General features: G+C 66.9%; 63 protein-coding genes and 1 pseudogene (2 of these 64 running past the window's edge). 33 read left to right on the top strand and 31 right to left on the bottom strand.

Annotated features, from left to right (window positions below; all coding sequences use genetic code 11):
* The 3 genes and pseudogenes from nudC to MBENS4_RS09335 all read right to left on the bottom strand — a co-directional run.
* On the bottom strand, positions 1-907 hold the 5' portion of the coding sequence (gene nudC, locus MBENS4_RS09345) for an NAD(+) diphosphatase (RefSeq protein ID WP_052322149.1). It extends 35 nt beyond the left edge of the window; 907 of the gene's 942 nt are visible here — the first part of the coding sequence; it begins with the start codon at positions 905-907; the stop codon falls past the left edge of the window.
* Between the two features lies 1 nt (position 908).
* The gene (locus tag MBENS4_RS09340) at positions 909-2,219 is read right to left on the bottom strand and encodes a serine hydrolase domain-containing protein (protein WP_039390350.1); all 1,311 of its coding nucleotides are present in this window, start codon (positions 2,217-2,219) and stop codon (positions 909-911) included.
* Positions 2,216-3,282 (bottom strand): annotated as a pseudogene (locus MBENS4_RS09335) (A/G-specific adenine glycosylase). The gene MBENS4_RS09340 and the pseudogene MBENS4_RS09335 overlap by 4 nt, the downstream one beginning before the upstream one ends.
* Before the next feature lie 80 nt (positions 3,283-3,362).
* On the opposite strand from MBENS4_RS09335, the gene MBENS4_RS09330 reads away from it, so the two are divergent.
* The 5 genes from MBENS4_RS09330 to MBENS4_RS09310 all read left to right on the top strand — a co-directional run bounded on the left by MBENS4_RS09330 (position 3,363) and on the right by MBENS4_RS09310 (position 9,867).
* A complete protein-coding gene (locus MBENS4_RS09330; RefSeq protein ID WP_242404849.1) occupies positions 3,363-3,905 on the top strand; it encodes a DUF721 domain-containing protein in 543 nt (180 codons plus the stop codon).
* Positions 3,902-4,687 (top strand): DsbA family protein, encoded by a 786-nt coding sequence (locus tag MBENS4_RS09325; RefSeq protein WP_039390343.1) that lies wholly within the window; start codon positions 3,902-3,904, stop codon positions 4,685-4,687. Before MBENS4_RS09330 ends, MBENS4_RS09325 begins: the two co-directional genes overlap by 4 nt.
* A 114-nt stretch (positions 4,688-4,801) precedes the next feature.
* On the top strand, positions 4,802-5,563 hold the full coding sequence (locus MBENS4_RS09320) for a thioredoxin domain-containing protein (protein WP_039390342.1): 762 nt from the start codon (positions 4,802-4,804) through the stop codon (positions 5,561-5,563).
* Between the two features lie 45 nt (positions 5,564-5,608).
* A complete protein-coding gene (locus tag MBENS4_RS09315) occupies positions 5,609-9,031 on the top strand; it encodes an AAA family ATPase (protein ID WP_039390340.1) in 3,423 nt (1,140 codons plus the stop codon).
* 311 nt (positions 9,032-9,342) lie between these two features.
* Positions 9,343-9,867, top strand: a complete 525-nt coding sequence (locus MBENS4_RS09310) for a hypothetical protein (protein ID WP_052322148.1) — start codon at positions 9,343-9,345, stop codon at positions 9,865-9,867.
* 64 nt (positions 9,868-9,931) lie between these two features.
* On the opposite strand, the gene soxR is transcribed toward MBENS4_RS09310, so the two are convergent.
* Positions 9,932-10,408 carry a redox-sensitive transcriptional activator SoxR gene (gene soxR, locus MBENS4_RS09305; protein WP_338422131.1) on the bottom strand — a complete coding sequence of 159 codons (477 nt, stop codon included), beginning with the start codon at positions 10,406-10,408 and terminating at the stop codon, positions 9,932-9,934.
* A gap of 162 nt (positions 10,409-10,570) precedes the next feature.
* Here soxR and MBENS4_RS09300 point away from each other — a divergent pair, with 162 nt between their 5' ends.
* A complete protein-coding gene (locus MBENS4_RS09300; RefSeq protein WP_039390339.1) occupies positions 10,571-10,942 on the top strand; it encodes a VOC family protein in 372 nt (123 codons plus the stop codon).
* Positions 10,943-10,950: 8 nt separating this feature from the next.
* Here the strand turns inward: MBENS4_RS09300 and MBENS4_RS09295 are convergent, their stop codons facing one another.
* The gene (locus MBENS4_RS09295; protein WP_052322147.1) at positions 10,951-11,625 is read right to left on the bottom strand and encodes an SOS response-associated peptidase; all 675 of its coding nucleotides are present in this window, start codon (positions 11,623-11,625) and stop codon (positions 10,951-10,953) included.
* A 21-nt stretch (positions 11,626-11,646) separates the two neighbouring features.
* Positions 11,647-12,597, bottom strand: a complete 951-nt coding sequence (gene ubiA, locus MBENS4_RS09290; protein WP_052322146.1) for a 4-hydroxybenzoate octaprenyltransferase — start codon at positions 12,595-12,597, stop codon at positions 11,647-11,649.
* Between the two features lie 114 nt (positions 12,598-12,711).
* Here ubiA and MBENS4_RS09285 point away from each other — a divergent pair, with 114 nt between their 5' ends.
* From MBENS4_RS09285 to MBENS4_RS09275, 3 genes are all read left to right on the top strand, one after another.
* Positions 12,712-14,121: a M20/M25/M40 family metallo-hydrolase gene (locus tag MBENS4_RS09285; RefSeq protein WP_039390336.1), complete on the top strand. Its 1,410-nt coding sequence runs from the start codon at positions 12,712-12,714 to the stop codon at positions 14,119-14,121.
* A gap of 125 nt (positions 14,122-14,246) precedes the next feature.
* Positions 14,247-14,999 (top strand): 16S rRNA (uracil(1498)-N(3))-methyltransferase, encoded by a 753-nt coding sequence (locus MBENS4_RS09280; RefSeq protein ID WP_039390335.1) that lies wholly within the window; start codon positions 14,247-14,249, stop codon positions 14,997-14,999.
* 76 nt (positions 15,000-15,075) lie between these two features.
* A complete protein-coding gene (locus MBENS4_RS09275; RefSeq protein ID WP_039390333.1) occupies positions 15,076-16,449 on the top strand; it encodes a glutamate--cysteine ligase in 1,374 nt (457 codons plus the stop codon).
* A 15-nt stretch (positions 16,450-16,464) separates the two neighbouring features.
* On the opposite strand, the gene MBENS4_RS09270 is transcribed toward MBENS4_RS09275, so the two are convergent.
* The 5 genes from MBENS4_RS09270 to MBENS4_RS09250 form a co-directional block, all read right to left on the bottom strand.
* On the bottom strand, positions 16,465-17,832 hold the full coding sequence (locus tag MBENS4_RS09270) for a methyltransferase family protein (protein ID WP_039390332.1): 1,368 nt from the start codon (positions 17,830-17,832) through the stop codon (positions 16,465-16,467).
* A gap of 106 nt (positions 17,833-17,938) precedes the next feature.
* The gene (locus MBENS4_RS09265; protein ID WP_039390328.1) at positions 17,939-19,318 is read right to left on the bottom strand and encodes an outer membrane protein assembly factor BamB family protein; all 1,380 of its coding nucleotides are present in this window, start codon (positions 19,316-19,318) and stop codon (positions 17,939-17,941) included.
* Between the two features lie 23 nt (positions 19,319-19,341).
* Complete coding sequence (locus MBENS4_RS09260) at positions 19,342-20,196, bottom strand: tetratricopeptide repeat protein (RefSeq protein WP_052322145.1); 855 nt, start codon at positions 20,194-20,196, stop codon at positions 19,342-19,344.
* A 117-nt stretch (positions 20,197-20,313) separates the two neighbouring features.
* Positions 20,314-21,453 carry a glycosyltransferase gene (locus MBENS4_RS09255; protein WP_039390325.1) on the bottom strand — a complete coding sequence of 380 codons (1,140 nt, stop codon included), beginning with the start codon at positions 21,451-21,453 and terminating at the stop codon, positions 20,314-20,316.
* Between the two features lie 29 nt (positions 21,454-21,482).
* Entirely contained in the window at positions 21,483-22,385 is a 903-nt protein-coding gene (locus MBENS4_RS09250; RefSeq protein WP_039390324.1) for an alpha/beta fold hydrolase, read from the bottom strand.
* 203 nt (positions 22,386-22,588) lie between these two features.
* Between MBENS4_RS09250 and MBENS4_RS09245 the strand changes: the two genes are divergently transcribed.
* Together MBENS4_RS09245 and MBENS4_RS09240 are read left to right on the top strand one after the other, a co-directional pair.
* On the top strand, positions 22,589-24,010 hold the full coding sequence (locus MBENS4_RS09245) for a protein adenylyltransferase SelO (protein WP_039390323.1): 1,422 nt from the start codon (positions 22,589-22,591) through the stop codon (positions 24,008-24,010).
* A gap of 143 nt (positions 24,011-24,153) precedes the next feature.
* On the top strand, positions 24,154-25,566 hold the full coding sequence (locus MBENS4_RS09240) for a succinylglutamate-semialdehyde dehydrogenase (RefSeq protein WP_039390322.1): 1,413 nt from the start codon (positions 24,154-24,156) through the stop codon (positions 25,564-25,566).
* A 164-nt stretch (positions 25,567-25,730) separates the two neighbouring features.
* Here the strand turns inward: MBENS4_RS09240 and MBENS4_RS09235 are convergent, their stop codons facing one another.
* On the bottom strand, positions 25,731-26,456 hold the full coding sequence (locus MBENS4_RS09235) for a hypothetical protein (RefSeq protein WP_052322144.1): 726 nt from the start codon (positions 26,454-26,456) through the stop codon (positions 25,731-25,733).
* A gap of 378 nt (positions 26,457-26,834) precedes the next feature.
* Positions 26,835-27,278, bottom strand: coding sequence for a glycine zipper 2TM domain-containing protein (locus tag MBENS4_RS09230; protein WP_039390321.1), 444 nt, complete (start codon positions 27,276-27,278; stop codon positions 26,835-26,837).
* Between the two features lie 333 nt (positions 27,279-27,611).
* On the opposite strand from MBENS4_RS09230, the gene rarD reads away from it, so the two are divergent.
* Together rarD and MBENS4_RS26580 are read left to right on the top strand one after the other, a co-directional pair.
* Positions 27,612-28,340, top strand: coding sequence for an EamA family transporter RarD (gene rarD / locus MBENS4_RS09225; RefSeq protein ID WP_340140832.1), 729 nt, complete (start codon positions 27,612-27,614; stop codon positions 28,338-28,340).
* A complete protein-coding gene (locus MBENS4_RS26580; protein WP_242404848.1) occupies positions 28,304-28,507 on the top strand; it encodes a hypothetical protein in 204 nt (67 codons plus the stop codon). The genes rarD and MBENS4_RS26580 overlap by 37 nt, the downstream gene beginning before the upstream one ends.
* Before the next feature lie 3 nt (positions 28,508-28,510).
* Here the strand turns inward: MBENS4_RS26580 and MBENS4_RS09220 are convergent, their stop codons facing one another.
* Complete coding sequence (locus tag MBENS4_RS09220; protein WP_445321506.1) at positions 28,511-29,845, bottom strand: dihydroorotase; 1,335 nt, start codon at positions 29,843-29,845, stop codon at positions 28,511-28,513.
* Between the two features lie 169 nt (positions 29,846-30,014).
* Between MBENS4_RS09220 and MBENS4_RS09215 the strand changes: the two genes are divergently transcribed.
* Positions 30,015-30,374: a hypothetical protein gene (locus MBENS4_RS09215; protein WP_039390319.1), complete on the top strand. Its 360-nt coding sequence runs from the start codon at positions 30,015-30,017 to the stop codon at positions 30,372-30,374.
* A gap of 128 nt (positions 30,375-30,502) precedes the next feature.
* Here the strand turns inward: MBENS4_RS09215 and MBENS4_RS09210 are convergent, their stop codons facing one another.
* On the bottom strand, positions 30,503-31,093 hold the full coding sequence (locus MBENS4_RS09210) for a nitroreductase family protein (protein WP_039390318.1): 591 nt from the start codon (positions 31,091-31,093) through the stop codon (positions 30,503-30,505).
* A 107-nt stretch (positions 31,094-31,200) separates the two neighbouring features.
* Complete coding sequence (locus MBENS4_RS09205) at positions 31,201-31,920, bottom strand: pirin family protein (RefSeq protein WP_039390317.1); 720 nt, start codon at positions 31,918-31,920, stop codon at positions 31,201-31,203.
* A 218-nt stretch (positions 31,921-32,138) separates the two neighbouring features.
* Between MBENS4_RS09205 and MBENS4_RS09200 the strand changes: the two genes are divergently transcribed.
* Positions 32,139-33,056 (top strand): LysR family transcriptional regulator, encoded by a 918-nt coding sequence (locus tag MBENS4_RS09200; protein ID WP_039390316.1) that lies wholly within the window; start codon positions 32,139-32,141, stop codon positions 33,054-33,056.
* A 51-nt stretch (positions 33,057-33,107) separates the two neighbouring features.
* Complete coding sequence (gene ygfZ, locus MBENS4_RS09195) at positions 33,108-33,869, top strand: CAF17-like 4Fe-4S cluster assembly/insertion protein YgfZ (RefSeq protein WP_039390315.1); 762 nt, start codon at positions 33,108-33,110, stop codon at positions 33,867-33,869.
* Between the two features lie 213 nt (positions 33,870-34,082).
* On the opposite strand, the gene MBENS4_RS09190 is transcribed toward ygfZ, so the two are convergent.
* The 4 genes from MBENS4_RS09190 to rplU all read right to left on the bottom strand — a co-directional run bounded on the left by MBENS4_RS09190 (position 34,083) and on the right by rplU (position 36,341).
* Complete coding sequence (locus MBENS4_RS09190) at positions 34,083-34,661, bottom strand: GNAT family N-acetyltransferase (RefSeq protein WP_052322143.1); 579 nt, start codon at positions 34,659-34,661, stop codon at positions 34,083-34,085.
* Positions 34,662-34,889: 228 nt separating this feature from the next.
* Entirely contained in the window at positions 34,890-35,489 is a 600-nt protein-coding gene (locus tag MBENS4_RS09185) for a GNAT family N-acetyltransferase (RefSeq protein ID WP_039390314.1), read from the bottom strand.
* Between the two features lie 256 nt (positions 35,490-35,745).
* On the bottom strand, positions 35,746-36,018 hold the full coding sequence (gene rpmA / locus MBENS4_RS09180; RefSeq protein WP_039390313.1) for a 50S ribosomal protein L27: 273 nt from the start codon (positions 36,016-36,018) through the stop codon (positions 35,746-35,748).
* Between the two features lie 26 nt (positions 36,019-36,044).
* The gene (gene rplU, locus MBENS4_RS09175; protein ID WP_039390312.1) at positions 36,045-36,341 is read right to left on the bottom strand and encodes a 50S ribosomal protein L21; all 297 of its coding nucleotides are present in this window, start codon (positions 36,339-36,341) and stop codon (positions 36,045-36,047) included.
* A 361-nt stretch (positions 36,342-36,702) separates the two neighbouring features.
* On the opposite strand from rplU, the gene MBENS4_RS09170 reads away from it, so the two are divergent.
* Positions 36,703-37,257: a hypothetical protein gene (locus MBENS4_RS09170; RefSeq protein WP_239026258.1), complete on the top strand. Its 555-nt coding sequence runs from the start codon at positions 36,703-36,705 to the stop codon at positions 37,255-37,257.
* A gap of 551 nt (positions 37,258-37,808) precedes the next feature.
* Here MBENS4_RS09170 and MBENS4_RS09165 read toward each other — a convergent pair.
* The 6 genes from MBENS4_RS09165 to MBENS4_RS09140 are packed head-to-tail and all read right to left on the bottom strand — an operon-like array spanning position 37,809 to position 40,649.
* Positions 37,809-38,285: a molybdenum cofactor biosynthesis protein MoaE gene (locus MBENS4_RS09165; RefSeq protein ID WP_039390302.1), complete on the bottom strand. Its 477-nt coding sequence runs from the start codon at positions 38,283-38,285 to the stop codon at positions 37,809-37,811.
* Positions 38,282-38,524, bottom strand: a complete 243-nt coding sequence (locus MBENS4_RS09160; protein ID WP_039390300.1) for a MoaD/ThiS family protein — start codon at positions 38,522-38,524, stop codon at positions 38,282-38,284. Before MBENS4_RS09160 ends, MBENS4_RS09165 begins: the two co-directional genes overlap by 4 nt.
* A gap of 7 nt (positions 38,525-38,531) precedes the next feature.
* Positions 38,532-39,536 carry a GTP 3',8-cyclase MoaA gene (moaA, locus tag MBENS4_RS09155; protein WP_039390298.1) on the bottom strand — a complete coding sequence of 335 codons (1,005 nt, stop codon included), beginning with the start codon at positions 39,534-39,536 and terminating at the stop codon, positions 38,532-38,534.
* Positions 39,537-39,544: 8 nt separating this feature from the next.
* Complete coding sequence (locus MBENS4_RS09150; protein WP_242404847.1) at positions 39,545-39,886, bottom strand: Rossmann fold domain-containing protein; 342 nt, start codon at positions 39,884-39,886, stop codon at positions 39,545-39,547.
* 4 nt (positions 39,887-39,890) lie between these two features.
* Positions 39,891-40,262: a dihydroneopterin aldolase gene (locus MBENS4_RS09145; protein WP_039390294.1), complete on the bottom strand. Its 372-nt coding sequence runs from the start codon at positions 40,260-40,262 to the stop codon at positions 39,891-39,893.
* Positions 40,263-40,316: 54 nt separating this feature from the next.
* On the bottom strand, positions 40,317-40,649 hold the full coding sequence (locus tag MBENS4_RS09140) for a hypothetical protein (RefSeq protein ID WP_039390290.1): 333 nt from the start codon (positions 40,647-40,649) through the stop codon (positions 40,317-40,319).
* 73 nt (positions 40,650-40,722) lie between these two features.
* On the opposite strand from MBENS4_RS09140, the gene MBENS4_RS09135 reads away from it, so the two are divergent.
* Positions 40,723-40,938 carry a hypothetical protein gene (locus tag MBENS4_RS09135; protein WP_039390289.1) on the top strand — a complete coding sequence of 72 codons (216 nt, stop codon included), beginning with the start codon at positions 40,723-40,725 and terminating at the stop codon, positions 40,936-40,938.
* Positions 40,939-41,501: 563 nt separating this feature from the next.
* Entirely contained in the window at positions 41,502-42,386 is an 885-nt protein-coding gene (locus MBENS4_RS09130) for an energy transducer TonB (protein ID WP_039390288.1), read from the top strand.
* Positions 42,387-42,464: 78 nt separating this feature from the next.
* Here the strand turns inward: MBENS4_RS09130 and MBENS4_RS27565 are convergent, their stop codons facing one another.
* Both MBENS4_RS27565 and MBENS4_RS27560 read right to left on the bottom strand, forming a co-directional pair.
* On the bottom strand, positions 42,465-42,695 hold the full coding sequence (locus tag MBENS4_RS27565; RefSeq protein ID WP_084592014.1) for a hypothetical protein: 231 nt from the start codon (positions 42,693-42,695) through the stop codon (positions 42,465-42,467).
* Positions 42,692-42,838: a hypothetical protein gene (locus MBENS4_RS27560; protein ID WP_159108038.1), complete on the bottom strand. Its 147-nt coding sequence runs from the start codon at positions 42,836-42,838 to the stop codon at positions 42,692-42,694. The genes MBENS4_RS27565 and MBENS4_RS27560 overlap by 4 nt, the downstream gene beginning before the upstream one ends.
* Before the next feature lie 51 nt (positions 42,839-42,889).
* On the opposite strand from MBENS4_RS27560, the gene MBENS4_RS25755 reads away from it, so the two are divergent.
* On the top strand, positions 42,890-43,057 hold the full coding sequence (locus MBENS4_RS25755; protein WP_159108037.1) for a hypothetical protein: 168 nt from the start codon (positions 42,890-42,892) through the stop codon (positions 43,055-43,057).
* A 797-nt stretch (positions 43,058-43,854) separates the two neighbouring features.
* On the opposite strand, the gene MBENS4_RS09115 is transcribed toward MBENS4_RS25755, so the two are convergent.
* From MBENS4_RS09115 to MBENS4_RS24040, 3 genes are read right to left on the bottom strand one after another with little or no spacing between them, the layout of a single operon-like run.
* Complete coding sequence (locus MBENS4_RS09115; RefSeq protein ID WP_144400880.1) at positions 43,855-44,289, bottom strand: hypothetical protein; 435 nt, start codon at positions 44,287-44,289, stop codon at positions 43,855-43,857.
* On the bottom strand, positions 44,261-44,542 hold the full coding sequence (locus MBENS4_RS25325) for a hypothetical protein (RefSeq protein WP_144400879.1): 282 nt from the start codon (positions 44,540-44,542) through the stop codon (positions 44,261-44,263). The genes MBENS4_RS09115 and MBENS4_RS25325 overlap by 29 nt, the downstream gene beginning before the upstream one ends.
* Positions 44,542-45,192, bottom strand: a complete 651-nt coding sequence (locus MBENS4_RS24040) for an XRE family transcriptional regulator (RefSeq protein ID WP_052322142.1) — start codon at positions 45,190-45,192, stop codon at positions 44,542-44,544. Before MBENS4_RS24040 ends, MBENS4_RS25325 begins: the two co-directional genes overlap by 1 nt.
* 346 nt (positions 45,193-45,538) lie before the next feature.
* On the opposite strand from MBENS4_RS24040, the gene MBENS4_RS25320 reads away from it, so the two are divergent.
* The 13 genes from MBENS4_RS25320 to MBENS4_RS24030 all read left to right on the top strand — a co-directional run.
* Positions 45,539-45,961, top strand: a complete 423-nt coding sequence (locus MBENS4_RS25320; protein ID WP_144400878.1) for a hypothetical protein — start codon at positions 45,539-45,541, stop codon at positions 45,959-45,961.
* Positions 45,958-47,088 carry a hypothetical protein gene (locus tag MBENS4_RS09095; protein ID WP_039390283.1) on the top strand — a complete coding sequence of 377 codons (1,131 nt, stop codon included), beginning with the start codon at positions 45,958-45,960 and terminating at the stop codon, positions 47,086-47,088. Before MBENS4_RS25320 ends, MBENS4_RS09095 begins: the two co-directional genes overlap by 4 nt.
* Positions 47,088-47,378, top strand: a complete 291-nt coding sequence (locus MBENS4_RS09090; protein ID WP_039390281.1) for a hypothetical protein — start codon at positions 47,088-47,090, stop codon at positions 47,376-47,378. The genes MBENS4_RS09095 and MBENS4_RS09090 overlap by 1 nt, the downstream gene beginning before the upstream one ends.
* The gene (locus tag MBENS4_RS09085; protein ID WP_039390279.1) at positions 47,375-47,593 is read left to right on the top strand and encodes a hypothetical protein; all 219 of its coding nucleotides are present in this window, start codon (positions 47,375-47,377) and stop codon (positions 47,591-47,593) included. The genes MBENS4_RS09090 and MBENS4_RS09085 overlap by 4 nt, the downstream gene beginning before the upstream one ends.
* Positions 47,593-47,835 carry a hypothetical protein gene (locus tag MBENS4_RS09080; protein ID WP_039390277.1) on the top strand — a complete coding sequence of 81 codons (243 nt, stop codon included), beginning with the start codon at positions 47,593-47,595 and terminating at the stop codon, positions 47,833-47,835. Before MBENS4_RS09085 ends, MBENS4_RS09080 begins: the two co-directional genes overlap by 1 nt.
* Positions 47,836-47,838: 3 nt before the next feature.
* Positions 47,839-48,510, top strand: a complete 672-nt coding sequence (locus tag MBENS4_RS09075) for a hypothetical protein (protein WP_039390275.1) — start codon at positions 47,839-47,841, stop codon at positions 48,508-48,510.
* A 139-nt stretch (positions 48,511-48,649) separates the two neighbouring features.
* The gene (locus tag MBENS4_RS09070) at positions 48,650-48,832 is read left to right on the top strand and encodes a hypothetical protein (protein ID WP_039390273.1); all 183 of its coding nucleotides are present in this window, start codon (positions 48,650-48,652) and stop codon (positions 48,830-48,832) included.
* Positions 48,829-49,011 (top strand): hypothetical protein, encoded by a 183-nt coding sequence (locus MBENS4_RS25315; RefSeq protein WP_144400877.1) that lies wholly within the window; start codon positions 48,829-48,831, stop codon positions 49,009-49,011. The genes MBENS4_RS09070 and MBENS4_RS25315 overlap by 4 nt, the downstream gene beginning before the upstream one ends.
* A complete protein-coding gene (locus tag MBENS4_RS24035) occupies positions 48,998-49,453 on the top strand; it encodes a hypothetical protein (protein ID WP_052322141.1) in 456 nt (151 codons plus the stop codon). Before MBENS4_RS25315 ends, MBENS4_RS24035 begins: the two co-directional genes overlap by 14 nt.
* Positions 49,453-51,417, top strand: a complete 1,965-nt coding sequence (locus MBENS4_RS09060; RefSeq protein WP_052322140.1) for a transposase domain-containing protein — start codon at positions 49,453-49,455, stop codon at positions 51,415-51,417. The genes MBENS4_RS24035 and MBENS4_RS09060 overlap by 1 nt, the downstream gene beginning before the upstream one ends.
* Positions 51,418-51,488: 71 nt before the next feature.
* On the top strand, positions 51,489-52,463 hold the full coding sequence (locus tag MBENS4_RS09055; protein ID WP_039390270.1) for an AAA family ATPase: 975 nt from the start codon (positions 51,489-51,491) through the stop codon (positions 52,461-52,463).
* A complete protein-coding gene (locus MBENS4_RS25750; RefSeq protein ID WP_159108035.1) occupies positions 52,460-52,624 on the top strand; it encodes a hypothetical protein in 165 nt (54 codons plus the stop codon). Before MBENS4_RS09055 ends, MBENS4_RS25750 begins: the two co-directional genes overlap by 4 nt.
* A protein-coding gene (locus MBENS4_RS24030; RefSeq protein WP_084592013.1) for a gp16 family protein crosses the window boundary here: on the top strand, positions 52,617-52,767 show its 5' end (the start). 557 nt of this gene lie beyond the right edge of the window; the window shows 151 of its 708 coding nt (coding positions 1-151); it begins with the start codon at positions 52,617-52,619; its stop codon lies beyond the right edge, outside the window. The genes MBENS4_RS25750 and MBENS4_RS24030 overlap by 8 nt, the downstream gene beginning before the upstream one ends.

Raw genomic sequence — 52,767 nt, 5'->3', positions numbered from 1 at the left:
GCAGGACATAGGCCACCGCGCTCTGCGACGGGGCGTCGAAGGCGAGGCCCGCTTCGCCCCGCTCGGTCTTGGCCGCAACGGCTTCCTCGACTTCGGCGCGGGTGAACCAGCGCACGTCGTCGAGTTCGGTCTCGTCCATGGTGATGGCATCGTCCTTGGCCACCGCGTGGCAGGCGATCATCAGCGAGGACGGGAAGGGCCAGGGCTGGCTGGCGATGTAGGTGACGTCATGGACGCGCACACCCGCTTCCTCGAAGACCTCGCGGGCGACCGCCTCTTCCACCGTCTCGCCCGGTTCCACGAACCCGGCAAGCGCGGAGTAGCGCCCTTCGGGAAAGCGCGGCTGGCGCCCCAGGAGCAGCCGGTCCTCGTGCTCGACCGACATGATCGTGACCGGATCGACGCGCGGGAAATGGGGCACGCCGCACGTGACCGAGGTGCAGGTGCGCTGCCAGCCGCCCTTGTCGAGCACGGTTTCGCTGCCGCACTGCGCGCAGAAGCGGTGCCGCGCGTGCCAGCCGACAAGCGCGCGGGCTCCGCCGTAGATCGCCAGTTCCTCGTGGGAGAGCACCGCCATCGCGCTCCAGCTGGCGGGCCCTGCGTGCGGGGTCTCGCCCGGCTGGACCACGGGGACGGGGGCAAAGCAGGCGCGGCGCTCCGTCCCTTCGCCGTCAAGGCCCAGAAACACCAGTTCAGCCTCGGGCGACACGGCATCGAGATCACCCCAGCGCAGCGTGTCCGCAGAACTCAGCAGCGGGTCGAGCCCGTCGAGCAGCAGCACCCGCGCGCCGGGCCCGCGCAGGAGGGCCAACGCCTCGGGATTGGTGCGGATGTGATCGGCCCGGTCGAGCGGCGATCCGGCGTAGGAAATCGGCGCGATCGGGACGGTGGCAGGACGGGCGGGCATGTCAGGTTCTCTCCAGGAGCGCGGTCACGTCGGCTTTGAGCGCCGACTGGAATTCGGGAAGCAGGCGGCTGGCCTCGGGCGGCATGAACTGGACGAAAATCTGCGAGCGCAGCCCCTTGGCCATATCGACCATGGCGACCGTTCCGGCCGCGCCCGACCAGCCGAACATACCGCTCTCCGGCCCCATCCCCACGCGCCCACCCGCGCCGAAGCCGGACGGCCGCCCTTGCGTGACCGGGCCTGCGACGCCTTCGGGCAGGAGGTTGCGAGTGCCCGTGCGCACGGCGAGTTCGGAGAGGATGCGGCGCCCGTCCAGCTCGCCGAACTGGGCCAGCAGGCGCAGGAATCGGTCATAGTCGGCCGGGGTGCTGACCAGCCCGGCCCCGCCGAAGGGAAAGGGCGGGGGATCGAGGTAGATCGAATCCGCGCCCGTATCGATGGGCACGAGCCCTTGCCCGAGCGCCCCGTAATTGGTGGTAAGACGCCCCGCTTCCTCGCGGGGAACCTGGAAGGTAGTGCTCTCCATGCCCGCGGGCGCGAAGATCACCTCGCGCAGGTACCTGTCGAAGGCAAGGCCCGAGACCACCTCGATGACCCGGCCCATCAGGTCCAGCCCCATCGAGTAGATCCACTTGGTGCCCGGATCGGCTACCAGCGGCACCTGCGCGAGACGCGAGGCGAAAAGGTCGAGGCTGCCCACCGTCTCGCCATTGAAGATGCCCGGCACCTTCAGGCGGCTGACCTGCCCCGGGATCAGGCCCTTGTCCTCCATCAGGTCCTTGATCGGCCCCTTCTGGACGATGGTGTAGCCGATCCCGGCGGTGTGGGTGAGGAGGTGGCGGATGGTGATCGCGCGGGGCGCGTCGTGCAGCGCGTCGAGCGAGCCGTCGTAGCGGTCCTGCACCTGCATGTCCGCGTATTCGGGGAGGATTTCGTGCAGCGGCTGGTCAAGGCCGAGCAGGCCATCGGCGATCAGCTGCATCGCGGCCATGCCGGTGACGGGCTTGGTCATCGAATAGATGCGAAAGAGGCTGTCGGGCGCCATCGCGCTATCTTCGGTGAAGCTCTGCATGCCCGAGAGGACATATTCGGGCGCTTGCCCGGGAAGCCCCAGCGTCGCGATCATGCCCGGAAAGCGCCCCGGCCCGGTCCAGCGCGCAAGGACAGCCCGAACCCGAGGCAACAGGTCACGGGCTTGCGCAGCAAGTGCCAGCCGGGGGAGCAGTGGCGCGCCCAGCCCCGCCGCGGCGCCCAGCATGAGAAGACGGCGCCGGTCGAGCGCATGCTGCAAACCCTCGACCTCGCGCGTCATGCATCCTCTCCCGTGTGGGCCAGCGCCAGCCGCGCGGCCTTGGCAAAGAGCGTGGGGAGCCCGGCGTCATCCAGCTTTTCAAGCGGCCACCACTCGCCTTCGCCCAGATCCTCGGGCGGCGATGCTCCGGCGTGAATGGCGAGGCGCAGATCCAGCGCGAAGTGGCTGAAGATATGCGCGACCCGCCCCGCCGGCTCCCAGGGCCCTTGCGCCAGGTCCTCGCCGTGGCCGTCCTGGCGCGCGGCCCAGCCATCGTCGGGAAGCGCGCGCATGCCGCCCAGCATCCCCTTGCCCGCGCGGCGCACCAGCCAGACATGGTCCTCGCCGGCGATCCGTGTCTCGATCCAGAAGGCCCGGCCCGTGCGGGTGGCTTCGCCTTCTTGGGTGCCTTGACCGGCAAACGCGCCGGGTCTCCCGAAGCGCGTGCGGCGCAAGTGTCCGAGAGCGGGCAGAGCAGGCACCTGGGTTCACGCACCGTGCAAATGCCCGAGCCCAGGTCCATCATCGCCTGGGCAAAGTCGCCCGCGCGGGCATCGGGCGTGATCGCATCGGTACGCTCGCGGATCTCGGGACGGCTGGCGGGCAGAGGGGTCTCGATCGCGAAGAGGCGCGAGACGACGCGCTCGACATTGGCGTCGACCACGACCGCGCGCGCGCCAAAGGCAATCGCGGCGACCGCGGCGGCGGTATAGGGGCCAAGACCCGGCAGTGTGCGCAGCTCGGCTTCGGTCTCGGGGAAGGTCCCGCCGCGCGCGGCCACCTCGCGCGCGCAGGCGAGCAGGTTGCGGGCCCTCGCGTAATAGCCCAGCCCCGCCCAGGCGGCCATGACCTCCTCGTCGGGCGCGGCGGCAAGGTCGGCCACACTCGGCCACAGGCGGGTGAATTTGGCGAAGTACTCCTTCACCGCAGCCACGGTGGTCTGCTGGAGCATGACCTCGGAAAGCCAGACGCGGTAGGGATCCGGCGCGGGCGTTCCGGGCGGCGCGCGCCAGGGCAGCGTGCGCGCGTTCGCATCGTACCAGTCGAGAAGTCGCTCGGCGGTGGTTTCGCGGCTGGCATCCATGCGCCCCCTATGGCATTGGAGGCCGCGCATGGGAACGGCCCAAATCGCGCAAAAGGCACAGCAAGACTCTGGACAGCACCGTGGACAAGAAGCCGAGCAAGACCAAGGGCAAGGCCGCGCCCAAGGCCTTCGAACGCGCGCGCGGCGGACAGGCCCGCGCGATCAGCGACCTCATGCCCAATGTCGGGCGCACCGCCTTTCGCCGCTTCGGCTTCGTGCAGTCGAGCGTGGTGACGCGCTGGCCCGAGATCGTGGGCGCGCGCCACGCCCGCGTCTGCACGCCCGAGGCGATCCGCTTCCCGCCCGGCGAGAAGTGCGACGGCATCCTGCAGCTGGTGGTCAAGCCCGCCCACGCTACGCTGATCCAGCACGTGATCCCCGAGATCATGGACCGGGTGAACCGCTTCTTCGGCTACAAGGCGGTCGCCAAGGTCAAGATCCGGCAAGGCGAGGTTAAGCCACCGCCTGCCACGCAGAGCGGCGCCGCGCCGCCTTCCCTCAAACCGGTCCCCTACGAACTGGGCGAATCGCTGCGCGACATCGGCGACCCGGAGCTGCGCGCGGTGCTGGAATCGCTGGCCCGCAGCATGGGCGCCAAAGCCGAACGGAACGACGAGACATGACACCTGCCACCAAGACTCTCTCCCTCCTCGCGCTGGGCGCGGCCACGCTCGCGGCGGGCAGCCTTGCCGCACCGACAGGCACCAGTGCCGCCGAAAGCAAGACCAACCGCAACGGGCAGGTCACGGTGACGGGCAACGGCAGCTACACGCTGGGCAACCCCGCCGCGCCGGTGAAGGTCACCGAGTACATCAGCTACACCTGCTCGCACTGCGCCGCGCTCCACCGCGAATCCGATCCCGTACTGCGCACGACCGCGATCCCGCAGGGCAAGGTGGCGCTCACCGTCTCGAACCTGGTGCGCAACCCGGTCGATATCACCATTGCGCTCCTCACCTCGTGCGGCGATCCCAAGACCTTCTTCGTACGCCACAACGCCTTCCTCGCCTCGCAGGACACCTGGCTGCCCAAGGCGGCATCGGCCAGCGAAGCGCAGCGCGCGCGCTGGGCCGAAGGCGAACTGCCCCAGCGCCTGCGCGCCATCGCCAGCGACCTCGATTTCTACAAGAAGGTCGAACACTTCGGCATCACCCGCAGCAAGGCCGACCAGTGCCTCGCCGACAAGGCCCAGCTCGACAAGGTCATGGCCCAGTACGAGGCCGCCTCGCAGCTCAAGCTGACCGGCACGCCCGGGATCGTCATCAACGGCAAGGTCCTCTACGCCACGAAGGACGGCAAGGTCCTCCAGAGCCCGATGGGCGGCCCGCTCCAGGCGACGCAGTGGAAGGACTTGTCCGCCGCGATCACCAAGGCGCTTGCCGCCAACACCGCCGGGCAGATCTGAGCCCGCCCCTTTTCCGCCTCCAACTGTGCAAAGATGGCCAGGCGGGGCTGCGCGCCCCTCAACCTTGCGCCCGGTTTCTGCCAGACTGCTTCATCAACCAAGGATTCGCGACACATGACTTCCCCTGCCCTGCGCAAGATCGCCCTCGGCCTCTTCGTGGCCCCGCTCGCTCTTGGCCTCGCGGCCTGCGGCGACAAGGCCGCTGAAAGCGAAGCGCCGGTCGCCAGCGAGGCACTCGCCACCGTCGCGCCGCCCGAGGGCACCGAATGGGCCAGCGTCATCAGCAAGACCGAGGACGGCGGCTACCGCATGGGGAACCCCGACGCGCCGATCAAGCTGGTCGAATACGGCGCGCTGTCGTGCTCGCACTGCGCACTGTTCGCCGAGGAAAGCTTCGCGGACCTGCGCGATAACTACGTCAAGAGCGGCCGCGTCAGCTACGAGATCCGCTTCTTCATGCTCAACCCCTATGACTTCTCGGCCACGATGCTCGCCACCTGCGGCTCGGACGAGGCGGTGATCCCGCTGGCCGAGCAGTTCTGGGCCTGGCAGCCCAACATGTTCGAGAACCTGCAGAGCGCGGGCGAGGAAAAGCTCCAGCAGATCGGCGCAATGCCGCGCGACAAGCAGTTCGCCGCGCTTGCCGAAGCCTCGGGCATGACCGACTTCTTCGCCTCGCGCGGGATCTCCAAGGAGCAGGGCGCACAGTGCCTCGCCAAGACCGAGACCGCGCAGGCCCTCGCGGACCAGACCGATGCGGCCGGCAAGGAAAAGAACATTACCGGCACCCCCACCTTCTTCATCAACGGCGCCAACGTCGGATCGATGGAATGGAAGCCGCTTGAAGCCAAGCTGCAGCAGGCCGGCGCGCGCTGATGCTACGGGCGGTCCTTCCCTGCCCCGAGCGGGCGTAGGACCGCCGTGCATTTCCGGCGTCTCAAGCTCACCGGCTTCAAGAGCTTCGTCGAACCTTCCGAACTGCACATCGAGCCCGGCCTGACAGGCGTCGTGGGCCCCAACGGCTGCGGCAAGTCCAATCTCCTCGAAGCGCTGCGCTGGGTCATGGGCGAAAGCTCGGCCAAGTCGATGCGCGGCGGCGGCATGGAGGACGTGATCTTCGCGGGCACGTCGGGCCGTCCGGCCCGCGCCTTTGCCGAAGTCGTCCTCCAGGCCCGCAGTGAAGACAACGAAGAGCTGGAGGTCGTGCGCCGGATCGAGCGCGGCGCAGGCTCGGCCTACCGCGTCAACGGGCGCGACGTGCGGGCCAAGGACGTCGCGCTCATCTTTGCCGATGCCGCCACCGGCGCGCACAGCCCCGCGCTCGTCAGCCAGGGGCGCATCGCCGCGGTCGTCGCGGCCAAGCCTGCCGAGCGCCGCGCCATGCTGGAGGATGCCGCCGGAATTTCGGGCCTCCACGTGCGCCGCAAGGACGCCGAGCAGAAGCTGCGCGCGACCGAGACCAACCTCGCCCGGCTCGAGGACATCATGGCCGGGCTCGACAAGCAGGTCGCCGGGCTGCGCCGCCAGGCCAAGGCGGCCGAACGCTACAAGCAAATCTCCGAGCAGATCCGCCACGCCGAGGCGCGCCTCCTCTACGCGCGCTGGCGCGATGCCGCCGCCGCCGCCGAGGCTGCGAAGAGGGAGGCCGAGGCCGCCGACACCCGCGTCGGGGCTGCCCAGCGCGCCGCGTTCGAGGCGCAGAAGACGCAAGGCGCCGCCGCGCAAGGCCTTGTCACCGCGCGCGATGAGCAGACCGACCGGCGCGACGATGTCCAGGCCCAAGCGCACCGTTTGTCCACCCTTATCAACCAGTTGGACGCGGCCGAGGAGCGGCGCGCCGACCTCGACCGCCAGAAAGCCCGGCTGGAGGAAGACCGCGACCACGCCGACCGCGTCACGCGCGAAGCCGCCGAAGCGCTGGCGAAACTGGAGACGGACCTTTCCGAGGGCGCCGCAAAGCTGGCCGAGGACGAAGCCCTGCGCCCGCGCCTCGCCAACGCGCTCGAAGGGGTGGAGCGCGCCGCCCGCAGCGCCGAACTCGACCTTGCCCAGGCCACCGCCGCGCAGGCCGGGGTCGATGCCGAATGGCGCATCGCCGCCGCCGAGCTGGAGCAGGCACAGGGCCGCCTCGACCGGCTCGCCGCCGAAGCTGCAAAACTGGAGCAGCAGCGCGCCGCCCTCGCGCAGGAGGACGATCCCGACACGGCCCTCGCCGCCGCCCGCACCGAAGCCGAAGCGGCCAGCGTCGCGCTGGCCGACACGCGCACTGCGCTGGAGGCGCTGGGCGCACGCAAGAGCGCGCTGCAGGCCGAGCGTGACGCCGCCGCCTCCGCGCTGGCGGGTGCCAAGGCCGACCTGACCGGCGTGGAGCGCGAGCACGCCGCCCTCGTGCGCGACCGCGAGGCCCGCGCCAAGGGCGCCAAGGCGGCGCATGGCCTCCCCCGCGCGATCGACGCCCTGCGCGCCGAGCCCGGCTACGAACGCGCGCTCGCCGCCGTGCTGGGGCGCGACGCCAAGGTGCCGCTCGGGCTCGTGGACGGGGCCGAAGGGCGCTTCTGGAGCGGGGCGCAGGCCCCTGCCCCCGTGGCGGACAGCCTCGCCGCCCACGTGCCGGAATGCCCCGAGGAACTGGCCGCCCGGCTCGCACTGGTCCATGTCGCGCCCGAAGACGATGGCCGCGCGCTCGCGCCGGGCGAATGGCTCGTGACGCTGGGCGGCGTGTTGCGGCGTTGGGACGGCTTCATCGCGCGCGGCGAAGGCGGGGCCGAAGCCGCCCGGCTGGAAGCGGAAAACCGGCTTGCCGAACTGGAGGAGCGCCTTCCCCCCCTGCGCGCGGCGGTCACGTCCGCCGAAACGCAGCAAAAGGACGCGCAGGCCGCGCTGTCCGCCCTGCAGAGCGAGATCGTGGCCGCCGAACGCACGGTAGCCGAGGCCGCCAACACCGACCGCGCGGCCCTGCGCCGCGTCGATCAGGCCGAGGCCGCGCGCGAACGCCACGCCGCCCGGTCCACCGAAGTCGCCACGGGCTTGGAGGACCTCGCCCAGCGCCGCGAGGTCGCGCAGGACGAGCTTGCCCAGGCCGAGGCGAAGCGCGCGGGGCTCCCCGATCCCGAAGCGGGCCGCGCCGCGCTCGACGCCGCGCGCACCCGCAACACCGAGGCCCGCGAAGCGCACCAGACCGCAACCGCCCAGTTGGCCGCGCACGACCAGGCGCTGGCCGTCGCACGCGAGAGGCACGCAACGCAAGCCAGCGACATCCGCAGCTGGCAGACCCGCGCGGGCGATGCAGCGTCGCGCCTCGCGCAGATGGCCGGGCGGCTCGACGAGATCGAGACCGAGCTGCGCATCGTCGCGGCCAAGCCGGAGGCGCTCCACGACCAGATCGCCGAGGCCGAAGCGGTCCGTACCCGCCTCGCGGACGACCTCACCCGCGCAGAAGAGGCCGTGGAGGCCGCGCAGGAGGCTGCCAAGGCCGCCGACACCGGGCTCGCCGCCGCGCAGGAAGAACTCGCCGGCGCACGCGAGGCCCGCGCCGGGGCCAACGCGCGCGCCGAGAACGAGGACGCGCGCCGTGTCGAACTTGCGCGCCTGTCGGGCGAGCGCTTCCAGTGCCCGCCCCCGGTCCTGGCCGAGCGCTACGTCTTCACCGCCGCCGACGTGGGCTCCGCCGAGGCCGAAAATGCGCAGCTGGAAAAACTCTCCGCCGAGCGCGAGCGGATCGGCCCGGTCAACCTCGTCGCCGCCGACGAACTCGCCGCCGCCGAAGCGCAGCTGGGCACCTCGGTCAGCGAGAAGGACGAACTGGCCGAGGCGGTCGCGCGCCTGCGCGGCTCGATCGGCAATCTCAACCGCGAGGGGCGCGAGCGGCTGCGCGCCGCCTTCGAGGCGGTCGACGCGCATTTCCAGCGCCTCTTCACCCAGCTGTTCATGGGCGGCAACGCGCACCTCGCCTTCATCGATTCGGACGATCCGCTCGAAGCGGGCCTCGAGATCTACGCCCAGCCGCCGGGCAAGCGACTCCAGTCGCTCACGCTGCTCTCAGGCGGCGAACAGGCGCTGACGGCGGTCGCGCTCGTCTTTGCGCTCTTCCTGACCAACCCCGCGCCGATCTGCGTCCTCGACGAGGTCGACGCCCCGCTCGACGATGCCAATGTCGAGCGCTTCTGCGACCTGCTCGACGCCATGACCCGCGAGACCCAGACCCGCTACCTCATCGTCACCCACAACGCCGTGACCATGAGCCGGATGCACCGCCTGTTCGGGGTCACGATGGTCGAAAAGGGCGTCTCGCGTCTTGTCAGCGTGGATCTGGGCGGGGCGGAAGAGCTGCTCGCGGCGGAGTAGCAGTAGGAATGTTTCAAGGGGCCATCGCCCCTTGGACCCCGGAAATGGGCGACCTCACCCCATTCAGCCCACGTAGCGTGACACAGGTGAGCCAGACAGTTCGGGGAGCCCGAGGGCGATGGCCCTCGGAAATGTCCTTTTATCTTTCATCCAAAACACTTGCCCCGCCGATCAATTGGCTTAATAGCATACCAATTGATCGCACCCCGGATAGCCCCGCAAAGAGCTCTCCCCCGGCGCCGCGATCCTCCAAGAATAAGCCCACGTTGCCACGAAGGTGGCACGCAAGATCCCCCGGAAGGAGAGTACCCGTGACCGACCTGATCAACCAGCCCGGCGTGCGCGAAGCCATGCCGATCCTCGCCTCGAACGAAGGTGTGTGGGAAGGCTGGTATCGCTACTACGATGCCAAGACCGGCGAACTCGTCGACCAGCACCGCTCGCGCCTGATCTGCCGCCTGATCCACAAGGACGGCGTCGATCACTACCACCAGACCAACCACTACTTCTGGGACGACGGCCGCAAGGAAGTGCGCGACTTCCCCGCGGTCTACAAGGACGGCCGCATCTGGTGGGACAACGACCTCATCAAGGGCTGGGCCGCCGAGATGCAGCCCGACGACTTCAACCGCTCGACCTGCCTCAACTGGACCCGCAAGAACGAGCCGGGCATCTACCTCTACGAGATGATCCAGAACAACGACGCGCGCACCCACCGCTCGCGCACCTGGCAGTGGTTCCGCGACGGCATCTGCTACCAGCGCACGCTGATCGACGAGAAGTTCATCACCCCCGACTGGCAGAACTTCACCAACGAGGACGCGCCCGACGTCTGAGGCTGCACCTCGTTGAGACGCACGAAGGGGCTGCGCCGATGCGCGGCCCCTTTTTCGTGAACGCTCAGTCGGGGGCCAGCACCAGACGCGGCCCAGGGCCTTCCCGCCCCTTCACATCCTCGGCGTTGTAGAGGTGGCACTTGGCAAGACTGAGGCAGCCGCAGCCGATGCACCCGTCGAGCCGGTCGCGGGTGCGCTCGAGCATGGCGATCTGGTCCTCGATCGCCCGACGCATCGAGCGGCTGATGCGCGCCCAGTCCTGTGCACTCGGCGTGCGGCCCTGCGGCAGGCGCGCCAGTTCCCGCTCGATCTCGGCAAGCGGCAAACCCAGCTTCTGCGCGATGAGGATGAAGCTCACGCGCCGGATGTCCGAGCGCAGAAACCGCCGCTGATTCCCGCTCGTGCGCAGCGCCTGGAGCAGGCCCTTCTCCTCGTAGAAGCGGATCGCGGAGGTCTTTACGCCCGTGCGCCGGGCCAGTTCGCCGATGGTGATGAAGCTGGGCATCGCGGTCTCCGGGAAGATGGAAAAAGGAACAGGCATGATTCCGAGGGCCATCGCCCTCGGGCTCCCAAAACGGTCGAGCTCACGTTTGTCGGGCAGCCTTCACACAGGACGCACATTTCGCGCTTGATCTCAACCTAACTTGAACTTGCACTTTCTCCAAGCCGGTTGATTCGCCGGTGACACAACAGGAGAAAAGTCATGGCCCGTGGCCGTCTGGAGCACGCCAACATCACCGTCAGCGACATCGATCGCTCGTCCCGCCTGCTGCAGAGCCTGCTCGGCTGGCACGAGCGCTGGCGCGGGCCCGCCATCAACGGCGGCGAGACGATCCATGTCGGCGAGGAGTTCAGCTACTTGGCGGTCTATACCGACCGCAAGGCGCACGAAGGGTTCGCCAAGGGCCAGCCGCTCAACCACATCGGGCTGGTGGTGGACGATCTCGACGCGGCCGAGGCGGTGGTGATCGCGGCCGGGCTCACCCCGTTCAACCATGGTGACTACGAACCGGGACGGCGCTTCTATTTCTTCGACTGGGACCACATCGAATTCGAGGTGGTCAGCTATGAATGAGCCGGTCCTTAGAGAAGCCGGGGCATGGTCTCGTCCGCGTCCCCGTCGGGCTCCGCGCCCTGTTCGGCCGACGCTGGCAGATCGCCTGCGCCGGTCCATAGCCGCCGTGTTCGCTCCACCGTCAGCGGCGCCGGGGAGGTAACGCACAGACCAAAAGCCTCTTCCGGCGCGGCCTCGATCCAGCGGGACCAGTCGCGCCGGGGGAGGAGGACGGGCATGCGGTCATGGACATCGACCATCTGTTCGCAGGCGGGCGCCATGACCAGGGTGTAGACCCGGCCCCATTCCGGGCTCTCGCGCCACAGGCCCGCAACCGCGAAAGTGTCCACCCCCTCGATCCCGTACCAGGTGCGCGTCATCTGCCCCGCCTTGCCCTCGGGCTCGGCCCAGCGAGTGACGGGCACCAGGCAGCGGCGGTGGACGAAGCTGTCCTTCCAGAAACGGGTGTGCAGCTTGTCGTCGCGCGCGTTGGTGACGGGCTTGGGCTTGAGGGGCTGGCCCTGCCGGCCCTTCAGCACAAGCGGAAAGCCCCAGGTCATCGTCTGCGCGCGCCCCTCCGCAACGACAAGGCCGGAGTAACCGGGATAGACTTCCTCGGCGAAGTTGGCGCCCTCCTGGGGCAGAACCTCGAACAGGGCGGCGACCTCGGCGGTGCCCTTGGTCATGCGGTAGAGATTGCACATGATGGCCGTTGGGGACCGTCCTCAGACGACCCCGGCGTTGCCCACCACCCAGCAGGCCAGCACCATCACGAAGCCCAGGTCCCGGTTCGAGCGGAACCGCGCCAGCGCGTTGTCGCCGTCTGCTGTGTCGAGCGTCACAACCTGGAAGCCCAGGTGCATCGCGACGGGCACGAGCGCCATCAGGCCCACCCAGTCCGGGCGCACCGTCCAAAAGGCGAGCCCCCAGAACGCCACGGCCAGCGCGTAGAAGCCACCGACGCCCAGCCGCACGTGCTGGCCCAGCCGCCGCGCAGACGAACGGATGCCCACCAGCGCGTCGTCCTCGCGGTCCTGGATGGCGTAGATCGTGTCGTAGCCGATGCACCACACGATGGAGCCTGCGTAAAGCGCAGCGAGCGCGCCCAGCTGGTCCTGCCGGATCTCGATCCAGCCGACCAGCGCGCCCCAGGTGAAGACCAGGCCAAGCCAGGCCTGCGGCCACCAGGTGATGCGCTTCATGAACGGATAGGCCGCCACGAGCGCCACGCTGCCCAGCGCCACCAGCTGCGCTTCAAGGCGCAGTTGGAAGAGAACCACAAGGCCCACCGCACAGAGCAGCAGGAGCCAGCCCCAGGCCGCCTTCTTGCTCACCCGACCGCTCGCCACCGGGCGCTGCGCGGTGCGCGCCACCTTGCGGTCAAGGTCGGCATCGACAATGTCGTTGAGCACGCAGCCCGCGCCGCGCATCGCAATCGAGCCCACCAGCAGCCAGGCGATGAGCCCCAGGCGCTGTTCGCCGCCCGCCAGCATCACGCTCCACGCGCAGGGCCAGAACAGCAGCCACCAGCCGATAGGACGGTCGAAACGGGCCAGCATCGCGTAATCGCGAAGCTGGGGCGGCAGGGCCGCGACGAGGCCACGTTGCTGGCTGTCGGGGACGAAGGTAGGATCACTCACCCCCCGGGAAATACCGGATCGGGACGCCCCTGTCATGTCCTGCGTGTCCCATGCACACAGCCTTGCCGCTTTGGCGTTGCGCCAGGTGCCTGAACGCGCAACAACACAGGCTCGCTCACAACGCGATCACGAACGGGGGACACGAAAACGATGCGCTTGAACACACTCGCCTTTTGCACCGCGATGGGAAGCGTCCTGGCATTCGCCACACCGCCCGCGATGGCCCAGGCGCCCGAAACGCCCGCGGGCCGCGAAGCGCTCACCGTGCTCCAGGAAGCCGTCGCCATTCCGACCGTTCAGGGCCGCGGACAGGTCCCCGTGCTCGCCGCCAAGCTCAAGGCGCGCCTGCTCGACGCCGGATTCGCCGAGGACGAGGTGACCTTCGTGCCCCAGGGTGAGACCGGCTACCTCCTCGCCCGCTACCCGGGCCGCGACCGCAAGGCGCCGGTCACCGCGATCATCGCGCACATGGACGTCGTCGAGGCCAAGCCCGAGGACTGGGAGCGCGATCCCTTCACCCCGGTGATCGAGGACGGCTACCTGTTCGGGCGCGGTTCGCTCGACAACAAGGCCGGGCTCTCCATCGTGACCGCGACGATGATGAAACTGCGCCGCGAGGGCTGGGTCCCGGCCCACGACATCGTGCTCGGCTTCTCGGGCGACGAGGAAACCCAGATGGCGACCACCGCCGCGATGGCCACCGCCATCGTCCAGGAGGCGGGGAAGGTCGATCTCGTCCTCAACGCCGATTCGGGCGGCGGCACGCTCGACGAGGCGGGCCAGCCCTTCGTCTACGAGGTCCAGGCGGGCGAGAAGACTTACGCCGACTACAAGCTGACGCTGACTGATCCCGGCGGCCACTCCAGCCGTCCGGGCGCGACCAACGCCATTGCCGCCATGAGCGCGGCGATGGAGAAGATCTGGGCCTACAAATTCCCGGTCACCGTCAGCCCGCTGACCAAGGCCTACTTCGAGGGCAGCGTGGATGCTGCCCCCGCCGAAGTGGCGCCCGCGATGCGCGCGCTCATCGCCGATCCCACCGACGCGAAGGCCGCCGCCACGCTCTCCGCGCGGCCCGAATATATCGGCCTCATCCGCACGACCTGCGTGCCCACCATGATCGAGGGCGGCCATGCCCCCAACGCGCTGCCCCAGTCGGTCAGCGCCAACGTCAATTGCCGCATCTTCCCCGGCACCTCGCGCGCCAAGGTGCAGGAGACGCTGGCGCAGGTGATCGCCGACCCCGCCATCACCATCGCCTTCCAGGACAACGGCACGCTCGAATCGATCGAGAGCCCCTTGCGCAGCGACGTCCTGAAAGCCGTCGAGGTCGCCGTCCACGAACGCGCGCCCGGGCTCTCCATCGTTCCGGGCATGAGCGCGGGCGCGACCGATTCGATGCACTTTCGCTCCAAGGGCATCCCCGCCTTCGGCGTCTCGGCGGTGTTCATGGAGCCCAAGGACGAATTTGCCCACGGCCTCAACGAACGCCTGCCGCTCGCCACGCTCGACCCGGCGGTGAAGCAGTGGGAGACGCTGCTGCGTACGCTGTTGAAGTGAGCAAATAAGAAGAGGGAGTTTCCGAGGGCCATCGCCCTCGGACCTCTTCTTCTTCAATCTTTCCCTTTGATCTCCCCTGCCCGCCGCCTCTAAGGCGCCCCCATCCGCTGCAACGAGATCCGCCCATGCCCGCCACTCCCGCTTGGCCGCCGCGTTCGGCCCCCCGCCTGTTCGTTTCCGGCCCGCTCGCCGAGGGGCAGGAGCTGACCCTTGACGGCAACCCGGCGAACTACCTCGCGCGGGTCATGCGCGTGGGCCCGGGCGATGCCGTCATCCTGTGCGACGATGTGACCGGCGAATGGGCGGCCGAGGTGCTCGACGCGGGCAAGCGCCACGTCACCCTCACCCTTCGTGACAAGCTGCGCGACCGCGAGGCGGTGCCCGATTTCTGGCTCTGCGCCGCGCTTCTGAAGAAGCCCAACTTCGATCTCGTGCTGGAAAAGGCGACCGAACTGGGCGTCGCCCGGATCCAGCCGGTGCTGACCCGGCGCTGCGTTGCCGACAAGCTCAATCCCGAGCGCGCGCAGACCCTGGTGTCCGAAGCGGCCGAGCAGTGCGCACGCACCGCGCTGCCCGAACTGGCAGGCCCGATGAAGCTCGACGCGCTGCTGGCCGCCTGGCCGGAGGACCGCGCCCTCTTCTTCGCCGACGAACAGGGCGGGGAGCCCGCCGCCGCGCAATTTGCCGCGCACAATGGCCCCGCCGCGCTGCTGGTCGGCCCGGAAGGCGGCTTTGACGATGCCGAGCGCGCCGCCATCCGCGCCCATCCCGCCGCCCGCGCGATCACGCTGGGCCCGCGCATCCTGCGCGGCGAAACCGCCACGATCGCGGCCTGCGCGGTGTGGATGGCAACGCGGGGCGACTGGTCCACCGTGTGAATACCTAGCCATATTGTATGCCTGGAAACAAAAATGGGGCTGGCGCTAAGGCCTTCGCATCTCTACCTCCGGGCCCATGAGTACCCGCGAGGCTTCGGATCGTGACGATCCGGTAATCGAGACCCTGGACCAGCTTGCCGCGCCGATGGCCGCGGGCGAGAAGCCGCGCGAGGCGTGGCGGATCGGAACCGAGCACGAGAAGTTCGTCTACGACACGAGCGACCACCACGCCCCCTCCTACGACGAGGAAGGCGGCATCCGCGACCTTCTCCTCGCGCTTGAGGAATTCGGCTGGGAGCCGATCCTGGAGGGCGGCAAGGTCATCGCGATGAAGGGTTCGGACGGCACTGTCAGCCTGGAACCGGCCGGACAGCTCGAATTGTCGGGCGCGCCGCTGGAGAACCTGCACCAGACCTGCGCCGAGACCGGACGTCACCTGGCCCAGGTCAAGACCATCGGCGATCGCATCGGCAAGGGCTTCCTGGGGCTGGGCATGTGGCCCGACAAGGCCCGCGCGGACCTGCCGCTGATGCCCAAGGGCCGCTACGACATCATGACCCGGCACATGCCGCGCGTCGGCTCGATGGGCCTCGACATGATGCTGCGCACCTGCACCATCCAGGTCAATCTCGACTATTCGAGCGAGGCGGACATGGTGCAGAAGTTCCGCACATCGCTGGCGCTGCAGCCGCTGGCGACCGCGCTGTTCGCCAATTCGCCCTTCACCGAGGGCAAGCCCAACGGCATGCTCTCCTACCGCAGCCACATCTGGTCGGACACCGACCCGGCGCGCACGGGCATGCTGCCCTTCGTGTTCGAAGAGGGCTTCGGCTACGAGCGCTATGTCGAGTACATGCTCGACGTGCCGATGTACTTCGTCTTCCGCGACGGCAAGTACATCGATGCCGCCGGCCTCTCCTTCCGCGACTTCCTGAAGGGCGAACTTTCGGTCCTGCCCGGCGAAAAGCCGCGCATCTCGGACTGGAACGACCACCTCTCCACCGCCTTTCCCGAAGTGCGCCTCAAGTCCTTCCTGGAAATGCGCGGCGCCGATGGTGGCCCGTGGAACCGCATCTGCGCGCTGCCCGCGCTGTGGGTCGGCCTGCTCTATGACCAGGGCGCGCTCGACGCGGCCTGGGACCTGGTCAAGGACTGGGACATGGAAGGGCGCGAGACGCTGCGTTCCTCGGTGCCCAAGCTCGGCCTTGACGCGCCGATCCCGACCGGGGGCACCTTGCGCGACATCGCGGGCGAAGTGCTCGACATCGCGCGGCAGGGCCTTGCCGCACGTGGCCGCCTCAACGCCAGCGGCGACAACGAGACCGGCTATCTGGAACCGCTGGCCGAGATCGTCGCCAGCGGCCGGGTTCCCGCCCAGCGCCTGCTCGACCTCTACAACGGCGAGTGGCAGGGCGAGATCGCCCCTGTCTACAAGGTCAAGAGCTTCTGATCCGGCCGGGCCGCCCTACTCGGCGGCCTGCGCGGATACCGGCCTGGGCGCAACGCGCGTCCAGAGCCCCGAGATGGTGCGCGTAATGAAGGCGTTGCGCGCCATCCACGCGTGGTATTCGCGGTATTTCGCATCCTCGCGCAGGAGATGCGCTTCCTCGGTCTTCGCGCGCCAGAAGTAGATCGAACTGACGATGGCGAGGAGGACCGTGTTGCGCACCATGTCGGTGAGCGACCCGTTGGTGACGAGGAAGGGCAGCGTCGAAAACCACCAGAAGGCGTTTTTCGACAGGTAGGCCGGGTGGCGCGTGAAGCGGTACGGCCCGTTCGTCAGGACGCCGCGATAGGTGAGGTTGGAAAAGCGCAGGCCGAAGGCAAAGGTCGCCCAGGCGTAGATCGCGGTCAGCACCACCATCAGCCCCGCCCAGAGCCACAGAAGCGGCGTGTAGCCTTCCAGCCAGTAGGCCCACCCGCCGGTGTGGACTTCATAGCCCAGGACGTCCGAACGCCCGATCGTGCCCCACACGAACGGCGGATAGCACAGCAGCGCGGCCACCCAGCCCGCGAGGAACGGATTGCCGCTGCGGATATGCGCATCGAGCGGGCGGAAGGTGAAGATGTAGCCCACCGTGCCGATCTGCACGTCGATGAGGAAGAGAAGGCCGATCAGGAGCGAGCCCGTCTCGACCGGGTCGGAGCCGATCCGCGACAGGTCCGCCTCGACGATCTGGGCAAAGCCGCCGGGCAGGATCGAGATCATGAAGGCGCCGAAGAAGCCCTTGATCGCCCAGGCGCGCCAATGCTTCTTCACCTGCTTGGCTTCCCATGCCTCGCGGCCCAGGAGGAGCGCGCCGAAGTGCCAGGAGGCGTCGCGCGGTTCGACAAGGACCCGGTCGAGCCACAGGACATAGGGGATCGAGAGGAGGAACAGGACCGGCGCCGCCGCGCCGATCACCTGCATGGCGAAGAGATACTGCCCGTCCCAGTACCAGCGCGCGATGCAGTAGAAGAGGCCGATCCCGATCCAGGTCGCCCAGAGCCCGGCGATCTTGGTGATCGAGATCTCGCGGACCGCGCGCCAGGGGCGCGGGCGGGCCCAGTCAATGCCGGTGGAGGGGCTGCGATGAACCTTGTCGACGATGAGCGAATAGAGGCTCATCGCGGTGCCCGTCACGAAGAGCGCAGTGAGCGAGGCGTAAGGACCGCTCATCGGGGCCCGGGGGCCGGGAATGCCGAACGTCGCGGCCAGGCTCGCCCAGTTGCGGCAGAGCAGCAGCCAGCACAGGAGCGCGGCCAGCCCGACAAGGCCGACACCCGCCGATACGTCACTGGCCGGACGCTGTGCGCCTGTCTCGCTATCCCCCGTGTCCCTCTGGCTCGTCATGCCAAGAGAGCTACCCGCAATTGGTTAAAGCGACCGAAACGGAGGAAAACGGCGCGAAGAGAGAGGAAGGGCGCATGTCCGGAGCCGAACACGCGCCCCACCGTTCTTAGCGGAACGCGGTGATGCGGCCCGAATCGTCGAGCACGAAGAGCGTCGAGTTGGCCACCACAGGGGCGAGCGAGACGGCGCCCTTGGTCTTGGTGAAGAGGGTTTCCTCACCGCTTGCCGGGTCGATGCGGTAGACCTCGCCGTCCGAGTTGCCCGTCCACAGCGCGTTGCCCGCCAGCACCGGGCCGACCCAGAACACCGGGTTCTTGCGCTTCTTGGGGTTGCCGTAGCGCGTCAGCTGGGTCAGCCAGCGCACCTTGCCGTTGGCGCGCGAGATCGCGAGGATCTCGGCCTTGTCGTCAAGCGTGAAGACCCAGTCACCCGCGACCGCCGGGGTGGAGATGCCTGCCAGGTTCAGCTCCCACACGCGCTGGCCGGTGAGCAGTTCGTACGCCGCCATGCGCCCGCCCTGACCCAGCGCGAAGACGCGGCCCTGGTCGATGATAGGATCGGCATCGACGTCGGTCAGGCTGCCCACTTCGGTCGAGATCGAGGTGCGCGCGAGCGCGTCCGACCAGAGCTGGCGGCCGTTCTCGTAGCGGTAGGCGACAAGCTCGCCCGACGAATAACCCGCAATCACGGTGCCGCGCGCGGCGGCGGGCGAGGCCACGCCGAAGACGCCGGACTGGGTGATCGAGCCCGATTCGCTCCACAGCACCTTGCCGTCGGCCGCGTTGAGAGCGAAGATCTGGTTGTCCTGCGTCATCACGTAGATCGCGTTGAAGGCGACCGTGGGCGCGCCGCGCAAGGGGCCTGCGGGCTTGACCGACCAGCTCTGCTCGCCGGTGCGCGCGTCAAGCGCGGCCACTTCGCCCACGCCCGTGGTGACGAAGACCTTGCCGCTATCGAAGCTGACGCCGCCGCCGAAGATCGACTTCTCGTCCTCGCCGGAGACCTTGAAGCTCTTGGTCCAGACCTCGCTGCCGGTTTCCACGTTGAAGGCGTGGACGACGCCGCGCGTGTCGATGACATAGAGACGCCCGTCACCCACCACCGGCGAGGCGGCGAGGCGCGCGCGCTGCGTGGAGCCTGCGATGCTGGCGCTCCAGACCTCGGACGGCTTGGAGGACAGCGCGAGGTGGCCGTAGGACTTGCTGGCGCTGCCGCCGCCCTGGGCCCAGGTGGCGTTGACCTGTTCGGGGGGCAGGATCACCGATACGCCGGCCATCGAGGGATCGACTTCGGCGCCGCTCTCGATGCGCGAGAGGATGGGGATACGCTCGCCCACGGTCGGGGTCTTGGGACCACCATCTCCGCCACCGCCGAAGAGCTTGCAGCCCGAAAGGCCCGTCACCAGCGCGAGTGCCAGGAGCGGAGCGGCGCGGCGGCGCCACACGGCGCGGCGCGGGGCCCGATGGGTCAGGTCGACTGCGGTCATGCCTTTATCCTTACAGGTAGATTTCATTCGGCGGCCGTATCGCCGCTGTCGGCGGCCTGCGCCTTGGCGCCCTTGGGCGCGGCTTCGGATTCGGACGTGGTCTCGGCGTCCTCGATTGCCTCGCCGCGCGCATCGACCACGTCGGGCACGGCATCGACGCCCAGCACGGCGGCAAGCTGGCGCGCGCGGCTGCGCTGGCCTTCGCTGGCGTTCTTGTCCTTGGCGATCTCGGCGAAGAGGGGGCCGGCCTGGCCGGGCTTGTCCATCTTGAGGTAGGCCATGCCGACCATCTCGGCCGCAACGCCGAACCAGGCGTTGCCGGGCGCGGCAAGCGGCTTGAGCCGGTCCACCACGTCCTGCGGCTTCATCTCGTCAAAGCGCGCCGCGACAAGGCGCACGGTGGCGAGGTCACGCAGCGGCTTGGGTGCGGCTTCATCGGCGGCGACGCCTTCGTAGATCCTGGCGGCACCGGCAACGTCGTCCTGCTCCTGCGCGATCGCGGCGAGCATGAGCTTGGCGGGCACGGCGTTGCCCTTGGCATCCTCGCCGCTCAGCGCCTGGAGCTTGGCCTTGGCGTCGTCGAGATTGCCCGACTGGACGCTGTCGAGCGCCTGGATATAGGCCTCGGCGTGCTCTTCGCGCAGGGTCTTCTGGTGGTGGTTCCAGTAAAGCCAGCCACCAAAGCCAGCAAGGACAAGCACGATCAGCACGGCGAGTGCCAGACCCTTGCCCTTCAGGAAGCTTTCCATCTGGTCCTGGCGCAGGGCATCGTCGACCTCGCGGACGAAGACGTCCTGCTGCGCGGCCTTCTGGGCGGCGGCCTTGTCGTTCTTGTCGGAGCCGGTGGAGGCGGAATTCGTGTCAGGTGGCAGGGCCAAGATCGGGGCGCTTTCTGCGGTACGAGGTGGGTTTGGGGCTGTTTAGCGTATGAATGCGGCTTTTCAACGGCCATCATCGCTGCACGTCCCGCTCTGAAGCGGAACTGAACGGGCCTTTCAGGACGGCAAGGGCCAGCCTTGCGCGCCTCCCATAGCCGCTGCGTAAGTTTCCCGATAGGCCGAAATCATCGCGTTTTCATCGTAGAAGGCCTGCGCATGGGCCTGGTTCGCCGCACCGACCCGGGCGCGCAGGGCCCCGTTCCCGGCAAGCTCGCCCAGCGCGCGGGCCAGTGCGGCCTCATCGCCAGGCGCGGTGATGAAGGGGCGGTTTTCCCCAGCCACCATCGCCGCCACGTCGCCGACGGCCGGCGCGGCGATGGCCAGGCCCGCCGCCATCGATTCGACCACCGAGATCGGAAACTGCTCGCTGTCGGAGGAAAGCGCGAAGAGATCGAAGAGCCCCACCACGCGCGCCGGATCGGCAACGAAGCCGGGCAGGTGGACACGCTGCGCCACCCCCAGCCGCTGCGCTTCGGCCAGGATCGCCGCGCGTTCGGGCCCCTCCCCCACGATCACCAGCTGCCATGCCTGCGGCAGCGCGGCGAAGGCGCGCACCAACCGGGGCAGGTTCTTGACCGCGCGCAGGCCCGCCAGCGTCCCCAGCCAGAACGTGCCGGGCGCCTTGCTAAGGCCGGGAAGGGAATCGGACGCCGGGCGCACGGTATAGCGCGCGGTGGGAATGCCGTTGCCGATCAGCCGCACGCGCGCGGAAGGCTGGTGCCAGGCGTCCCGCGCGATAGCGGCAAGGCGCTGCGAAGGAACGACCAGCGCCGCCGCCCCCGCCAGCGCCACGCGCCGGAAGAGATTGCGCTGCCACTTGAGCCTGCCCGCCTCGTCCTCGTTGAAGCCGTCCTCGTGGTGAACCAGCGGTCCCAGGCCAAGGCGCCGGGCGAAAAGACAGTGCGCCAGCACCGCGTCCATGGCGCCCCAGTTGTAGCTGAGGACAAGATCGTACCCCCGCATCGCCCGGGCGATACGCCACAGGCGGGCGGGTATGGGTCGCCCCTGAAGCGCGGGAAAATCGCCCCCCAGCGTCACCTGCAAGGCCGGATCGAGCACATCGGCCGCGCCATAGGCGCCGGGCTGGGCGGAGATCACGGTGTGCGCGATGTCCGGCCCGAACGCCTGCATCAGGCGCACCGCGCGCAGTTCCTTGCCCCCGGCGTTGAAGCCCGAATGAAGGTGCAGGACATGCACAGGCGCCCCCTTTCCTCTCCCCGCCCGGTTCAGAGCGTGCGCGCCAGCAGCGCCTCGATCGCGGCGAGCGCCTCGGGCTCGTCAAGCGTCGGGGCGTGGCCCACGTGGGCCAGCGTCAACGCCTCGGCGCCGGGCACCCGCTCCAGCATCTGCGCCAGGGTCTTGAGCGAGAGGACGTCGGAAAGTTCGCCGCGCACCACCAGCAGCGGACGCCCCGCCATCGCCTCCCACGAAGGCCACAGGTCAGGCTGGTCGGCAAGGTCGATGTCGAGCACCGGCTCGGCGATCTTCATGTCGTAGTCGAAGACCACGCGCCCGCTGCTCGAAAGCGTCATCAGCCGCTTGGCCATGCGAATCCAGAAGTCCAATGGCTGGTCGGGGTGCGAGCCGTCGTGCGCGTCCTCGATCCCGCGCGCGGCGTGGACCCAGGTGGGATAGCTGCGCCCCTGCCCCAGATACTCGCGGATGCGCTCCATCCCTGCCGGTTCAAGCCAGGGGCCGACATCGTTGATGACCGCGCCCGCGATTCGCTCGGGGATCTCCTGGACCAGCCCCATGGCCAGCAACCCGCCCAGTGAGGTGCCGATGACGACGACCTTCTGGAGCCCCTCGTGGCGGATGAGATCGAGGATATCGGCGACGTACTGGACAGGGCCGTAACTGGAGGCCTCCTTCGCGTAGTCGCTCTCGCCCCGCCCGCGCAGGTCCGGGCACAGCACGTGCCAGCCGCGATGCGCCAGGTGGGGGGCAAGACCGTCGAAGTCGCGTGCGTTGCGGCTGAGGCCGTGGAGGCACAGCACCACGGGGCGCGCCTCGTCCAGCACCTGCGCGCCGTCCGCGCTGGCGGGAAGATAGTCGCGGTAGTGGAGCTTGAGACCGTCCGCGCTCGACCAGTAGCGATCTTCCCAGAGCCGTTCCTCGTAATTGGTCATGTCGCGATGGCGTCCCGGTCTCGTCCTGTTGCGGTTGCCTGGCGCTCTGCGCATTGCCGGCGCCAGGGGCAAGCGACTGATAGCCCTCCCCGATCCATCTGAACACCCGGCTTGGCCGAGGCGCTGCGAAGGGACGCTCGCCCTGCGCGCGGCGCACGCGCTTAGCGCTTGAAGCCGCGCGCGGAGACGTCCACCTAGGAGGGATGGCAAGCTCCCCCCCTGCGTCCGCCCCCTACTGCCCCGAGACCCCGATCACCGCGCTGGCCGACTGGCTGGCCGATCCGGTCTCGCCCGCCCGGTTCCCCGAGCACACGCTGCGCTTTCGCAACGACCGATGGGCGCAGGCGGTGGGCCTTGGCGAGCTCAGCGAAGACCAGTGGGTTGCCCACTTCGGCCGGTTCGAGCCGCTGGAGGGCAATCTTCCCCGCCCGCTCGCGCTGCGCTACCACGGGCACCAGTTCCGCAACTACAACCCTGACCTTGGCGACGGACGCGGCTTTCTATTCGCACAGATGCGCGAAGGAGCCCCGGACGGACGTCTGCTGGATCTGGGCACCAAGGGCTCGGGCCAGACACCCTGGAGCCGCGATGGCGACGGGCGCCTGACGCTGAAAGGGGCCGTGCGCGAGATCCTCGCCACCGAAATGCTCGAGGCGCTCGGTGTCGACACCTCCAAGACCTTTTCGGTGGTCGAGACCGGCGAGGAACTGTGGCGCGGGGATGAACCCTCCCCCACCCGCTCGGCGGTCATGGTGCGCCTCTCGCACGGGCACATCCGCATCGGCTCGTTCCAGCGCCTCTACGCGCTGGAAGAGACAGAGCACCTTTCCCGCCTCGTCGACTACGCGCTGGCCCAGTACCCGGGAGGCCAGCCGCCCGAGGACGCGCCCGACCGCACCAATCCCGCCATCGTGCTCCTCCACCAGGTGGTCGAGCGGCTCGCCGATCTTGCCGCATCCTGGATGGTCGCGGGCTTCGTCCACGGCGTCCTCAACACCGACAACATGAACATCTCGGGCGAGAGCTTCGACTACGGCCCCTGGCGCTGGGCGCCGCGCTGGGACCCGCGCTTCACCGCAGCCTACTTCGACCGCACCGGCCTTTACGCCTTCGGCCGCCAGCCCGAGGCGCTCCTGTGGAACTGCGGCCAGCTGGCCCAGGCGCTGAGCCCCCTTGCCGAAACGAAGCCGCTGATCGCCGCGCTCGACCGCTTCGCCCCGCTCTACCAGGCCGCCATGGCGCGGCGCTTCTGCTGGCGCCTGGGCGTCCAGTCGCGCGGGCAGGAGGCGGACACCGCGCTCATCCAGGCCGCCGAGGACGCCATGGTCGAGACCGGCTTCTCGCCCGACCGCTTCTTCTTCCACCACCGCGCGGCCCGCAACGCGGGCGAGGACGCCTTCGGCCAGCGCCTTGCCGCCTATGCCCCCGCCGCCGGGCTCGACGATCCGTTCTGGCACGAGGAGACCCCGCCCGACCTCCACATCGAGGAAGTCGAGCGCATCTGGGCCGCCATTGCCGAACACGACGACTGGAGCGAACTCGAAACCAAGATACAAGCGATCCGGACGCTGGGGGACCGTCTGGGGGCAAAACCGAAGCCAGCAGGCCGCTGCGCGCTTTTGTAACTCGCATTAGGAACCCGGTAGGGATACCTGTGCAAGGGAATGCAGGATTTCCAACTTCTTCCCCTTAGGGATCGCAGGCTCTAAGGGGACTTCACAGTAACGTGCATTAAGCACAGACAAACGATCGGGGAACGGCCGGGAACGTGAGCGCACCGGATATCATCTCTCTGGAACCGGCGACCGGCGCCGAGGTCTGGCGTGGCAAGCCCTGCGACGTCGACGACGTCGTTGCGCGTGCACGGCGCGCCTGGCCGGCCTGGGCCGCCCAGCCGCTGACCACGCGCATGGAGCTCATGCGCCGCTTTGCCAACGAAGTGCGCAAGGAGGCCGACACGCTGGCGCGCACCATCGCGCGCGAAGTGGGCAAGCCCTTGTGGGAGGCCCACAACGAGGTCGAGGCGGTCATCGCCAAGGTCGAGATCTCGATCCGCGCCTATGCCGAGCGCACCAGCCAGCGCAAGCTCGACTCCGCGCTCCAGGGCAAGATGGCGCTGCGCCACAAGCCGCACGGCGTGCTCGTCGTGCTGGGGCCCTTCAACTACCCCTGCCACCTGCCCGGCGCGCACATCGTGCCCGCGCTGATCGCGGGCAACGTCATCGTCTTCAAGCCGAGCGAGAAGGCTCCGGCTTCGGGCGAGCTGCTCGCCCGCTGCTTCCAGCGCGCCGGGGTCTCGGCCGCGGTCATGCAGTTCGCACCGGGCGGCCCGGGCGAAGGCCAGCGCCTGGTTGCCCACGACGGGATCGACGGCGTGCTGTTCACCGGCTCCGCGCCGACCGGCATCGCCATCAACCGCAAGCTCGCCACCCGCCCCGACAAGATCGTGGCGCTGGAAATGGGCGGCAACAACGCGATGGTGATGTGGGACACGCCCAAGCTTGCCGATGCGGCCGCGCTGATCGTCCAGTCCGCCTTTGCGACCGCGGGCCAGCGCTGCACGGCCGCGCGCCGCCTGATCGTCAAGGCCTCGCTCTACGACCAGATCGTGCCGCTGGTCAAAAGCCTTGCCGACCGCATCATCGTCGGTGCCCCGTTCGACGAACCCGCCCCGTTCATGGGCCCGGTCATCGACAACGCGGCCGCCGACGGATTGTCGGAAAGCTTCCTCTACCTGATGAGCCACGGCGGCAAGGCGATCAAGCACCTCCAGCGCCCCGAGGGCACGCTGCCCTTCCTCTCGCCCGCGATCATCGACACGACCGCGATGGCCAGCCGCCCCGACGTCGAACTGTTCGGGCCGATCCTGCAGGTCATCAAGGTCGACGATTTCGACCAGGCCATCGCGGAAGCCAACAACACCCGCTTCGGCCTCGCCGCCTCGCTGATCGGAGGCACCCCGCAGGAGTACAACCGCTTCTGGGCCAACATGCGCGCCGGGATCGTCAACTGGAACCGCGCGACCGTGGGCCCCAGCCACGCCGCGCCGATGGGCGGCATCGGCCTTTCGGGCAACCACCGCCCGACCGGCTACTACGCCGCCGACTACTGCGCCTACCCGGTCACTTCGGGCGAGATGGAACAGCCTCGCGCCGTGATCGGCGTGGGACTGAAGTCCTGATCTGAAGGACAAGTCAGAAGGATGAATCCGAGGGCCATCGCCCTCGGGCTCCCCGAACTGTCTACCTCACCTTGCGCGCGCCACGGTGGCTGAAAGAGGCGAGGTCGCCGATTTTGGGGTCAAGGGGCGATGGCCTCTTGAATCACTCTCTTCGGGTCAGCGCCCTACTTGCCGGTGGTGACGAGATTGACCTCGGTCGTCCCCGGCCCGGACGGCCCGGCGTAGACGACATAGGCGGCATCGCCCTTGCGCCCGCCGATGGCGTAGTTCGTGCCAGTGCGGCGCACCTGCGCGCTGTAGCCCGCCTTGTCGGCCATGGCGTGGTAGAAGGCCACGACATCGCCCGCGCCGATGGGCGTGGCGTAGTTCACGACGATCATCGCGCAGCCTTCGCCCGCGACACCGGCCGCTTCCTGCACCGCGCCGCGCGGGTAGACGGGAAGCGCCGTGGGCACCTTGGCCGCCCAGGTGTTCGAAAAGGCGAGCTTGGCCGTGCAGTCGGTCTTGGCCAGCTTGGTCGCCTTGGCGACCTGCGCTGCGGTCGCCGCGCTTTCGGTGAGGACGTTGACCCCGCCCTGGCGCGCTTCGGGCGCAGGCTGGATCGGGTGGCCCACCAGCTTTTCGGCTTTCGCGCGTGCATCACGGATGGCCTCGGGCGAGCGGTCGGCCGGGGGCAGGCTCACCTCACCCTCGTCGGCTTCGAGCGCCGCGCCGGCCTGGCCGGCCATCTCGGGGTCGACCATGATGTCCTCCCCCAGAGCCCCGCTCATCGCCGGATCGCTGGCCGGAGAGGTCGGCTCCTCGGAGGTGCCGCAGCCTGCCAGGAGAACGCTCGCCAGCGCCGCGCAGGCCCAGCCGCCCGTCCGCTTTCCTCGCACCAACTCCTGCATCGTCCCGGTATCCTTCCTGCCCGCGTGCCTCATGGCACCGGGGACATGCACTCAAAGGGCAAACGGCAGGTAAAGACCAGCGCCTTGACCCCCAGCGTCCCATTTCGGGAAACGGGCCCACCCAATCCTTGCCAGGGGTGAAGCACCGCACACGAAAAAGGGCGCCTGCACATGAGGTGCAGACGCCCTTCCACCCGAGCGGGCAAGCCGTGAAGCGTGCCAGCACCGCTGGGCGTGCCCCCACCTGCGCATCGCCGTCTGCGCGGACAGGGATTTCATGGATTGGGGGAGGTCACGGACGGGACAGGGCCGCTCCATCAGGGGAGGGAGAGAGCGATCGAAGCGACCCTGTCCGCAGCGCGTGAGGCCCTATCGCCCTTAGCGGCAGCGCTGGCCGCCGCGGTCGACCTCACGGCCAAGCAGAGCGCCTGCCGCCGCGCCGATCAGCGTGCCGACCGTGCGGTCACGTCCGCCGTCGATCTCACGGCCCAGCAGCGCGCCCGCCGCACCGCCGATCAGGAGGCCGGTCGTGCCGTCCTTCTTTTCGCAGTAGTAGCGCCCGTTGTTGCCGCGCCACACGCGGCGGGGCTCGTCGTAGCCACGATAGCTGCTGCGGCCGTAGCCCCGGCGGCGATCCTCGCGCGAATAGCGGTAACGGTCGCGGCCATAGCTCTGCGTATCGGCCTGGTTCACCTCGAACGCGCTGAACGCCGCAGGCGCAGGCTGCGCGGCCTGGCTCTGGATAGCCGCCGAAGCGGGAACGGCGGTGGCGATGCTGGCGCTCGCCGCCACCAGCGCGGTTGCCTTGAAGAATGCGTGCATCGGTGTTCTCCTCGATTGCGGGACCCGGGCCCGGTGGACGGGGGCCTACCCGCGGTACGCATTCAGGTTTAGAGCACTGAAGCTGAACGAAGTGCAACGGCGCTGTCAGATTCCCCTTTTGCGACGAAATGATACGATTGCGGGGGTGAGATGCGCCCCAAACTGCCAAACTCACCTCCCCGCGCCACGGCGGCGCAGAGAGGTGAACTCGCCAATTCGGGGGTCAAGGGGCGATGGCCCCTTGAAAAAGTCCTCCCTTCCCTATTCTTCTGGCCGCCTGCCTGCCCCCCCCTCCTCGAAAGTCCCCCCCGATGACCACCCCCACCCCACGACCTGCCAGCGGCCTGCCCCTACGCGCTGGGGACCTATGTCTTCTGGGGCCTGTTCCCGCTCTACTTCGCGGCGCTGCGCCATGTGCCCGCGTTCGAGATGGTGGGCTGGCGCATCGTCTTCACGCTGCCCTTCTGCGCGGTGCTGGTGCTGTGGCGGCGCAACGTGGGCGCGGTACTGGCCGCGCTGCGCAATCCGCGCACGCTGGGTATCCTCGCAGCCAGTTCGCTGTTCATCGGGGCCAACTGGACGATCTACGTCTGGGCGGTGCAGAGCGGCCACGTCCTGGCCGCGAGTCTCGGCTATTACATCAACCCGCTGCTCAACGTGCTGGCGGGCACGCTCTTCCTGAAGGAGCGGCTCTCGCGCCTGCAGTGGGGCGCCGTCGCGCTCGCCGCGCTGGGCGTTGCCATCCTCGCGTTCAACGCGCTGACGATGCTGTGGGTGAGCCTGGGGCTCAGCCTCTCGTTCTGCTGCTATGGCCTCTTGCGCAAGCGCGTGGCGGTGGAGGCGCTGCCCGGGCTCGCGGTCGAATCGCTGTTCCTGCTGATCCCGGGGATCGCCATCGTCACCAACCAGGCGCTGTCACCTGCGGGGTCGAGCCTGGGGCAGTCGCTCACCACCGACGCCTGCTGGCGCTCGCCGGGGTGTTCACCGGCCTGCCGCTGCTGCTCTTCGCCATTGCCGCGCGGCGCATGGACTATTCGACGCTGGGCTTCGTCCAGTTCATGACGCCCACGCTGGTCTTCCTGCTCGGCGTCTTCGTCTTCCGCGAAGAGGTGCGCACGACGCAGATCGTGTGCTTCGCCTTCATCTGGAGCGCAATCGTGCTGTTCAGCCTCGACCTCCTGCGCCGCCGCAAGCGGACGCGCGCAGGAGTGAGACCAAAGGCAGCCTGAGCCTTAGAGGGCGCCTGCAAAGCGCAGCGGTTCGCCCTGCGCGCGCTCGCCCAGCTGGCCTTCCCACATCGCGGTGTGGCCGCGCACGATGGTGCCGACGACGCGGCCTTCGAGCTCCATGCCGGTGAACGGCGACCAGCCGCAGCGGCTTTCCAGCCAGTCCTCGGTGATGGTGAAGCGGCCCTTGCGGTCGATCACGGTGAAGTCGGCGTCGTAGCCGGTCGCGATGCGGCCCTTGCCGACAAGGCCGAAGACGCGCTGCACGCCCGAGGAGGTCATGTCGATCAGGCGCTCAAGCGTCATGTTGCCCTTGGCGACATGGTCGAGCATCAGCGGCAGCAGCGTCTGCACGCCGGGCATGCCGGAGGGGCTGGCCGGGTAGCTCTTGGCCTTTTCCTCCTTGGTGTGGGGCGCATGGTCGGAGCCCAGCACGTCGGGCACGCCCTGCTGGAGCCAGTGCCACAGCCCGTCGCGGTGCGCCTTGGAGCGGATCGGCGGGTTCATCTGCGCGTAGGAGCCCAGGCGCGGATAGGCGTCCTCGGCCCAGAGCGTGAGGTGCTGCGGGGTCACCTCGCAGGTCGCGATGTCGCGGTGCTGCGCGATCAGCTCCAACTCGGCGGGCGTGGTGATGTGGAGGATGTGGATCGGGCGCTTGGCTTCGCGCGCGAGGCGCAGGATGCGCTTGGTGGAGAGCATAGCGCTCTCATCGTCGCGCCAGACCGGATGGCTGGAGGGATCGCCCTCGACCCGCTCGCCCTTGCGCGCGTTCATGCGGTCCTCGTCCTCGGAGTGGATCGCGACGCGGCGCGTGCCGCTGGCCAGCACGCGGGCCAGTTCCGGATCGTGGGCGACCAGCAGGTTGCCGGTCGAGGCGCCCATGAAGATCTTGACGCCCGCGGTGCCCGGAATGCGCTCCAGATCGGCCAGCTCGGGCGCGTTCTCGGCGGTCGCACCGACATAGAAGGCGTGGTCGCAGTACATGCGGTGGTAGGCGCGGTCGAGCTTGTCCTGGATGCGCATCACCGAATCGGTGTTCGGGTTGGTGTTGGGCATCTCGAAGACGGCAGTGATGCCGCCCATGACCGCCGCGCGGCCACCGCTCTCGAGATCTTCCTTGTGTTCGAGGCCCGGCTCGCGGAAGTGGACCTGGCTGTCGATGACGCCGGGCAGCACGTCGAGCCCGGTGCAGTCGATGCGGCGCGCGGCATCGGGGTAGGACCCCACGCCCAGGATCTTGCCGCCGCGCACGGCGACGTCCGCCACGCCCGAACCGCTGGGCGTGTGCACGGTGCCGCCGGAAAGTACGAGTTCGGGTGCCATGTCAGCCGGGTCAGTCATGTCGCTTGCGCCTCTTTTGTCTTGGGGTCCCGCGCGTGAAGGCGGGGGTCATGCACGTCGAACTAGGACCGGCGCGCGGGGGGCGCAAGGCACGAGAGCGCCAAACCGCCCTCTTTCGGCCCCAATTGGACGGCAATTTTGCCTGCACATCTGTCCAACAGGAGCGCCCATGCCTCTTGCCGAGCCCGCGCCTGCCCCGCCGATCCTCTCCCAGCAGAGCACGGCGCAGAGCTTCGACCTTGCGGACCTCGGCGCCGCGGAAAAGACAATCGATTTCAGCGCGGTGCAGCGGCGCTGCGCGCCCGCCTCGCGGCCCGGCGAGATCGTGGTCTGCGCCCCCGATCCCGAGGCCGAGCGCCTTGGCACGATAGCCGGCGCGCAGGACTTCGAACCGTCCGAAGCCGGCCCGCCCCGCGCGGCGATCAAGTTGACCGAGAATATCGAGGCCGACGTCCACCTCGATTCGTACGGCCTTCCCAACGGCATGGTCAGCAACCGGGTCATGTTCGGGGGCAAGGTCACGTTCTGAGCCCATGCGAAAAGGCCCGGCCCGCACGCCGACCTTGCCAGAAGATCGGCCCGCGGACCGGGCCCAGTTCGGTACCCGCCGGTGATGGTGGTGGTTGGCAGGTGCGGGGTGCCTGCCGGGTTATCCCGTCAGGCGAACGTGCCCGCGCGCGCGATCTCGCTCGCGGCCTTGCGGCCGACCGGCGCCTCGCGGTCCTGCAGGTAGTCGGGAAGCGTGGCCTTGTCGCCGATCTTGCCGATCACGAAGGCGGCTTCGAGCCGGTGGTCGGCCGGAACGCCCAGCGCCGCTTCGGCCTCACCGAACTTGATGCCGGTCATGCCGTGGGTGTGGTAGCCCAGCGCCTGCGCCTGGAGGGCCGCGGCCATCCACGCCGCACCCGCATCGAAGCTGGCGCTGTAGTTGTCCGAGTTGCCCTTTTCCGAGCGCATCTGCGTGTCCGAGACGACGAAGACCAAGGCCGAAGCGCTCTGCGCCCAGCCCTTGTTGAAGTCGATCAGCTGCGAGAGGAACAGGTCCCAGTTGGCATCGCCCTTGACCGCGTAAAGGAACGTCCAGGGCTGCACGTTGTAGGCCGAAGGCGCCCAACCGGCCGCCTCGAAGATCACGTCAAGGTCGTCCTGGGGAATCGCACTTCCGTCAAAGGCGCGGGGCGACCAGCGATCGACGATCAGCTTCTCGACCTTGGCGTGGGCGGTGCGTCCGAGCGATTGGGCAGTCATGTCGGGATATCCTTGGCAATCGGGATGGGAGAGAGGCGAAAAAGAGGACAGCAAAGGACGCTAGCGTGCCGACAGGGTCGACGCACCGGCGTCCTTCGCCAAAACCGTCAGGCGGCATCCACCAGGACGATTTCCGCATCCTCTAGCGCGGTTACCGCGAGGCTGGAAAGGCCCGTGATCGCAACGCCATCACGCACCTCAGCCTCCACAGCCTCGCCCCCCGACGCTCCATCGGCCACGCGGATGCGCCCGCGCGTCGAGACCAGGTAGAGATGGCGGCCCGGCGCGGCTTCGTAGTGCGCGGTTTCGCCCAAGGGAACGGTCGCGCCCAGCACGCGCGCATCGGCGCGGATCGGCAGCGCGTCACCGTCCCCATCCTGCCCGCTGGCAAGCGCCACGAAGCGGCCCGCGCGGTCGTCCTTCGGGAAAGGCCGCGTGCCCCAGTCAGGCGCCCCGCCGCGGCTGTCGGGCAGGATCCAGATCTGGAAGATCTGGGTCTCTTCGGCTTCCAGGTTGTATTCGGCGTGCTGGATGCCGGTGCCCGCGCTCATCACCTGGACATCGCCCGCGACCGTGCGGCCCGCGTTGCCCATGTTGTCCTGGTGGGTGATCGCGCCCTTGCGGACATAGGTGACGATTTCCATGTCGCGGTGCGGGTGTGGGGGAAAGCCCGTCTGCGGCGCGATGGTGTCATCGTTCCAGACCCTGAGGCGCCCCCAGTTGGTGCGCGCGGGGTCATGGTAGTTGGCAAAGGAAAAGTGGTGGTGGGCATCGAGCCAGCCATGGTTGGCCGCTCCGAGCCCCGCAAAGGGACGCAGCTCGATCATGCTATTCAACTCCTGGGGCGAAGAGGCCGCCGTCCCATCCTGCGGCGGCCCCTCGAAAGGGCGGTCCGGCCCTTGAAGGGCTCTTGCGGACCATTTTTGCGAACCGAAGGGCCCCGGGATCGATGGGAGGGGCGCTTTCGCGTGTCCCGTCCCAGATAGGCGTTTTCATTTGATCGGAAAATTGCGATAAAATGGATGAAAATGTTCAAGGATCTTGAATGCCCAACTTGGTGACGCCTAGTCTCGACCACCTGCGCATCGTCCTCGCCGTCGTCGAGGAGGGCAGCTTCGGGGGCGCCGCGCGCAAGCTGGGACGGGCGGTCTCGGTCGTCAGCTATGCCGTGGCGCAAGTCGAGGCCCAGCTCGATCTGGTGCTGTTCGAACGCGAAGGCTCGCGCAAACCCGTGCTGACGAAGAACGGGCGGGCCCTGCTCGCCGACATGCAGATCATCCGCGAGGACAGCGAGGCCCTGCTCGCCCGCGTGCGCAGCCTGCGCCAGGGCCTGGAGGCCGAACTCGCCCTTGCGGTCGACGTCATGGTGCCGGGACAGGTCCTCGCTCCCCTCCTGCGCGCCTTCCAGGAGCGCTACCCGCGCGTGCCGCTGCGCCTTCACATCGAGGCGCTGGGTGCGGTCGCCGCCTCGCTCATCGAAGGGCGCGCCAGCCTCGCCATTGCCGGACCCGACCTCCCCCAGCTCGGCGACTTCGAGCGCGAGGTGATCGGCGCGGTCGAAATGGTGCCGGTCGCCGCCCCCTCGCACCCGCTTGCACAGCAGGCCCGGATCGCGCCGGGTGACACGCGCCGCCATCTCCAGCTGGTCCTCACCGACCGCTCGACGCTCACGCAGGGCCATGATTTCGCGGTGATGAGCCCGCACACCTGGCGCCTTGCCGATCTGGGCGCCAAGCACGCGCTGCTGCGCGAAGGCATCGGCTGGGGCTCGATGCCGCGCGATGCGGTGCGCGGCGACCTTGCCGACGGCACGCTCGTTGCGCTCGACCTGCCCGAGCGGCGGATGATGTCCTACCACCTCCTCGCGCTGTGGCGCCGCGACAACCGGCCTGGCCCCGCCGCGCTGTGGGTCCTGGAGGAACTGCGCACGCGCCTTGCCGAACACGCCGCCAGCACGGCCTGATTCGCACCTTGGGATCTTGCACTTGGGCGCAATCTCCCCATGTGCTCAGACATGAGCGCCACCCGACTGTTCGACCGAGCCGTGATCCGGCTTTCCGCCCGCCCCGACACCGGCGAGGACGTCGCCGCCTTCCTGCAGGGGCTCGTCACATCCGATGTGAAGGGATCGCTTCCCGTCTGGGCCGGGCTGCTCAGCCCGCAGGGCAAGGTCCTGTTCGATTTCCTGGTCTGGCCCTCGGGCGAGGACCTCCTGATTGATTGCGAGGCGAATGTCGCCGACGCGCTGGTGAAGCGCCTCTCGATGTACCGCCTGCGCCGCTCGATCGACATCGCGCGCGAGGATCACCTCGTCGTCCACTGGCGCCCCCACACCGGGGACGGCGCGGCTTCGGACCCGCGCCTTTCCGCGCTGGGCGAACGCTGGATCGCGCCCTTTGACCCCAATGACCCGGACGATATCGTGACGGGCGCTGACGAGGCCTGGCGCGCGCATCGCCTCAGGCACGGCGTGTGCGAGGGCCGCGCGGAACTGGGCGATGGCGAACTGCTCTGGCTGGAATGCAACGCGACCGAACTGCACGGCGTCAGCTTCACCAAGGGCTGCTACGTCGGGCAGGAAAACACCGCGCGCATGAACTGGCGCCAGAAGATCAACCGCCGCCTGGTCGTGGTCCCGCTCGAAAGCTCGAACGAGAAACGCCGCCGCGCGGCCTACACCGACCTTGGCCTTGCCGTCGATCACCTGCGCGTCGCGGACATCCCGGCCGAATGCGTACCGGGCTGGATGGAGCTGGCCAAGGACGAGGCGGAGTAAGGCAGAAGGGATTTTCCGAGGGCCATCGCCCTCGGGCTCCCCGAATTGTCCAGCCCAGCTGTCGCCCGGCGCGTTGGCGGATATGGAGGGGCAAAGCCCCTCACAAATCATCCGATGCGTGCCCTCTCCTTCCGCAAACTGCGCGTGCGGAGAAAGCCAAGGTTGCCGAGTCCGGGGTCAAGGGGCGATGGCCCCTTGAATCGGTCCCCTTCTTCAGGCGCTGAGCGGCTGCGCGCTGCTGCGTTCGTAGGCAACCCGGCCGACTGGGGGCATGGCCCGCCATTCGAGCGGCGCCTCGTAGCAATGCACCGCGACGGCTTCCCCGCGAGCCGCGCTGAAGCGCTCCTCGATGCGGAAGCTGTCCTCGAAGCCTGCGGCAAGCAGGACGCGCGCGTCGCTCTCGCTGTCGAGCGGTTCGTAGGCGACGATACGGTGGTGGCCCAGCGCGCGGGCGTGGTCGAGCATGGCCCGCACCGCCTCGCGGGCGAAGCCCAGGCCGCAGAACCGGCCCTTGATCCAGTAGACAAGCTCCACTTCGCCGCGCTCCCCGGCCACAAGGCCGATATGCCCCACCAGGCGCGCCCCTCCCGGCGCACGCAGATAGATCATGAACTGGGGCAGGCGCTGGTCACGCTCGCCTTCCAGCAGCGCGCGCACCTCACCAAGGGACCGGGGCAACCCGGGCACAGTCAGTGTACGGGGCACGGCATCCGAATTGAGGGCCTCGAAGATATCCTCGAGATCCTCCGGCCAGCCGGGCCTCAGAAACAACCTCTCCGTGCGGATGAACATCGTACGTCTCTCCGTCGTTTTTTCTTTTCCGCAACCGCCCTTATGCAACACCCCAACTCACATTGCACGGAAATTGCGCAAAAGAGCTTCGCTCCTGCCGTAAAGGGTCTGAAGTCTGGACATTAAGAACACGACAGCGGGCGGCTCCGGTGCCCTGCGGATTGCCTTCACGCACCGAATCGCAGGGTGGGGCGGGCCACCCGATTCGCACAGGAGCGAACGCGGGTTTCAGGCCGCCTTGCGGACCATACCCGCATCGCCCGCGCCATCGCCGCGATCCGCGTCACCGTCCGAGCCCCCATCTTCCAGCGCAAGCGTGTACTCGAGCGCCATCGCGCTCTCGCCCCGGCCCGAGCTGTAGCGCTCGACAAGGCGTCCGGTAGGCCGGAAACCGGCCTTGCGCAGGACCGCGCCCGAGGCGGGGTTGTCGATGAAGTGGCTGGCGACAAGGCGGGTGTGGCCCAGCGTACGGGCGAGCGAAAGAACCCCGCGCGCCGCCTCGCTGGCGTAGCCCTGCCCCCAGTGGGGGCGTGCGATCCAGTAGCCGAGCTCGACCTCGTCACGCTGCGCCGCCCCGTCACCGAGATGGGCAAGGCCAATGCAGCCCAGGATCGGGGCGCCGGGAAGGTCCGGACGCGTGATGAGGAAGGTGGGCAGGCCGTGCTCGGCCGGGCGTGCCAGGAAGCGCGCGGCATCGCCCGGCGCATAGGGCCAGGGGGCGGACGCCAGGTTGCAGACGACCTCGGGATCCGCGATCGCGGCGTAGAGTTCGTCCCGGTCCTCGGCCCAGCCGGGCCGCAGGAACAGCCGTTCGCTGCGAAGGAACATTGTCTCTCTCCATTCATCAGCCCCGCGCGGCCGCTTAAGCGCTGCGCGTGACAACCCGGTTACGCCGCATCCACAGGTGCGCGGCGATCCCGGAGGTTCGAGCCCCGTCGCCGGCCGTGCCGGTCAACCGAAGCGATGAAATGAGGGAGACATGCAAAGAGGGAGACAGGCCAGGCCCTCTCCCTCGTGCAGCCGAAACCTTCAGAAGGTTCGGCAGGGCCATCCTGTCCGGATGGCCCCTATGGCGACCATCCGCTTATTCGGCGGCTTCAGCCATCGCAGCGTCGACCGACACGTACTTGCGGCCGAGCTTGCCATCGTGGAAGCGTACGCGGCCTTCGGCCAGCGCGAACAGGGTGTGATCCTTGCCCATGCCGACGTTGACGCCCGGGTACACCTTGGTGCCACGCTGACGGATGATGATGTTGCCGCCGATCACTTCCTGACCGCCGAACTTCTTGACGCCAAGGCGGCGGCCTGCTGAGTCGCGGCCGTTACGCGACGAGCCGCCTGCTTTCTTATGTGCCATCTCGTTTTCCTTTCGAAATTCGGCGCTTAGCCGACCGAGGTGATGCGAAGCAGCGTAAGCTGCTGGCGGTGGCCGTTCTTGCGGCGATAGTTGTGGCGGCGACGCTTCTTGAAGACGATGACCTTCTCGCTCTTGGCCTGCGCGATGATCTCGGCCGAAACCGAAACCTTCGACGCGTCGACGACATCGCCGTCCTTGCCTGCGATCAGAACATCACCCAGCGTGATGGTCTCGCCAGCTTCACCAGCCAGCTTTTCAACCGCGATCTTGTCTCCGGCGGCAACCCGATACTGCTTGCCGCCCGTGCGCACTACTGCGAACATGGTGCCCTTACCTAATCTCGTGTGTGCCCGAAACGAGCCGAAACAATGTTTTTGCCCCGGCCGCTTTGGTCCGACGAAGAACCGTGGGAAGCCTTGCGGGCGACGCACCGACATACACGCTGCAAATCGAGGATCTGAATGCGCGATGCCGGAAAGAGAGCGAGCCGTTAGGGCACACGACGATTCGTGTCAACCGAAAGAGTCGGCTCTCCTGCGCCTTCCCATATCGGAAAAGACGCCCGAGGCTTTCCAACCGGACGCCACCATGGCGCCCGCTATCGCGCGCTCCTTTGCACGAATCGCGTGGAGCGCCAAGCGATTCGCTGTCGATCCCGTGCGCGCGCGTGCTATGAGCGGCGCCATGACCACGCGCCCTGCCCGCTTCATCCGCCGTTTCGCGCGCCCTGCCGCGCTTGCCCTGCCGCTTGCCGCCGCTCTTCTTTCCTCCGGGTGTGCGAGCACGCGCGACTATCCCTCGCTTTCGATCCGCGAGGTCGAACGCAACATGCGCGCCCGCCCGAGCAAGGCCGAGGAAGCCGAAACGCCCCAACTGCCCGCCGCCAGCGCCGACCTTGCGACTCGCCTCGACGGTCTGGTCGCGATGGCGCGCACCGCCGATGGCCAGTTTGCGGATGAAAAGAACAGGGCCGAGCGCGCGGTGGCCGCAGCGGGCGGGCGCACCAGCGATTCGTGGAGCGCGGCCCAGATCGCGCTCGCTGCGCTCGAAAGCCACCGCTCGCACGCGATGACCGCGCTGGCCGAACTCGACCAGCTCTATGTCGATGCGCGCGACGAAGCCCCGCTCGCCCCTTCGCCCAAGGCCGAATCGATCGCGGCCGCGCGCGATACGGTCAGCGACATCATCTCGGCTCAGGATTCCGTGATCGACGGTCTCTCGGCACGACTCGCGGGCTGATCGCCACCTCCAGAACGTGAAAACCCCTCCCCGCATGTGCGAGAAGGGGTTCCCGAACGCCTGATCCGCAAAACGCCTGCAAGCCCCCCGGCACCGGCATTCCAGGATCAGGTGGTCAAAACCGCAAAGGTCCCGACCGGCGGTGCGCCGCCACCATGACGAGGCGCGCACACTCCAGCGACGAGAAGACCATGTACCCTCAGACAGTCTCGTGCAGGGCCTGAAGGAGGGCTTGCCATGGCTTGGGATGGGGGGAATTGATGCGGATCAACTTTGCACATTTCGCGTAAGACCGCAGGCCAGAGGCACGCGATGAAGCGAACTACGTAAAAAGATGATTCCGAGGGCCATCGCCCTCGGGCTCCCCGAACTGGTCCGCGCAGCTGTCTCCCGCCGCGTTGGTGGATATCGAGGGGCAAAGACCCTCCAAGATCGCCCGATGCGTGCCCTCACCTCCCGCAAGCTGCGGGCGCTGAGAAAGCTGAGGTCGCCGATTCCGGGGTCAAGGGGCGATGGCCCCTTGAAAATCCGCCTTCTTACGTTTGCGCCTTCTATTCGACCGCCGCGCTGTCCCAGCGCGCGATATCCTCGAAATCTTCCTCGCGTGGTTCGATCCAGCGCCAGGTGCCGTCCACCTTTTCGCGCTTCCAGAACCAGGACTGGCTCTTGAGGTGATCCATCGCAAAGTCCGCCGCGGCAAAGGCATCGCGCCGGTGGCGGGCCGCCGCGGCGACCAGCACGATGGGATCGGCCGGTGCCATCTCGCCGCTGCGGTGCAGGATGAGGAGCCCGTCGAGCGCCCAGCGCCCGCGCACCTGGGCAGCCAGGTCCTCCATCGCGGGAAGCGTGAGCGGTTCGTAATGCTGGAGTTCGAGCGCCTCGACCCCGCCGCCCTCGCGCACCTGCCCCAGAAAGCTGACGATCCCGCCGGCTGCGGGATGGGCGCGGGTAAAGCGGTCCACTTCCTCGCCGGGGGTGAAAGCCTGCGTCAGGAGGCGCACGTCGCTGCGGGTCGGCTCTGCGCTCATCCTCCGGAGACCGGGGGCAGGAAGGCGATTTCGTCGCCATCGCGCAGCACCGGCGCGTCCCGGTCCTGAAGCAGGATGCCGTTGACGGCGAGCTTCACGCGCGGTTCGCGCAGGGCGCTCGCCAGCTGGGGACCGAGGCTGTCGATCGCGTCATCGAGCGTACCTGTCAGTTCCACTTCGCGCGCGCCGCAGCCGGCCACGTCTTCGAGCTTGCCCAGAAACACCATGTTGAGCGCCATCTTCGCGTTATCCTCCGGTCATCGACATGTGACGGGAAAGCGCTGGCGCGGCGCCCGGTTCCTCGATGGCGAAGTGATGGCGTTCAGGCTTGATGCGCATGGCGGTGTCGAGCGCGTCCTGAAGCGCCCGGTCGGGCGCGTCGGAGCGCAGCGCGGCGCGCAGGTCCACCTGTTCGTTCCCGCCAAGACAGGCATAAAGCTGGCCCGTCGCCGTCACGCGGATGCGGTTGCAGCCCTCGCAGAAATTCTGGGTGAGCGGGGTAATGAGGCCCAAGCGCCCGCCGGTCTCGGCAATGTCGAAGTACCGCGCCGGACCGCCCGTGCGGTGCTCGCTGGGCTGGAGCGTCCAGCGCTTTTCCAGGTCCTCGCGCACGGCCAGGAGCGGCAGGTAGTGATCGAAGCGGTCTTCCTCCACCTCGCCCAGCGGCATGACCTCGATCAGCGTGACCTCGAAGCCCTGCCCGTGCGCCCAGGCGATGATGTCGGGAATCTCGGCCTCGTTGATGCCCTTCAGGGCGACCGTGTTGAGCTTGACGACAAGCCCCGCCTCGCGCGCGGCCTGCAGCCCTTCGAGCACCTGCGGCAGCGAATCGCGGCGCGCAAGAGCGGCAAACCCTTCCCGGTCGAGCGTGTCGAGCGAGACGTTGACCCGCTTCACCCCGGCGGCCGCCAGGCCATCGGCAAATTCGGCCAGCCGCGTCGCGTTGGTGGTGAGGGTCAGTTCATCGAGGCCGTCGCCGATCTTGCGCCCCAGCGCCTGGACCAGCTCCATCATGTCGCGGCGCACCAGTGGCTCGCCGCCGGTCAGGCGGATCTTGCGGATGCCGCGCGCGATGAAGCCCAGCGAGAGCTCGTGCAGTTCCTCCAGGCTGAGCACGTCCTTGCGCGGCAGGAAGGTCATGCGCTCGGGCATGCAGTAGGAGCAGCGCAGATCGCACCGATCGGTTACCGAAAGGCGCAGGTACGTGATCCGGCGCTGGAACTGGTCGACAAGGGGAGCAGCTGAGGTCATCCGCCCCGTCATACCATTGACATGGCACCATTACCATCAAGAGCGAACAGCTGGCCGGTTATGGCCTTTACCCCCTCTAGCCACTGCCTTGTAGCGGCCAGCGCTTCTGTGCTGTCGGTCTCCACCGCATTGACCCGCGAAGGGGCATAGCGGCGGGCCAGCCCCTGCACGGTGGCGAGCCGCCAGGCCCGGTGGTCCGCGCCCGCAGGTTCGAACACCAGAGTCAGCGGGTCCGCGCCGCCGCCCAGTGTCAGCTCGACGCCGGGCAGGACGCGCGCGTGAAAATCGCTCGACGCCTCAAGCGGATCCTCGGCCAGCGGGCCGACATAGAGCAGCTCGCCCATGCCCATGCCCTTAGCGGCGGTGCCGGGTCAGGGTAATGCCGATCTTCTCGCCCGCCTCGGCAATCGCAAGCTTCACGATCTTGACGGTGACCGCGGTAATCCGCGCGTCCTGCAGGAACAGCGTGTCGCAGACATGGTCGGCCACGGCCTCGATCAGCGTGAAGTGGACGCCTTCGGGAATCGCACCCGAGGCCGCGAACTTCAGGTCCATGTAGTTCTTGCTCGCCTCGAGCGGGGTGTCGGGCGTGTAGTGCGCCGCGGGCTTCAGAGCGACGGAGATCGTGAAGCGCAGCGGCTGCGGCTTGCCGGTCTCTTCGGAGTAGATCCCGGTGAGGACGTCCTGTTCGAAGTCCGCGACTTCAAGGATAAGCGAATCGGTCATGGCGCCCCTTAGAGCATTTTCCAGTCAGGTTGCATCACCTGATTGGAGAATGCCCTAGCGCTTCTTCTTCGTGATCGGCGCGTTGAAATCGGGGTCCTTCCTGGCCACCCAGGCGACGAACTTGGCGATGGTCGGATCGTCCAGAAGCCCCTGCGCCTCCATCCCGAAACGCTCCAGCTGCGAGTTGGTGAAGTGGGTGATGATCGTCCGCTGGCAGATCGGGTGCATCGGCACCGTATCCTTGCCGCCCCGGCTCTTGGGAATGGGATGGTGCCAGACGATCTCCGACCCGGTTACCCGCCCGCACAGCCAGCAGTCGGGCGGCGGCGCGGCCTCTTCCTCGGTCTCGTCGTCCAATTCCCAGTCATTGCGGCGTTTGCGGGCCATGGTGTGCTCTCGATAAGGCTTGATCGCGCGCCCTGTTGGCATAGAGCGCGCCGCTGTGACAGGACTTAATGCCATGACCACCCCACAAGACACCCCTCCAAGCGACACCACGCTCCCGCGCCCGCAGCGCCGCCTGCTCGCCCGCCTGTTCAACGCCCGCACGACGCCCATCTGCGTCGACGGGCGCGAATTGCTGACCTTCCAGGAGGCCAAACGCTACCTGCTCTCCCTCGAACCCGAACCGCGCGAGGCGGCCTACCAGGCGATCAAGACGCAGGGGGAGAGGTAGGAAGAAGGATAGTTTCCGAGGGCCATCGCCCTCGGGCTCCCGGAATCGGAGAGGTTTGGGTGGGGCGGGAGCGGCCGCTAGCGCGTCCACACCGCGATGGAGGCTTGAACACTCGAGATCCATGCCAACGAGCAGTGAAACTGCGAATAAGAACGCGATGGACAGTGGCCAGGGCAAACCTTGCGCTTTGCAAAAGAGATGATTGCAAAAATTCCAGGGGGCGTTGGCAATTTGAAAAGACAATCGTGACGGATGGGGTGTTGCCTTTGCATTGACATCAAAATGCCTAAGGGATGCGATGACTTCAATAGATTGGCGCTGTCAGCCTGTATTCCTCCCGAGCCGTTCGTTTTGCTAACAGCACGGATCTCCCGTGCGCTTACCTATTCCAAGAAAGTTCGCATTCCGCGCAATTAGAGCAACCTTCTTTTGGGCATTTCGGTATTCTGCCATAGGAGAGCGCAGGGTGTTCAGGGATCTTGCTGGTTTTTCCTGCACATTATTGGCGGCCGGATAGAGTGTGGCGAAAGGATTGAATCATTAAGTGGATTTATCGTGCGTCGATGCGGGCAATCGCTGTGCTCGCCTCAATCAGCGACGCTCAGGCCCATGATGCGCTGCGTAGATTGTCGCCCAGTTCGCCCTGGAACGCGGATTGGGCCGAAAATGCGTGCAGATTGCAGCGTGTGTTCGGCACGGGAGATGATCTCGTCCTGCTGCGCTTTTCGGCCTTTACGCCGGGTTCGAGTTTTCGAACAGAATTGTCAGGTCAGCTCGCACATGTTGAGGGTAAGGGACAAAAAATCGGATTGTCCTATTTGCCGGACCCCAGTCGAAAGGTGGGGATGCGGGCGGGCGTAGATGGTCCCGACAAGATCCCCACTCTCATTTTCACTAGCTCGTTTGCCCGCGATGAGGTTGAACAAGCTGAGAAATTGGAGATGATGAAAGCTGATGCAAACCAGCATCCGAACGATTTCCCCGATGCGGTCCTAGCTCCGGCACTGGCCCGAGACGTGACCGGTATGAGACTTGATTTCGGCACGCGACAGTTGGAGCTCGAAACGGGGGCCTTCGACAAAGCCCTTGCCGCCTTAAATCGCTGTGCAGACAACCTGTTGAAGACGTGGGGCATCGATCCCGAGATCAATCGGCTCGTCGTAACGCCCGTCAAGCTCAGGGACAATCAAGCCTTTGTGCGTAAGATTCAGTTTCAATATCCCTTGAATCTTGCGCGGCAGAACGAAATTGGGCTGGTCAGTGCCGTCGCTACAGTCGACGACGATGGCAAAGCGACCAGTTGCAGGGTCCCTCAGTCGCTTAATGATAAGCGCTTCGATGATCTCGTCTGCGAGGAACTTATGCGAACTCAGTACGAACCAGCTCGATTGGCTGATGGCATGCCGGTTGTAAGCTATTACAGCTTGACGGTCCACTATTCCATGTGACCCTGCCGGCCTTGGAGTGAGGTGGTTCCGCCTTCTTCGACAGTTTGGCGGCTGAGTTAAGCTAATCCCGGTTGTCGTTCATGCCGCCTGTTTGATCATCAGATAGAGGAAGCCACGGCGCATCGGAATGTACGTCATGTCGGCGCACCACACATGATTGGACCGTTCGATTACCAGCGTCTCATCCGTCTCCGGCACCGGGGCATAAGCATAGGACGAGCGGCTGATCCGCAGCAGGCGGCACTGCGCCGTGATTGATAGGCGGTGGCAAGCAGCTTCGACCATCGCCCGCCTGCGGTCCACGCTCATCGACCGAAGGCTTTCGCTAAAAAATCCCGCTCGACGACCAATTGCCCGATCTTGGCGTTCAGCCTTTCGACCTCGCTCTTGCTGACGGCCTTGGCGACATCGCCAGCCCCGGAGAACGTGCCTGCGATCCCGTACCAATCCATCAGGTCGGGACTAGCTTAACACCCTGTCCAGAAAACCGGCACCACCTCTTCATGATTCAGGCGGGCTCGCTGGACGAGCCGGATCAGGTCACGCCGCAGAACGTCATATACGGTAAGGACGCCGTCCGCTGGGACCATTTTGATCCGGCACTGAAGGTCTACGACCTTTACGCGCCCTTTGACGAGCAGACCCAAACCGCGATGGCCGCAGACCGGTAGGCCGCGCTCTCCGGGATGGAATTGTGCAGTGACAAGAGGTTCTGGAGTGGTGGTCTAGGCGGGGTCTGACGGGATTGGCCGGGATTTCGTGGGGCGCGTGTGGCGGATTTCCGGGCTTTTGGGGAAATTGGGCTTCGCCTGGTTGGCGTGTGTCCTGTGTCTAGAGTGGTTGGCCATTTAGACGATCCAGGACAAGACTTCTTAGAGTAGGTGCTATTTCCCTCAGGGGCTTCTCAGGCGCGGATTTGCGGGCGCTGAGAGGTTCTGAGAGGCCATACAGCGATCCGCGAACTGGGCGGAAGTGGGGTAAATCGGTGCCCACTTCCGCAAACCCTACGCAGTTCGGTGAAATCGGGAGAATACCGCGGAGCCTTGGCCGAGTTGTCCCACAGTCTACCCAGCCTGGGCCGCGTGGAAGTGGGACAGGTTTCTACGGCAGGTCCGCAGCCGTCCGGGGCGGTAGCTGGCGCGCTGCAGATTATGGTGGCGCACATGGAACAAGGGCGAACCACGAGCGAGATCGAGGCTACGATTTGCCAGGGGGTGGCGAAGGGGATGGAGGCGTATGATCGTCATTGTCCGCCCCGCCACGGATCAGAGACAAGTTTGGTCCTGAGCGAGAGAGAGCCCGAGCAGTCGCACGAAGGACGATATTGTCCTCACTGTGGAGAAGATCTGCGAATCTCTCCGCCTCAATAACCCCTGCATCTTCCAGAGCGCGCGAGAGCACACTTGCCATTCGAACGTGTGCGCCGATCAGTTGCATGATCAGATCATGGTCGGTGTGAAACTCTTCATCACTCATCGCTTACACCCTTTGCGCAGGAGCGGATGAGCGCTTCAGTCTTGTCGTCCCAACTCTTATGAGCATTAAACGCGATATCTCGCTTCTGCTCGGTGTCTACGACCTGGACCATTATGTAAACAGCCTCAAAACCCGCGCCTCCCGAGGGTGCTCCATATACCAGCAGCCGGTCTTCGCCATGCAAGCTTGAGACCGGCATCCACTTCCCGATACCTGTTCCGAGACACCATTCGAGCGACGCCATGGTCTTGGCGCTGGAGACGTGTGCCGCAGGCATTTTGCGCAGACGATCTCCGAAATCGTCAGCCTGGGCGCCCTGGGGCATGGCGGCGGCCATTACTGCCGCAGTTAAGGCAAGGTGGGATCGTGCCATCAACGAAGCCTTTTTCTGCGGCACGTCAAAGGTGCCGGGCCAGGAAGCAGTCATTTCGTCCCTTCTCCTCCCAAGATCGAGCTGCATCGTAGTCTCCAGCTTCTCGCAGAGCCTCGGCAGCTCGCAGTGCCGCATCACAGCGTGCGCTGTAATCGCCCTCACTGTTCATGAACGCTAACTCCGAGCGCCAAGCATTGAGATAGGGCATCCCGATCCAAGCGCCGGCAAAGGCGACGAGTGCTCCTACCAGCGCCCCGATGACATACTCCTTGAACCTCCGGTCCTTAGTTGGCGTCTCGGCTTCCATCAAAGTCTCCTGACGACAGCAACCACTCGGCCAATAATATGAAGCTCATCTTCCGCGACCGAGATAGCTGGAACCAAGGCATTATCGCTCACGAGCTTCAAGCCCTCACGAGGGCCCGCATAATGCAACCTCTTGATCATGCCGAAATCACCGAGAGCGACGGCCCAGATGCCTTCAGACATTCGGGGGCTCTTTTGAGATGTGTCGATTAGAATGAGTTCTCCACTTCGAATGGTTGGTTCCATCGAATCTCCATCACCGCTCGCCCAAAACAGGCATTGCGTAGGGGATTGAGTGAAGGAGCGGATCCACGAGCGAGAAAACGTGCGCTTTTCAGTTTGAACTGGCCCGTCAACAAATGTCGCACCTAAGCCATACCTAAGGTCGATCTCAGCCAGCTCGACTATATCTTCGTCATCTCTGACTGAGGGCGTAACGTCCTTTGCCTTGGGCAATCCAGTGACAATGAATGTGGTATCGGCTCCATGCTCGGCCACCTTCTCAAGATAGTCTAGCGTGATCGGTGAAGTGCCATTTTCATAGGCCATTTGGGTGTTTTTCGACACACCCGCGAGTTTGCCCAACTCAGCTTGGTTCAACTGCAGGCGCTTGCGCTCAGCGCGCAAGCGATCGGATGCAGACTCATGCATCTAGAATTCCCAGAATTATGGGTTGCAAGGTCCGCCTTCTTGGTTCATGGTCCAAAAAATAGGGACAAACAGTTGGACTTTTGACCATGATATTGGACCGGACGCACCCTGAAGACGTCAAAGCCGCAATACGAAAGCGATTTGGTACGGTCGCCCGCTTCATTGAGGAGCGGGATCTGCCGACCACGGGCGTAAGTGACCTGTTTCGAGGCCGCACGAGCCAGCGAGTGCGAGATGCAATTGAAGAGGTTCTGAGAGAGCAGGAAGAATCCATAGGATTGGACTCTAGCGGACTGAAATCAGGGTCGCACCGTAAAAATTCTGTAAGCCGTCGAGTGGCCGCAAAGTGACTTTGCTCACAGACACCGGCTTCGCCGATCCTGCGGGGGCTCGGGCGAGCGTCAACCGGCTCAAACTGCGGCTCGCACTTCGCACCGCGAAGTCAGCCCTGGCGGCTGTCGAGGACAGCCTTGATCAGCCCATCGAGACGATGCGCGGCGTGTGCGCGGTTGTTGCCGACCATGGAGGCGCTCTGAATACGGGCGTTGTCGAGGGCGCTGTCGGTGGCCTGCCGATCGACATGATCGAAGGCAACAACTTGCGCCAGCAGCAGCTGCTGGAGTGCGTAGACCTGCTCACGCAGGCGCTCAACTTCTTGCTCAAGGCTCCGGTTCACGGCGCTTCGCCTTCCACTGTTTCCGATGCCGTTGACGATACCTGCGGTGCGCGCGGCGCGCATCGTCTAAGTGAAGAGACTTCCCTGACATGACCGCTTCTGCTTCCAGCTCCCTGCTGGCCAATGCGCAGCTGTTCGAGCTTTCGCCCGAACATGTGGACGAAGGCACCCGCATCGGGTTCCTGCACGAGGACAAGGCCGCTGCGCTGGGCCGCCTGATGGCCGTGGATGGCCAGCGCGACCCGATCAAGGTGGTTGCCAACCCCAAGAACGCGGGCCAGCCCTGGCGCCTGGTGACGGGCATGCACCGCCTGGTTGGCGCGCGGATCGAGGGCATCACGATCTGGGCCATCGAAGTGTCCGGAAAGCCCGACGCGCTGGCCGACCTGGAGGCCAGCGAGAACCTGCACCGCCGCCCGCTGGCCCCTATCGAGCGGGCCAAGTTCACGGCCGCGCTGGTGCAGGCGGCGCAGGAGCGCATAGCCCGCGAGCATGGCGATCTCAGCCAGCAAAAGCTCGCGATCAAGGCGCGCTGGGCCCGCGTGAAAGCGCGCCAGGAAACCGCGGATACTGCTCTCGAGGAGGAGACTACTGATACGTGTGACACGATGGCACACGTATATGGCTGGGAGGAATCGGTCGGTGATGCCCTGGATATGTCGCGCCGCACGATCCATCGTGATTTGCAGCTTTTCCGCCTGATCATCGAGCCGTTTCCCGGGCTGATCGAGGCGCTCTCCAAGCACCCTGTGGTCGGCGAGAACTACAAGCAGCTGCGCGAGATCGCGAAGATGCCGGTGGAGGGCGAGCGCAAGCTGGTGATCGAGGCGCTGCTGGACGATCCCGAGCTGAGCGTGGACGAGGCGAAGGTCCAGTGCGGGATCGGCATGCTGGGCAAGTCCCGTGCGGCGGAAGCTGTGCCCTACCAGAAGCACCTGAATGCGGTGACCGGCAACCTGGGCCGCCTGACGGCCGCCCAGCAGCGGGAGAACCTGGCCTCGATCGTCGGGGCGCTGAAAGGCGACCTGGTCCGCCGACAGATGCGCGACCTGCTTTCCCAGGAGCTTGGCAACGAGGGCGACCTCAAGGGCGCGCTTAGCACCGCGTTCGACGTGATCGCCAAGCTGAGCGTGGGCGAGGCGGTGGACGACACCGAGATCGAGGCGGCCCGCGCGGTTTGCCAGCGCACCCTTTTCGCTGATTTCGGAGGTGAGAACTGATGTCTTACGAAACCACGATAGCCGTTGGCGCGGCCAGCAGCGCAAGCCGCGCGGTGGCCGAACTGCTGCGGTTCGCGCAAGGGGGCGAAGGCCTGCCGGGCCTTCCGTTCGGCACGCAGGACCCGACCGTCGAGCTGGTCCATGCGATCGTTTCTTCCGCCGAGATCGAGCGCGATGGGCTGCGGGCGCTTCCGGGCAATGGATGGGACAACGAGATCTGCGCCCTGGGCGCGCTGATCGATGCCTGCACGCGGTTCATCGCCGATCGCCGTTCGGGAGTGGAGGCATGATCACGCCGCGCGAGCAGAGGATCGTTGACCTTTTCGAGGCCGGGCTTTCGCAGAAGGCCATCGCGGAACGGATGGGCCTTGCCGAAAGCTATGTGCGCGGCCGGGTTGCCTATCTGTGCAGCAACCTTGGCCCCGACGTTCGCCATGCCCTGGCCATGCGGCAAGGCAGCCAGGCGCGGCTTGATCGAATCGAGCAGGCGAGGATGCAGGGCTGATGGCGCGCTACGCTTCCCTGGCCGAGCAGTACCGGGCGCACCGCGAGGCCTTTGCCCTTGCGCTGGAGCTGGGCTGCACGCCGAGGGAAGCGGAGCGCCTGCTGCGCGATCAGGCCCGCGCCCGGCGCCGCGCTTGCGGAACCCGGGCGCCCGAGGCCGACACCGTCAACGAATTCGAACCACTGGAGCGCGAGCCCGCCGATTACCGGGACTGGGACGCGCGATGGATGATGAGGGACTGAGCCATGCTGAACCCTGCCCGATACCAGGAATTACATGACAACCTTGGGCTTGCCGAGAAGATCGTCGACAGCGCGCCCGTGCTTGGTGTCTTTGGTGCCTGCGCCTGGGATGAACTGGGCGAAGACGGCAAGCTGTGGATCTCGGCTATCGTGACCGAGGCGTTGCAGTGTCAGGAGCCCCGCGAGGCACCGCGCCCGGAAGATCGCCCCAACGTGAAGGCCGCGCCCTTTGCCCTGACCCCTGGGTTCGTCAGGCGCGCGGTCGAAGTCACGGCCATCCCCAGGCTCACTATCTCGCCTGTTTCCCCCCGTCCGACCGCCGACGAGCCCAAAGCCCCGGTGATCGGACACATAGAGCCTGCTCGGGTCGCACCGGCACAGGCCGAACCGTCCGCGCCGGCCGAGACACCCAACCTCGGCCGGCCGGACATCGCAGGCGACACTTCGGGAACGCCTGCCCCCAAATCCAAGCCCGTCCCGCCGCTGATGGCTGATGTGCGCCGCGCGCGCCTGGCGAACGCGATCGCGTTCCTGAAGGCGCGCTGCATCCTGGTGGATGTGGTCGATCGCAACGCGGATATCCGGCTTTACCGCGTGAGCGGAAAACAGGCCCGGATGCTGGCCAGCGACGTGATCGCCTATGCCGAGACGCAGGGCTTCGAGGTGAAGCCGTGACCTTGTGCGCTCTTCTTCGCGGCGGTGCGATTGCACTTGGCCTCCTGGCATTGGCCGCGCTCAGCGAGATCTTTCCACCCTCGGCCGAATATCGCGCGACTGTGTCGCGCATGGCCGATCCTTCGCATGGAGGCTGGCAATGACGGTGGCAGGTATCGATCTGCGCGAGATCGACGAACAGGCGATCTGTGGGCGCTACCAACTTGTGTTCGGTGGCGGACAGTTCGCTGTCGTGCGCTTCGTCGACATGCGGTGGCGCTTTTCGAGCGGGAAGGATCTGGACTTCCGGCCCACGCATTACCTCGCACCGGAGGCCGCATGACCCATGCTGCATTTGGCCCCACGTGCCCAGGCTGCACGAGCGCGCGCATCACAGCGCAGATCGAGCGCAATCCCGACGCCATGCCGCTTTGCCAGGCCTGCCGCGATCGCGGCGCGCTGTTCCATGCCGAGCGTCGCCCGTCCTCTACTTCCGACGAGGGGAGCCATGGTCAAGGCTAAGGCCCATCCCGATCAGCTTGGCTTCGCTTTCGAAGCGCCGCTGCCTGCTCAGGGCGAGGCCGCGCTGGCGGGGATGGAGCAGCGCGTGTGCCGCATGGTCGGGTCGATCCTGGCGAGCGATGGCCGGGCACGCGAAGTGATCGCGGCGCAGATGAGCGTGCTGCTGGGCGAAGAGGTCAGCCGCGCGATGCTGGACGCCTATTCGAGCCCGGCGCGCCTTGAACACAAGGTGCCTTTCAGCCGCCTGATGGCGCTGGTTGCCGTGACCGGGCGCCATGACCTGCTTGACCCGCTGATGCGCGAAATCGGCGCTGCGCTGCTGGTTGGCGAGGAAGTTCATACCGCCCGCCTGGGGCACATCGATCGCCAGATCGCCCAGTTGCAGGCCGAGAAGAAGCGGATCGCCGGATCCGCACCGCTTATCCGATCCGGGGGAATGTAATGCAGGCCAAGGACAGCATGACCGGCCGCGAATGGTTCACGGCAGCCGAACTGGCCGAACTGGCGCTGCCGGGCCTTCCGGCCGAGAAGCGCGCGCTTAACCGCTGGGCCAACGAAAAGGGCTGGGCCTATCGCAAGGACCAGTGCGGCGAACTGTTGGTGCGCAAGCGGGCGGGACGCGGCGGGGGCATGGAATATCACGTATCCCTGCTGCCCGGGCAGGCACGCCTGGCGCTGGCCGATCGCGGGATCAGCGCGGACATCCCGGCGCTGCCCCCGATCGAGCAGGACGTGGGCGGGTGGCGCTGGTTCGATGCGCAGTCGACCAAGGTGAAGGCCGAGGCCGAACTGCGCGTGCGCATCATCCACGAGGTCGAGGTACTGGAAGAAACCGGCATGTCGCGCACATCGGCCGTGTCCGAGGTGTCGAAGGACTGCGGCAAGTCGGTTGCGACGATCTGGAACTGGATTGGCCTGGTCGAGGGCATTGCCCCATCGAACCGGCTTCCCGCGCTGGCACCGCGCCGCAGAGGCGGCGGCGTGACGGCCGAGATCGATCCCGAGCTGTGGTCCATCCTGAAGAGCGATTATCTGCGCCCTTCGGAGCCGACGTTCGCGTCCTGCTATGACCGGGTGGCCGCGATTGCCAAGGAAAGAGGCCTCTCACTGCCTTCCAAGAGGACGCTGAGCCGCCGCGTCGAGCGCGAAATACCGCGCGGCATCGTGATCAAGCGGCGCAAGGGCGCCGAGGCGCTGCGCCGATCGATCCCCGCCGAGCGCCGCACGGTCGAGCATCTGAACGCGATGGATATCGTCAACATCGACGGCCACAAGTTCGACGTTTGGGTTGTCCCTCCGGGCGGCGGCAAGCCGGTGCGTCCGCTGATGGTGGCGCTGCAGGACGTGTACAGCAGCAAGGTTCTGTCCTGGTGCATCGATCTGACCGAGAACACGCTGCAGACGCAGATCGCGCTGGCAGGACTGTTCCGCGACTGGGGCATCCCGAAGGCCTGCCTGCTGGACAACGGCCGGGCCTTTGCCAGCAAGGCGATCACGGGCGGCGCGAAGACGCGCTTTCGCTTCAAGATCCGCGAGAGCGATCCGACCGGCATCCTGACGGCGCTGGGCATCCAGACCCACTGGGCGCTGCCGTATCGCGGCCAGTCCAAGCCGATCGAGCGTGCCTTTCGCGACATGTGCGATCGCATCGCGCGCCACCCGGCCTGCGAGGGCGCGTACACGGGCAACAGCGTGGTCAACAAGCCGGAGAACTATGGCCAGCGGGCCATGGGCTGGGACGAGTTCTGTGCGCACGTGGCGAAGGGCATCGCAGAGCACAATGCCCGCAAGGGCCGCACCGGACGCCATTACGCCGGGCGCAGCTTCGACGAGGTGTTCACCGAGAGCTATGCGCGTTCGGCCATCGGCAAGGCGACGCCCGAACAGCTGCGCGTGGCGCTGCTGACGGCCGAGCAGAAGACCGTGGACCGCCAGACGGGCATGATCTCCCTGTTCGGCAATCGGTACTGGTCGGCCGAGTGCCACGACCTTGCCGGGCGCAAGGTGACGGTGCGCTTCGATCCCGACAAGCTGCATGGAGACATCTTCCTGTATGACCAGGAAGGCCACTTCCTGGCGACAGCCCACCTCCATGAGGATCAGGGCTTCGATACGCAGGCCGGGGCCGTTGCATCGAGCAAGCGCCTTGCCGCCGCACGCAAGGCGGTCCGCGAGGGCGAGGAGGCCGAACGCTTCCTCAGCGCCGAGCAGGTGGCCGCTATGCAGCCCGCCGCGCAGGCCCCGCAGATGCCCGATCCGGGCGCCGTGCGCATGGTGCGTCACCGTGGCCAGACCGCCGCGGCGTTGAAGGCCCTGCCCACGCCGCAAGGCGAACAGACTATTTCGAGAGAAAGCCGAGTTTTCCGCGCCCTTCAGGCATCGAACCGCCTGAAGATCGTGGAATGATAAGGGCGCGCGGGCAGGCCTGAGAAACTTTCCCGCGCGCCCGTCCCAAGTAGAGACTGGAGCCAAGTAGCATGAACGAGACTGCAAATCTTCCCATCGACATCGAAGAGCAGCGCAACTGGATCATCGACTTTCGCAAGGGGAACGCCCTGAGCTGGGCCGAAGTGGCCAAGCGCACCGGCATTCCGCAGGGGACGCTCAGCCAGTTCGGCAGCGATCGCGGCTATGCGGGCGATGAGCAGAAGGTTGCCGACAAGGTCTACCTCTACCGCCAGCTGCTGGCCTCGCAGGCGGCGCTGGACATGGAGGCGCCCGAAGTGCCCGGGTACTTCGAGTGCGAGACGAGCCTGCACCTGGTGTCGATGCTGCGCTGGGCGCAGGGCGGACGTATGGGCGGCCGGGTCGTGGTGGCCGCGACGGGGCCTGGCACCTGCAAGAGTTCGTCGGCTACACACTATGCCTCGAGCTTTCCCAATGTGTTCTACGTGCTGATGGCCCCTTCAAATGCGGGGGTGAACAACATGCAGCAGGAAGTGGCCGTCGCGCTGGGCCTGGGCGAAGTGGTGGGCACGCCGCAGAAGCTGACGCGGATGATCTGCGATCGCCTGCGCAACCTGGGCAATCCGCTGCTGATCTTCGATGAGGCGCAGCACATGTCTGCCGCGTCTCTGGAAGAGATCCGAGGCTGGCATGACCGGATCGGTGTGGGCCTTGCCCTGTTCGGCAACATCGGTGTCATGCAGCGCCTGGAAGGCACGAGCCGCAAGGCCGACTTCGCGCAGCTGTTCAGCCGGGTGGGCATGCGCCTTATTCGCATGCTGCCGCTGCAGGCCGACATGGATGCGCTGGCGCAGGCCTGGAACATCCACGGGCCGCGCGAGATCGCGCAGATCCGCAAGGTGGCCTCGCTTCCCGGAGGCCTTCGCAACGCGACCAAGATGCTGGAACTGGGCGCGATGATGGCGGCAAGCGAGAACGCGCCGCTGGCCGCTGACCACATGCAGGATGCCTGGGCGCAGCTTTCTTCAAGGGCGGTCGCGGCATGATGGCGATGGTGGAGCGCTGGCGCGCGCTGGTGCGCGAGTACCGCCAGATCAAGTCCCCGGCCGAGGACCTGATGGACGTTGTTTCGGCCCTTCTTTTCACACTTGGCACACTGGCCCTGGGGCTGGGCATTGCCGCACTTACGGGAGGTTCGCATGGGTAATGCAGTGAAGGCCGCGCCAGCGCGGTTCGACAAGCCGAGCCAGCAGCGCCGTTCGATGATCGCGAAGATCCAGATCGCCCGCACGCAGCTGGCGATCCAGGAGGATGACTATCGCCAGATGCTGCTGGACACGACGGGGCACA

Origin of the sequence: Novosphingobium sp. MBES04, from assembly GCF_000813185.1 — a bacterium.
Classification (GTDB): domain Bacteria; phylum Pseudomonadota; class Alphaproteobacteria; order Sphingomonadales; family Sphingomonadaceae; genus Novosphingobium; species Novosphingobium decolorationis.
This window is presented reverse-complemented; position numbering and strand designations above follow the sequence as displayed.

Coding starts and splice junctions, on each gene's coding strand:
- MBENS4_RS09075 (WP_039390275.1), top strand. CDS start 47,839: ATGCTGAACCCTGCCCGATACCAGGAATTACATGACAACCTTGGGCTT.
- MBENS4_RS09115 (WP_144400880.1), bottom strand. CDS start 44,289: ATGACTGCTTCCTGGCCCGGCACCTTTGACGTGCCGCAGAAAAAGGCT.
- MBENS4_RS09200 (WP_039390316.1), top strand. CDS start 32,139: ATGCCCAACTTGGTGACGCCTAGTCTCGACCACCTGCGCATCGTCCTC.
- MBENS4_RS09300 (WP_039390339.1), top strand. CDS start 10,571: ATGGCCCGTGGCCGTCTGGAGCACGCCAACATCACCGTCAGCGACATC.
- MBENS4_RS09165 (WP_039390302.1), bottom strand. CDS start 38,285: ATGAGCGCAGAGCCGACCCGCAGCGACGTGCGCCTCCTGACGCAGGCT.
- MBENS4_RS09060 (WP_052322140.1), top strand. CDS start 49,453: ATGCAGGCCAAGGACAGCATGACCGGCCGCGAATGGTTCACGGCAGCC.
- ygfZ (WP_039390315.1), top strand. CDS start 33,108: ATGAGCGCCACCCGACTGTTCGACCGAGCCGTGATCCGGCTTTCCGCC.
- MBENS4_RS09320 (WP_039390342.1), top strand. CDS start 4,802: ATGACTTCCCCTGCCCTGCGCAAGATCGCCCTCGGCCTCTTCGTGGCC.
- MBENS4_RS09295 (WP_052322147.1), bottom strand. CDS start 11,625: ATGTGCAATCTCTACCGCATGACCAAGGGCACCGCCGAGGTCGCCGCC.
- MBENS4_RS09325 (WP_039390343.1), top strand. CDS start 3,902: ATGACACCTGCCACCAAGACTCTCTCCCTCCTCGCGCTGGGCGCGGCC.
- MBENS4_RS09070 (WP_039390273.1), top strand. CDS start 48,650: ATGACGGTGGCAGGTATCGATCTGCGCGAGATCGACGAACAGGCGATC.
- MBENS4_RS09140 (WP_039390290.1), bottom strand. CDS start 40,649: ATGGCCCGCAAACGCCGCAATGACTGGGAATTGGACGACGAGACCGAG.
- MBENS4_RS09160 (WP_039390300.1), bottom strand. CDS start 38,524: ATGGCGCTCAACATGGTGTTTCTGGGCAAGCTCGAAGACGTGGCCGGC.
- MBENS4_RS09085 (WP_039390279.1), top strand. CDS start 47,375: ATGATCACGCCGCGCGAGCAGAGGATCGTTGACCTTTTCGAGGCCGGG.
- rpmA (WP_039390313.1), bottom strand. CDS start 36,018: ATGGCACATAAGAAAGCAGGCGGCTCGTCGCGTAACGGCCGCGACTCA.
- MBENS4_RS27565 (WP_084592014.1), bottom strand. CDS start 42,695: ATGAGCGTGGACCGCAGGCGGGCGATGGTCGAAGCTGCTTGCCACCGC.
- MBENS4_RS09080 (WP_039390277.1), top strand. CDS start 47,593: ATGGCGCGCTACGCTTCCCTGGCCGAGCAGTACCGGGCGCACCGCGAG.
- MBENS4_RS09215 (WP_039390319.1), top strand. CDS start 30,015: ATGCCTCTTGCCGAGCCCGCGCCTGCCCCGCCGATCCTCTCCCAGCAG.
- MBENS4_RS09245 (WP_039390323.1), top strand. CDS start 22,589: ATGGCAAGCTCCCCCCCTGCGTCCGCCCCCTACTGCCCCGAGACCCCG.
- MBENS4_RS09235 (WP_052322144.1), bottom strand. CDS start 26,456: ATGCAGGAGTTGGTGCGAGGAAAGCGGACGGGCGGCTGGGCCTGCGCG.
- MBENS4_RS09205 (WP_039390317.1), bottom strand. CDS start 31,920: ATGATCGAGCTGCGTCCCTTTGCGGGGCTCGGAGCGGCCAACCATGGC.
- MBENS4_RS09270 (WP_039390332.1), bottom strand. CDS start 17,832: ATGACGAGCCAGAGGGACACGGGGGATAGCGAGACAGGCGCACAGCGT.
- MBENS4_RS25315 (WP_144400877.1), top strand. CDS start 48,829: ATGACCCATGCTGCATTTGGCCCCACGTGCCCAGGCTGCACGAGCGCG.
- MBENS4_RS27560 (WP_159108038.1), bottom strand. CDS start 42,838: ATGGATTGGTACGGGATCGCAGGCACGTTCTCCGGGGCTGGCGATGTC.
- MBENS4_RS09170 (WP_239026258.1), top strand. CDS start 36,703: ATGACCACGCGCCCTGCCCGCTTCATCCGCCGTTTCGCGCGCCCTGCC.
- moaA (WP_039390298.1), bottom strand. CDS start 39,536: ATGACCTCAGCTGCTCCCCTTGTCGACCAGTTCCAGCGCCGGATCACG.
- MBENS4_RS09135 (WP_039390289.1), top strand. CDS start 40,723: ATGACCACCCCACAAGACACCCCTCCAAGCGACACCACGCTCCCGCGC.
- MBENS4_RS09220 (WP_445321506.1), bottom strand. CDS start 29,845: ATGACTGACCCGGCTGACATGGCACCCGAACTCGTACTTTCCGGCGGC.
- MBENS4_RS24035 (WP_052322141.1), top strand. CDS start 48,998: ATGGTCAAGGCTAAGGCCCATCCCGATCAGCTTGGCTTCGCTTTCGAA.
- MBENS4_RS25325 (WP_144400879.1), bottom strand. CDS start 44,542: ATGGAAGCCGAGACGCCAACTAAGGACCGGAGGTTCAAGGAGTATGTC.
- MBENS4_RS09190 (WP_052322143.1), bottom strand. CDS start 34,661: ATGTTCATCCGCACGGAGAGGTTGTTTCTGAGGCCCGGCTGGCCGGAG.
- MBENS4_RS24040 (WP_052322142.1), bottom strand. CDS start 45,192: ATGCATGAGTCTGCATCCGATCGCTTGCGCGCTGAGCGCAAGCGCCTG.
- MBENS4_RS09265 (WP_039390328.1), bottom strand. CDS start 19,318: ATGACCGCAGTCGACCTGACCCATCGGGCCCCGCGCCGCGCCGTGTGG.
- ubiA (WP_052322146.1), bottom strand. CDS start 12,597: ATGACAGGGGCGTCCCGATCCGGTATTTCCCGGGGGGTGAGTGATCCT.
- soxR (WP_338422131.1), bottom strand. CDS start 10,408: ATGCCTGTTCCTTTTTCCATCTTCCCGGAGACCGCGATGCCCAGCTTC.
- MBENS4_RS09095 (WP_039390283.1), top strand. CDS start 45,958: ATGACCGCTTCTGCTTCCAGCTCCCTGCTGGCCAATGCGCAGCTGTTC.
- rplU (WP_039390312.1), bottom strand. CDS start 36,341: ATGTTCGCAGTAGTGCGCACGGGCGGCAAGCAGTATCGGGTTGCCGCC.
- MBENS4_RS09130 (WP_039390288.1), top strand. CDS start 41,502: ATGCGGGCAATCGCTGTGCTCGCCTCAATCAGCGACGCTCAGGCCCAT.
- MBENS4_RS26580 (WP_242404848.1), top strand. CDS start 28,304: ATGGACTATTCGACGCTGGGCTTCGTCCAGTTCATGACGCCCACGCTG.
- MBENS4_RS09280 (WP_039390335.1), top strand. CDS start 14,247: ATGCCCGCCACTCCCGCTTGGCCGCCGCGTTCGGCCCCCCGCCTGTTC.
- MBENS4_RS25755 (WP_159108037.1), top strand. CDS start 42,890: ATGATTCAGGCGGGCTCGCTGGACGAGCCGGATCAGGTCACGCCGCAG.
- MBENS4_RS09055 (WP_039390270.1), top strand. CDS start 51,489: ATGAACGAGACTGCAAATCTTCCCATCGACATCGAAGAGCAGCGCAAC.
- MBENS4_RS09230 (WP_039390321.1), bottom strand. CDS start 27,278: ATGCACGCATTCTTCAAGGCAACCGCGCTGGTGGCGGCGAGCGCCAGC.
- MBENS4_RS09285 (WP_039390336.1), top strand. CDS start 12,712: ATGCGCTTGAACACACTCGCCTTTTGCACCGCGATGGGAAGCGTCCTG.
- MBENS4_RS09145 (WP_039390294.1), bottom strand. CDS start 40,262: ATGACCGATTCGCTTATCCTTGAAGTCGCGGACTTCGAACAGGACGTC.
- MBENS4_RS09275 (WP_039390333.1), top strand. CDS start 15,076: ATGAGTACCCGCGAGGCTTCGGATCGTGACGATCCGGTAATCGAGACC.
- MBENS4_RS09090 (WP_039390281.1), top strand. CDS start 47,088: ATGTCTTACGAAACCACGATAGCCGTTGGCGCGGCCAGCAGCGCAAGC.
- MBENS4_RS09185 (WP_039390314.1), bottom strand. CDS start 35,489: ATGTTCCTTCGCAGCGAACGGCTGTTCCTGCGGCCCGGCTGGGCCGAG.
- MBENS4_RS09210 (WP_039390318.1), bottom strand. CDS start 31,093: ATGACTGCCCAATCGCTCGGACGCACCGCCCACGCCAAGGTCGAGAAG.
- MBENS4_RS09250 (WP_039390324.1), bottom strand. CDS start 22,385: ATGACCAATTACGAGGAACGGCTCTGGGAAGATCGCTACTGGTCGAGC.
- MBENS4_RS25750 (WP_159108035.1), top strand. CDS start 52,460: ATGATGGCGATGGTGGAGCGCTGGCGCGCGCTGGTGCGCGAGTACCGC.
- MBENS4_RS09340 (WP_039390350.1), bottom strand. CDS start 2,219: ATGACGCGCGAGGTCGAGGGTTTGCAGCATGCGCTCGACCGGCGCCGT.
- MBENS4_RS09150 (WP_242404847.1), bottom strand. CDS start 39,886: ATGGGCATGGGCGAGCTGCTCTATGTCGGCCCGCTGGCCGAGGATCCG.